Origin of the sequence: Streptomyces sp. NBC_01465, from assembly GCF_036227325.1 — a bacterium.
In the GTDB taxonomy this organism is placed as follows: domain Bacteria; phylum Actinomycetota; class Actinomycetes; order Streptomycetales; family Streptomycetaceae; genus Streptomyces.
The window spans coordinates 1,869,766-1,926,690 of record NZ_CP109467.1 but is presented as its reverse complement, the minus strand read 5'-3'; the positions used below and the strand labels follow the sequence as shown (position 1 = coordinate 1,926,690).

55 protein-coding genes and 1 riboswitch (2 of these 56 cut by a window edge) are annotated in these 56,925 nt (G+C 69.5%); of the genes, 37 read left to right on the top strand and 18 right to left on the bottom strand.

What is annotated here, in order from left to right:
* Together OG707_RS08860 and OG707_RS08855 are read right to left on the bottom strand one after the other, a co-directional pair.
* A protein-coding gene (locus tag OG707_RS08860; RefSeq protein WP_329116176.1) for a methyltransferase domain-containing protein crosses the window boundary here: on the bottom strand, positions 1-259 show its beginning. Its footprint begins 524 nt before the window's first position; 259 of the gene's 783 nt are visible here — the first part of the coding sequence; its start codon is at positions 257-259; the stop codon falls past the left edge of the window.
* A 17-nt stretch (positions 260-276) separates the two neighbouring features.
* Complete coding sequence (locus tag OG707_RS08855; RefSeq protein WP_329116174.1) at positions 277-879, bottom strand: DUF3043 domain-containing protein; 603 nt, start codon at positions 877-879, stop codon at positions 277-279.
* Positions 880-1,134: 255 nt separating this feature from the next.
* Between OG707_RS08855 and OG707_RS08850 the strand changes: the two genes are divergently transcribed.
* The 5 genes from OG707_RS08850 to OG707_RS08830 all read left to right on the top strand — a co-directional run bounded on the left by OG707_RS08850 (position 1,135) and on the right by OG707_RS08830 (position 7,605).
* A complete protein-coding gene (locus tag OG707_RS08850; RefSeq protein ID WP_329116172.1) occupies positions 1,135-1,908 on the top strand; it encodes a PspA/IM30 family protein in 774 nt (257 codons plus the stop codon).
* A gap of 15 nt (positions 1,909-1,923) precedes the next feature.
* On the top strand, positions 1,924-2,202 hold the full coding sequence (gene pspAA / locus OG707_RS08845; protein WP_329116170.1) for a PspA-associated protein PspAA: 279 nt from the start codon (positions 1,924-1,926) through the stop codon (positions 2,200-2,202).
* Between the two features lie 197 nt (positions 2,203-2,399).
* Positions 2,400-3,644: a sensor histidine kinase gene (locus OG707_RS08840; protein ID WP_329116167.1), complete on the top strand. Its 1,245-nt coding sequence runs from the start codon at positions 2,400-2,402 to the stop codon at positions 3,642-3,644.
* Positions 3,641-4,324 carry a response regulator transcription factor gene (locus OG707_RS08835; RefSeq protein ID WP_329116165.1) on the top strand — a complete coding sequence of 228 codons (684 nt, stop codon included), beginning with the start codon at positions 3,641-3,643 and terminating at the stop codon, positions 4,322-4,324. Before OG707_RS08840 ends, OG707_RS08835 begins: the two co-directional genes overlap by 4 nt.
* A 140-nt stretch (positions 4,325-4,464) precedes the next feature.
* On the top strand, positions 4,465-7,605 hold the full coding sequence (locus OG707_RS08830; protein ID WP_329116163.1) for an efflux RND transporter permease subunit: 3,141 nt from the start codon (positions 4,465-4,467) through the stop codon (positions 7,603-7,605).
* A gap of 75 nt (positions 7,606-7,680) precedes the next feature.
* Here OG707_RS08830 and nadA read toward each other — a convergent pair whose 3' ends face one another.
* The gene (nadA, locus tag OG707_RS08825) at positions 7,681-8,862 is read right to left on the bottom strand and encodes a quinolinate synthase NadA (RefSeq protein ID WP_329116161.1); all 1,182 of its coding nucleotides are present in this window, start codon (positions 8,860-8,862) and stop codon (positions 7,681-7,683) included.
* Between the two features lie 252 nt (positions 8,863-9,114).
* Between nadA and OG707_RS08820 the strand changes: the two genes are divergently transcribed.
* Positions 9,115-9,474, top strand: coding sequence for a HesB/IscA family protein (locus OG707_RS08820; protein WP_206963115.1), 360 nt, complete (start codon positions 9,115-9,117; stop codon positions 9,472-9,474).
* A 78-nt stretch (positions 9,475-9,552) separates the two neighbouring features.
* Here the strand turns inward: OG707_RS08820 and OG707_RS08815 are convergent, their stop codons facing one another.
* Positions 9,553-10,980 carry a hypothetical protein gene (locus tag OG707_RS08815; RefSeq protein WP_329116156.1) on the bottom strand — a complete coding sequence of 476 codons (1,428 nt, stop codon included), beginning with the start codon at positions 10,978-10,980 and terminating at the stop codon, positions 9,553-9,555.
* Positions 10,981-11,075: 95 nt separating this feature from the next.
* Complete coding sequence (locus tag OG707_RS08810) at positions 11,076-11,273, bottom strand: hypothetical protein (RefSeq protein ID WP_329116154.1); 198 nt, start codon at positions 11,271-11,273, stop codon at positions 11,076-11,078.
* 131 nt (positions 11,274-11,404) lie between these two features.
* Between OG707_RS08810 and OG707_RS08805 the strand changes: the two genes are divergently transcribed.
* Positions 11,405-12,382, top strand: a complete 978-nt coding sequence (locus OG707_RS08805) for a carbohydrate kinase family protein (protein ID WP_329116153.1) — start codon at positions 11,405-11,407, stop codon at positions 12,380-12,382.
* On the opposite strand, the gene OG707_RS08800 is transcribed toward OG707_RS08805, so the two are convergent.
* The gene (locus OG707_RS08800) at positions 12,379-13,761 is read right to left on the bottom strand and encodes a cysteine desulfurase/sulfurtransferase TusA family protein (RefSeq protein WP_329116152.1); all 1,383 of its coding nucleotides are present in this window, start codon (positions 13,759-13,761) and stop codon (positions 12,379-12,381) included. The two genes, OG707_RS08805 and OG707_RS08800, sit on opposite strands and share 4 nt — an antisense overlap.
* Positions 13,762-14,042: 281 nt before the next feature.
* Between OG707_RS08800 and ctaC the strand changes: the two genes are divergently transcribed.
* From ctaC to OG707_RS08780, 4 genes are all read left to right on the top strand, one after another.
* Positions 14,043-15,011, top strand: a complete 969-nt coding sequence (ctaC, locus tag OG707_RS08795) for an aa3-type cytochrome oxidase subunit II (protein WP_329116150.1) — start codon at positions 14,043-14,045, stop codon at positions 15,009-15,011.
* The gene (ctaD, locus tag OG707_RS08790) at positions 15,008-16,741 is read left to right on the top strand and encodes an aa3-type cytochrome oxidase subunit I (protein WP_329116148.1); all 1,734 of its coding nucleotides are present in this window, start codon (positions 15,008-15,010) and stop codon (positions 16,739-16,741) included. The genes ctaC and ctaD overlap by 4 nt, the downstream gene beginning before the upstream one ends.
* A complete protein-coding gene (locus OG707_RS08785) occupies positions 16,738-17,136 on the top strand; it encodes a cytochrome c oxidase subunit 4 (RefSeq protein WP_329116146.1) in 399 nt (132 codons plus the stop codon). Before ctaD ends, OG707_RS08785 begins: the two co-directional genes overlap by 4 nt.
* Positions 17,137-17,245: 109 nt before the next feature.
* A complete protein-coding gene (locus OG707_RS08780) occupies positions 17,246-18,526 on the top strand; it encodes a L,D-transpeptidase (protein WP_329116144.1) in 1,281 nt (426 codons plus the stop codon).
* 19 nt (positions 18,527-18,545) lie between these two features.
* Here OG707_RS08780 and OG707_RS08775 read toward each other — a convergent pair whose 3' ends face one another.
* Positions 18,546-18,947 (bottom strand): hypothetical protein, encoded by a 402-nt coding sequence (locus OG707_RS08775; RefSeq protein WP_329116142.1) that lies wholly within the window; start codon positions 18,945-18,947, stop codon positions 18,546-18,548.
* Positions 18,948-19,134: 187 nt separating this feature from the next.
* On the opposite strand from OG707_RS08775, the gene ctaE reads away from it, so the two are divergent.
* The 6 genes from ctaE (at position 19,135) to OG707_RS08745 (ending at position 26,182) form a co-directional block, all read left to right on the top strand.
* Positions 19,135-19,755 carry an aa3-type cytochrome oxidase subunit III gene (gene ctaE, locus OG707_RS08770; protein ID WP_329116140.1) on the top strand — a complete coding sequence of 207 codons (621 nt, stop codon included), beginning with the start codon at positions 19,135-19,137 and terminating at the stop codon, positions 19,753-19,755.
* 63 nt (positions 19,756-19,818) lie between these two features.
* The gene (qcrC, locus tag OG707_RS08765) at positions 19,819-20,628 is read left to right on the top strand and encodes a cytochrome bc1 complex diheme cytochrome c subunit (protein WP_329116138.1); all 810 of its coding nucleotides are present in this window, start codon (positions 19,819-19,821) and stop codon (positions 20,626-20,628) included.
* Positions 20,625-21,680, top strand: coding sequence for a cytochrome bc1 complex Rieske iron-sulfur subunit (qcrA, locus tag OG707_RS08760; protein WP_329116136.1), 1,056 nt, complete (start codon positions 20,625-20,627; stop codon positions 21,678-21,680). Before qcrC ends, qcrA begins: the two co-directional genes overlap by 4 nt.
* Positions 21,677-23,302, top strand: coding sequence for a cytochrome bc1 complex cytochrome b subunit (gene qcrB / locus OG707_RS08755; protein WP_329116134.1), 1,626 nt, complete (start codon positions 21,677-21,679; stop codon positions 23,300-23,302). Before qcrA ends, qcrB begins: the two co-directional genes overlap by 4 nt.
* A 124-nt stretch (positions 23,303-23,426) precedes the next feature.
* Positions 23,427-24,491, top strand: coding sequence for an anthranilate phosphoribosyltransferase (gene trpD, locus OG707_RS08750; protein ID WP_329116133.1), 1,065 nt, complete (start codon positions 23,427-23,429; stop codon positions 24,489-24,491).
* 85 nt (positions 24,492-24,576) lie between these two features.
* Positions 24,577-24,694, top strand: a riboswitch (SAM riboswitch).
* 126 nt (positions 24,695-24,820) lie between these two features.
* Positions 24,821-26,182, top strand: coding sequence for an aminotransferase class V-fold PLP-dependent enzyme (locus tag OG707_RS08745; RefSeq protein WP_329116130.1), 1,362 nt, complete (start codon positions 24,821-24,823; stop codon positions 26,180-26,182).
* 58 nt (positions 26,183-26,240) lie between these two features.
* Here OG707_RS08745 and OG707_RS08740 read toward each other — a convergent pair whose 3' ends face one another.
* Positions 26,241-26,522: an Lrp/AsnC family transcriptional regulator gene (locus OG707_RS08740; RefSeq protein WP_329116128.1), complete on the bottom strand. Its 282-nt coding sequence runs from the start codon at positions 26,520-26,522 to the stop codon at positions 26,241-26,243.
* On the bottom strand, positions 26,519-27,271 hold the full coding sequence (locus tag OG707_RS08735) for a rhomboid family intramembrane serine protease (protein WP_329116125.1): 753 nt from the start codon (positions 27,269-27,271) through the stop codon (positions 26,519-26,521). Before OG707_RS08735 ends, OG707_RS08740 begins: the two co-directional genes overlap by 4 nt.
* A 128-nt stretch (positions 27,272-27,399) precedes the next feature.
* Here OG707_RS08735 and OG707_RS08730 point away from each other — a divergent pair, with 128 nt between their 5' ends.
* From OG707_RS08730 to OG707_RS08710, 5 genes are all read left to right on the top strand, one after another.
* Positions 27,400-27,642 (top strand): hypothetical protein, encoded by a 243-nt coding sequence (locus tag OG707_RS08730; protein ID WP_329116124.1) that lies wholly within the window; start codon positions 27,400-27,402, stop codon positions 27,640-27,642.
* A 34-nt stretch (positions 27,643-27,676) separates the two neighbouring features.
* Positions 27,677-29,038, top strand: a complete 1,362-nt coding sequence (locus tag OG707_RS08725; RefSeq protein WP_329116121.1) for an NYN domain-containing protein — start codon at positions 27,677-27,679, stop codon at positions 29,036-29,038.
* Positions 29,039-29,296: 258 nt separating this feature from the next.
* On the top strand, positions 29,297-30,322 hold the full coding sequence (locus tag OG707_RS08720; RefSeq protein WP_329116119.1) for a C40 family peptidase: 1,026 nt from the start codon (positions 29,297-29,299) through the stop codon (positions 30,320-30,322).
* 240 nt (positions 30,323-30,562) lie between these two features.
* The gene (locus OG707_RS08715; RefSeq protein ID WP_329116116.1) at positions 30,563-31,594 is read left to right on the top strand and encodes a C40 family peptidase; all 1,032 of its coding nucleotides are present in this window, start codon (positions 30,563-30,565) and stop codon (positions 31,592-31,594) included.
* Positions 31,595-31,628: 34 nt separating this feature from the next.
* The gene (locus tag OG707_RS08710) at positions 31,629-32,855 is read left to right on the top strand and encodes a hypothetical protein (protein ID WP_329116115.1); all 1,227 of its coding nucleotides are present in this window, start codon (positions 31,629-31,631) and stop codon (positions 32,853-32,855) included.
* Here OG707_RS08710 and OG707_RS08705 read toward each other — a convergent pair.
* Positions 32,836-34,077 (bottom strand): glycosyltransferase family 87 protein, encoded by a 1,242-nt coding sequence (locus OG707_RS08705; protein ID WP_329116113.1) that lies wholly within the window; start codon positions 34,075-34,077, stop codon positions 32,836-32,838. The genes OG707_RS08710 and OG707_RS08705 overlap by 20 nt on opposite strands.
* Before the next feature lie 100 nt (positions 34,078-34,177).
* On the opposite strand from OG707_RS08705, the gene OG707_RS08700 reads away from it, so the two are divergent.
* On the top strand, positions 34,178-35,320 hold the full coding sequence (locus OG707_RS08700; protein ID WP_329116111.1) for a glycosyltransferase family 4 protein: 1,143 nt from the start codon (positions 34,178-34,180) through the stop codon (positions 35,318-35,320).
* 63 nt (positions 35,321-35,383) lie between these two features.
* On the opposite strand, the gene OG707_RS08695 is transcribed toward OG707_RS08700, so the two are convergent.
* Positions 35,384-37,180 (bottom strand): AMP-dependent synthetase/ligase, encoded by a 1,797-nt coding sequence (locus tag OG707_RS08695; protein ID WP_329116109.1) that lies wholly within the window; start codon positions 37,178-37,180, stop codon positions 35,384-35,386.
* Between the two features lie 216 nt (positions 37,181-37,396).
* On the opposite strand from OG707_RS08695, the gene OG707_RS08690 reads away from it, so the two are divergent.
* The 6 genes from OG707_RS08690 (at position 37,397) to OG707_RS08665 (ending at position 42,154) form a co-directional block, all read left to right on the top strand.
* Entirely contained in the window at positions 37,397-38,158 is a 762-nt protein-coding gene (locus tag OG707_RS08690) for a metallophosphoesterase family protein (RefSeq protein WP_329116107.1), read from the top strand.
* A gap of 75 nt (positions 38,159-38,233) precedes the next feature.
* Positions 38,234-38,701 (top strand): SRPBCC family protein, encoded by a 468-nt coding sequence (locus tag OG707_RS08685; protein WP_329116105.1) that lies wholly within the window; start codon positions 38,234-38,236, stop codon positions 38,699-38,701.
* Positions 38,702-38,708: 7 nt separating this feature from the next.
* On the top strand, positions 38,709-39,836 hold the full coding sequence (locus tag OG707_RS08680; RefSeq protein WP_329116104.1) for an ArsA family ATPase: 1,128 nt from the start codon (positions 38,709-38,711) through the stop codon (positions 39,834-39,836).
* Positions 39,837-39,899: 63 nt separating this feature from the next.
* Positions 39,900-40,319 carry a DUF5304 domain-containing protein gene (locus OG707_RS08675; protein ID WP_329116102.1) on the top strand — a complete coding sequence of 140 codons (420 nt, stop codon included), beginning with the start codon at positions 39,900-39,902 and terminating at the stop codon, positions 40,317-40,319.
* Between the two features lie 54 nt (positions 40,320-40,373).
* A complete protein-coding gene (locus tag OG707_RS08670) occupies positions 40,374-41,327 on the top strand; it encodes an ROK family glucokinase (RefSeq protein WP_329116100.1) in 954 nt (317 codons plus the stop codon).
* 83 nt (positions 41,328-41,410) lie between these two features.
* Positions 41,411-42,154: an endonuclease/exonuclease/phosphatase family protein gene (locus tag OG707_RS08665; protein WP_329116098.1), complete on the top strand. Its 744-nt coding sequence runs from the start codon at positions 41,411-41,413 to the stop codon at positions 42,152-42,154.
* Here OG707_RS08665 and OG707_RS08660 read toward each other — a convergent pair.
* Both OG707_RS08660 and OG707_RS08655 read right to left on the bottom strand, forming a co-directional pair.
* Positions 42,151-42,696: a hypothetical protein gene (locus OG707_RS08660; RefSeq protein ID WP_443071292.1), complete on the bottom strand. Its 546-nt coding sequence runs from the start codon at positions 42,694-42,696 to the stop codon at positions 42,151-42,153. The two genes, OG707_RS08665 and OG707_RS08660, sit on opposite strands and share 4 nt — an antisense overlap.
* The gene (locus tag OG707_RS08655; protein WP_329116094.1) at positions 42,689-43,468 is read right to left on the bottom strand and encodes an alpha/beta hydrolase; all 780 of its coding nucleotides are present in this window, start codon (positions 43,466-43,468) and stop codon (positions 42,689-42,691) included. Before OG707_RS08655 ends, OG707_RS08660 begins: the two co-directional genes overlap by 8 nt.
* Before the next feature lie 147 nt (positions 43,469-43,615).
* Here OG707_RS08655 and OG707_RS08650 point away from each other — a divergent pair, with 147 nt between their 5' ends.
* From OG707_RS08650 to OG707_RS08630, 5 genes are all read left to right on the top strand, one after another.
* Complete coding sequence (locus tag OG707_RS08650) at positions 43,616-44,338, top strand: lysophospholipid acyltransferase family protein (protein WP_329116092.1); 723 nt, start codon at positions 43,616-43,618, stop codon at positions 44,336-44,338.
* A gap of 27 nt (positions 44,339-44,365) precedes the next feature.
* A complete protein-coding gene (macS, locus tag OG707_RS08645) occupies positions 44,366-45,580 on the top strand; it encodes a MacS family sensor histidine kinase (protein ID WP_329116090.1) in 1,215 nt (404 codons plus the stop codon).
* On the top strand, positions 45,577-46,248 hold the full coding sequence (locus tag OG707_RS08640) for a response regulator transcription factor (protein WP_329116087.1): 672 nt from the start codon (positions 45,577-45,579) through the stop codon (positions 46,246-46,248). Before macS ends, OG707_RS08640 begins: the two co-directional genes overlap by 4 nt.
* Before the next feature lie 67 nt (positions 46,249-46,315).
* Positions 46,316-47,344 (top strand): 6-phosphofructokinase, encoded by a 1,029-nt coding sequence (locus OG707_RS08635; protein WP_329116085.1) that lies wholly within the window; start codon positions 46,316-46,318, stop codon positions 47,342-47,344.
* 83 nt (positions 47,345-47,427) lie between these two features.
* On the top strand, positions 47,428-48,435 hold the full coding sequence (locus tag OG707_RS08630) for a 2-hydroxyacid dehydrogenase (protein WP_329116083.1): 1,008 nt from the start codon (positions 47,428-47,430) through the stop codon (positions 48,433-48,435).
* On the opposite strand, the gene OG707_RS08625 is transcribed toward OG707_RS08630, so the two are convergent.
* Both OG707_RS08625 and OG707_RS08620 read right to left on the bottom strand, forming a co-directional pair.
* Positions 48,432-50,339, bottom strand: coding sequence for an anthranilate synthase family protein (locus OG707_RS08625; protein ID WP_329116081.1), 1,908 nt, complete (start codon positions 50,337-50,339; stop codon positions 48,432-48,434). The two genes, OG707_RS08630 and OG707_RS08625, sit on opposite strands and share 4 nt — an antisense overlap.
* Positions 50,340-50,508: 169 nt before the next feature.
* Complete coding sequence (locus OG707_RS08620; RefSeq protein WP_443071291.1) at positions 50,509-52,446, bottom strand: N-acetylmuramoyl-L-alanine amidase; 1,938 nt, start codon at positions 52,444-52,446, stop codon at positions 50,509-50,511.
* 164 nt (positions 52,447-52,610) lie between these two features.
* Here OG707_RS08620 and OG707_RS08615 point away from each other — a divergent pair, with 164 nt between their 5' ends.
* Together OG707_RS08615 and OG707_RS08610 are read left to right on the top strand one after the other, a co-directional pair.
* The gene (locus OG707_RS08615) at positions 52,611-53,951 is read left to right on the top strand and encodes a class II 3-deoxy-7-phosphoheptulonate synthase (protein WP_443071290.1); all 1,341 of its coding nucleotides are present in this window, start codon (positions 52,611-52,613) and stop codon (positions 53,949-53,951) included.
* A gap of 151 nt (positions 53,952-54,102) precedes the next feature.
* The gene (locus OG707_RS08610; RefSeq protein ID WP_329116077.1) at positions 54,103-54,363 is read left to right on the top strand and encodes a (2Fe-2S)-binding protein; all 261 of its coding nucleotides are present in this window, start codon (positions 54,103-54,105) and stop codon (positions 54,361-54,363) included.
* A gap of 7 nt (positions 54,364-54,370) precedes the next feature.
* Here the strand turns inward: OG707_RS08610 and bfr are convergent, their stop codons facing one another.
* The gene (bfr, locus tag OG707_RS08605) at positions 54,371-54,853 is read right to left on the bottom strand and encodes a bacterioferritin (RefSeq protein WP_329116075.1); all 483 of its coding nucleotides are present in this window, start codon (positions 54,851-54,853) and stop codon (positions 54,371-54,373) included.
* 155 nt (positions 54,854-55,008) lie between these two features.
* Between bfr and OG707_RS08600 the strand changes: the two genes are divergently transcribed.
* Positions 55,009-55,608 carry a sulfite oxidase-like oxidoreductase gene (locus tag OG707_RS08600; protein WP_329116073.1) on the top strand — a complete coding sequence of 200 codons (600 nt, stop codon included), beginning with the start codon at positions 55,009-55,011 and terminating at the stop codon, positions 55,606-55,608.
* A 13-nt stretch (positions 55,609-55,621) separates the two neighbouring features.
* Here OG707_RS08600 and OG707_RS08595 read toward each other — a convergent pair whose 3' ends face one another.
* Positions 55,622-56,149: a DUF4396 domain-containing protein gene (locus tag OG707_RS08595; RefSeq protein ID WP_329116071.1), complete on the bottom strand. Its 528-nt coding sequence runs from the start codon at positions 56,147-56,149 to the stop codon at positions 55,622-55,624.
* Between the two features lie 71 nt (positions 56,150-56,220).
* Positions 56,221-56,925 carry the 3' portion of a deoxyribonuclease IV gene (locus tag OG707_RS08590; protein ID WP_329116069.1) on the bottom strand. 147 nt of this gene lie beyond the right edge of the window, so 705 of the gene's 852 nt are visible here — the last part of the coding sequence; its start codon lies beyond the right edge, outside the window; it ends in the stop codon at positions 56,221-56,223.

Below are 56,925 nucleotides of genomic sequence, written 5' to 3'. Positions count from 1 at the left end.
CGGTGACCAGTGCGTCACGGGCCGCCTTGAGCATCTCGGCGTCCGACTCCAGGCCGGTGACCGAGTGCCCGGCGCGGGCGAGGCGCAGGGCCTGGGTGCCCTGGCCCATGCCGACGTCGAGGATCCGCAGCCGCTGGCCGACCGGGAAACGTACGGCTATCTGCTCGTCGACCTGACGGGCGACGAGCTCCTGGCGCACGGTGTTGCGCAGCCCGCCCAGGCCCTTCAGCCAGACGGACGACGCACCTTCGAAGCCCATGGGCTCCGTGCTGCTGGTCAGGGTCGCTCTCCGCGCTTGACCTGCGGCTTCGGGAGCCGCATCCGGCGCATCTGGAGGGTGCGCATCAGTCCGTACGCGACGGCGCCGCGCTTGGGCTCGTCCGGGAAGCGCAGGTTGATCTGCTTCTTCAGCCGGAACCAGATGCCGACCGAGTCGACGACGATCAGGACGATCACGAAGAGCCAGAGCAGCAGCGCGATGTTCTGGATGCCCGGAACCTGGACGATCGACAGGACCAGGATGATCACTGCCATCGGGAGGAAGAACTCCGCGATGCAGAAGCGCGAGTCGACGAAGTCGCGGGCGAAGCGCCGGACCTTGCCCTTGTCGCGGGCGGGCAGGTAACGCTCGTCGCCGCTGGCGAGGGCCTCGCGCTGCTTGGCGAGATCCGTCCTGCGGACCTCACGCTGGCGCTTGGCGGCCTCCTTGCGGTCGGTCGTCGGCGTGACGGCACGGCGCCGCTGGGTCTGCGCCTCGCTCCGCTTGGGAGTGGGGCGGCCCTTGGGAGCCTGCGGGTCACGGGTCTGCTGGGAGAGGTCCGACGTCACCTTGCTGGTGGCGGCCTTCTCTTCATTGGCATTGGCGCGGCTTCGGAACACAAAGCCCAAGGGTACGGGGTGGCGTGCATGGACCCCAGCCTCAGGGGGAACGATCCCGCAACGGTGGGTTTGGCGGTGGGTTGCCAGGGGCTTCCCCTACGGTCACCTACTCCCTACGCCGGAGTGCATCGGGGAGCAGTCGTCCTTGGGGAGGAGCGCATCCGCTCCCGAACAGTGCGGTAATAGAGACAGGGCCCGTACTGTGGGTTCAAGTGCTGGAGCTGAAGTCCGTACAGAAGGGGGCGCGCGAAGCCCATGAGCGGTGTCATGAAGCGTATGGGGTTGATCTTCCGCGCGAAGGCCAACAAGGCCCTGGACCGGGCTGAGGACCCGCGCGAAGTCCTCGATTACTCCTACCAGAAGCAGCTTGAACTGCTGCAGAAGGTGCGTCGCGGGGTCGCCGACGTGGCGACGTCCCGCAAGCGCCTGGAACTGCAGCTCAACCAGCTCCAGGGCCAGACCACCAAGCTGGAGGACCAGGGCCGCAAGGCGCTCGCCCTCGGCCGTGAGGACCTGGCGCGCGAGGCGCTGTCCCGCCGTGCGGCGCTGCAGCAGCAGGTCTCCGACCTCGAGGTGCAGCACCAGACGCTGCAGGGCGAGGAGGAGAAGCTCACGCTCGCCGCCCAGCGCCTGCAGGCCAAGGTCGACGCCTTCCGTACGAAGAAGGAGACGCTGAAGGCCACGTACACCGCGGCCCAGGCGCAGACCCGTATCGGCGAGGCCTTCTCGGGCATCTCCGAGGAGATGGGCGACGTCGGCCTCGCGATCCAGCGGGCCGAGGACAAGACCGCGCAGATGCAGGCCCGTGCCGGCGCGATCGACGAGCTCCTGGCCTCGGGTGCGCTGGACGACTCGTCCGGCCTGGCCAAGGACGACCTCACGGCCGAGCTGGACCGGATCTCCGGCGGCAGTGACGTCGAACTGGAACTGCAGCGGATGAAGGCCGAGCTGGCGGGCGGACCGACTTCGCAGCAGGCTATTGAGGGCGGTCCCCAGGACCAGCAGACCCCGAAGTTCGACAAGCAGTAAAGGACGGGCGCCGACATGATCGTACGGATCATGGGGGAAGGCCAGGTGGATCTGGCGGACAGCCACTTCACCGAGCTGAACAAGCTGGACGACGAACTGCTCGCCGAGATGGAGAGCGGTGACGAGACCGGCTTCCGCAGGAAGCTTCTCGCGCTGCTGGGCAAGGTACGGGAACTGGGCGAGGCCCTCCCGGACGACGCCCTGCAGCCGTCGGAGCTGATTCTGCCGTCGGCGGAGGCGAGCCTGGACGAGGTCCGCGAGATGCTGAGCGACGACGGTTTGATCCCGGGCTGAAGCGACCTTCGGCCGCTTGTCCTCAATCGCCGGACGGGCTGGATATATCCAGCCCGTCCGGCGATTGAGGACCGGGGTCTGGGGCGGAGCCCCAGCAGGGGTCTGCGGGGCGGCGCCCCCAGCTTCGGGAAGGGGCGGGATTGGGGAAATCCCCGGCTGGTACGCCCGCCCACCCGCAACCCGTACCGTTGTTTCCCGTGAGTACCCCGTCGAAGGCGCCCCCCAGCTACGCGCGCCTGCGCGCCTGGCTCCGGGTCCACCCCCTGGCCTTCGACGCCGGCCTCGCCCTGGCCGTCCTCGTCTGCATGGTCCTCGGCTCCTTCATCGATCCGCGAGGCCCCGACGGCCACACCTTCGTCACCCGCACCCCCGAGCCCCTCAGCCTCCTCCTGATCGTCATCGGGGCCGGCGCCCTGGTGTTCCGGCGCCGCGCGCCGATGGCCGTGCTCGCGGTGACCTGCAGCGTCACCGCCGTGGAGCTGGTCTTCGCCGTACCGCCCGCGCCCGTCGCGATGAGCGCCGTCATCGCGCTCTACTCCATCGCAGCCCGCACCGACCGCCCCACCACCTGGCGGGTCGGCCTGGTCACCATGGCCGTGCTGACGGGGTTCGCGATGGGCTTCAGCGAGGCGCCCTGGTACTCGCAGGAGAACCTCGGGATCTTCGCCTGGACGGGTATGGCCGCCGCCGCAGGGGACGCCGTACGCAGCCGCCGCGCCTTCGTCGACGCCATCCGCGAGCGCGCCGAGCGCGCGGAGCGCACCCGCGAGGAGGAGGCGGGCCGCCGCGTCGCCGAGGAGCGGCTGCGCATCGCCCGCGATCTGCACGACGTCGTCGCCCACCACATCGCCCTGGTCAACGTCCAGGCGGGGGTCGCGGCCCACGTCATGGACAAGCGCCCCGACCAGGCCAAGGAAGCACTCGCCCATGTACGGGAAGCCAGCCGGTCCGCGCTGAACGAACTCCGCGCCACGGTCGGCCTCCTGCGCCAGTCCGGCGACCCCGAGGCCCCCACCGAACCGGCGCCCGGTCTGGCTGTACTCGACGAACTGGTCGACACCTTCCGCAACGCCGGGCTCCCGGTCGAGGTGGCCCGCACCGACGCACCGGCCGGGCTCCCCGCCGCCGTCGACCTGGCGGCGTACCGGATCATCCAGGAGGCGCTGACCAATGTGCAGAAGCACGCGGGTGAGGGCGCCAAGGCCGAGGTCAGCGTGGTCCGAGTGGGCCGCAGCGTGGAGGTCACGGTCCTCGACGACGGTGCGGGTGCGGGCCGGGAGGACGCACCGGCGCCCGAGGAGGGCGGCGGCCACGGCCTCATCGGCATGCGCGAGCGCGCCACCGCGCTGACGGGGTCCTGCTCGGCGGGCCCCCGCTACGGCGGCGGTTTCCGCGTGCATGCGATCCTTCCGGTCAAGGCCGCGGCAGGGGAGAACGCATGACGATCAGAGTGTTGCTCGCCGACGACCAGGCGCTCCTGCGCAGTGCGTTCCGCGTCCTGGTGGACTCCGAGCCCGACATGGAGGTCGTCGGAGAAGCCGCGGACGGCGCCGAAGCCGTCGCGCTCGCCCGCTCGGCCCGCGCCGACGTCGTCCTCATGGACATCCGGATGCCCGGCACGGACGGTCTCGCCGCCACCCGCCTGATCAGCGCGGACCCCGAACTGGCCGCAGTGCGCGTCGTGATGCTCACGACCTTCGAGGTGGACGAGTACGTCGTCCAGTCGCTCCGCGCCGGCGCCTCCGGCTTCCTCGGAAAAGGGGCGGAGCCGGACGAACTGCTCAACGCGATCCGTATCGCGGCGGCCGGTGAGGCGCTGCTCTCGCCGGTCGCGACCAAGGGCCTGATCGCCAAGTTCCTCGCGCAGGGCGGCAGTTCGGAGGGCGGCCCCGACCCCGAGGCGTACGCCGGACGGCTGGAGGCGCTCACCGTCCGCGAGCGCGAGGTCCTGGTGCAGGTCGCGGGCGGTCACTCCAACGACGAGATCGCGGAGCGCCTCACGGTGAGCCCCCTGACCGTCAAGACCCATGTGAACAGGGCGATGGCGAAGCTGGGGGCCCGCGACCGGGCCCAATTGGTGGTAATCGCCTACGAATCGGGCCTGGTCCACCCAAGGGCGTAGCGGCGGCGTACTGCACCTGCTGTATGCGCCGGATAAGGAAGGGACCTGCGAGGTAGGAACGAGGCCTCTTCCGTGGCTGAAGGTATAGGCGGGCACCTGACCGTGCCCTCCTGCCTCGTACGCCACAGAAGAGAGACCCCATGTCCTGGCTGTCCAGATTCAGCCTCGCGCAACGGGCCCTGATCGGGCTGATCTCGATCGTCGCCGTCGTCTTCGGCGCCATAGCGATCCCGCAGCTCAAGCAGCAGCTGCTGCCCACCATCGAGTTCCCGATGGTCTCGGTCATCGCCCCGTACCAGGGTGCGTCCCCCGATGTGGTCGAGAAGCAGGTCGTCGAACCGCTCGAGAACACCATCAAGGCCGTCGACGGCATCAAGGGCGTGACCTCCACGGCGAGCGAGGGCAACGCCGTGATCATGGCCCAGTTCGACTACGGCAACGGCACCAAGCAGCTCGTCGCCGACGTCCAGCAGGCCGTGAACCGCGCCCGCGCCCAGATCCCGACCGACGTCGACCCCCAGGTCGTGGCCGGCTCCACGGACGACATCCCGACCGTCGTCCTCGCCGTCTCCTCCACCAAGGACCAGCAGGCGCTCGCCGACCAGCTCGACAAGTCGGTCGTCCCCGAGCTCCAGGACATCGACGGCGTCGGCCAGGTCAGCGTCGACGGCGTCCAGGACCTCCAGGTCGCGGTCACCCCCGACGACAAGAAGCTGGCCAGGGCCGGCCTCAACTCCCTCTCCCTCAGCCAGGCGCTGCAGGCGGGCGGGGCGACCCTGCCGGCCGGCAACTTCTCCGAGGACGGCAAGAGCCGTACGGTCCAGGTCGGCGGCGGATACACCTCCGTCGAGCAGATCGCGGACCTGCGCATCGCACCGCAGTCCGCAACGGGCAAGCCCGCCAAGCCCGTTCGCCTCGGCGACGTGGCCACGGTGAAGGAGCAGCCCGCCACCGCGGTCTCCATCACCCGCACCAACGGCAAGCCCAGCCTCTCCATCTCGCTCACGATGGACCAGAACGGCAGCGCCGTCGGCATCTCCGACGCGGTCAACGACAAGCTCTCCGACCTGCGCAAGACCCTGGGCTCCGACACCGACCTCACGGTCATCTTCGACCAGGGCCCGTCCGTCTCGAAGTCCATCTCGGGCCTGACCACCGAGGGCGCCCTCGGCCTGCTCTTCGCCGTGATCGTCATCCTGGTCTTCCTCGCCTCGCTGCGCTCCACGCTCGTGACGGCGATCTCCATCCCCCTCTCGGTCCTCCTCGCGCTGATCGTGCTGTGGACCCGCGACCTCTCCCTCAACGTCCTGACCCTGGGCGCGCTCACCATCGCCATCGGCCGCGTCGTCGACGACTCGATCGTGGTCCTGGAGAACATCAAGCGTCACCTCGGGTACGGCGAGGAGCGCCAGTCCGCGATCATCACCGCGGTCAAGGAGGTGGCCGGAGCGGTCACGTCCTCCACCCTCACCACGGTCGCGGTCTTCCTGCCGATCGGCCTGGTCGGCGGCATGGTGGGCCAGCTCTTCGGCTCGTTCTCCATCACGGTGACGGCCGCCCTGCTCGCCTCCCTGCTCGTCTCGCTCACCGTGGTCCCGGTCTTCTCGTACTGGTTCCTGCGCGCCCCCAAGGGCTCGGAGGGCGTCGATCCGGAGGAGCTGCGCCGCAAGGCGGAGGAGAAGGAGGCCCGCAGCCCGCTGCAGCGCCTCTACGTCCCGGTGCTGCGCTTCGCGACCCGGCGCCGCCTCACCAGCCTGCTGATCGCGGCGGTCGTCCTGATCGGTACCTTCGGCATGGCCCCGCTCCTGAAGACCAACTTCTTCGACCAGGGCGACCAGGAGACCCTCACGCTGAAGCAGGAGCTGACCCCGGGCACCAGCCTGGAGGCGGCCGACGTGGCGGCGAAGAAGGTCGAGAAGGTCCTCGCCGGGATCGACACGATCAAGGACTACCAGGTCACGGTCGGCTCCTCGGGCTTCATGGCGGCCTTCGGCGGCGGTACGGGCGCCAACCAGGCCTCGTACCAGCTCACGCTGAAGAGCGCCGACGACTACTCCGACACCCAGGACCGCCTGGAGAAGGAGCTGGCCGAGGTCGACGGCATCGGTGACACGACCGTCGGCTCGGGCGGCGGCTTCGGCGACCAGGACCTGAGCGTCGTGGTCAAGGCCGGCGACGGCGCGACCCTGCGCAAGGCGTCCGACCAGGTACGGGACGCGGTGGCGAGCCTCAAGGACGTCAAGGACGTCACGAGCGACCTGTCGCAGTCCGTGCCGCGTATCTCCGTGAAGTCCACCTCCAAGGCGGCCGACGCGGGCTTCAACGAGACGACGCTGGGCGCGGCCGTGGCCCAGGCGGTCAGCGGCACCAAGTCCGGCAAGGCGATCCTGGACGACACCGAGCGCGACATCGTGGTGAAGTCCGCGCGCCCGGCCGTCACTCTGGACGAGCTGAAGAACCTCGACCTGGGTGTCGCCAAGCTCGGTGACATCGCCGACGTGAAGCTCGTCCCGGGCCCGGTCTCGATGACCCGGATCGACGGCGCCCGCGCGGCGACGATCACGGCGAAGCCGGAGGGCGACAACACGGGAGCGGTCACCACCGCCCTCCAGTCCAAGATCAACGAGGTCGAGAAGAAGCTCCCGGCGGGCGCGAGCGTCGAGATCGGCGGAGTCTCCTCCGACCAGAGCGACGCCTTCGTCAATCTGGCGCTGGCCATGCTGGCGGCCATCGCGATCGTCTTCATGCTGCTGGTCGCGACGTTCCGCTCGCTGATCCAGCCGCTGATCCTGCTGGTCTCCATCCCGTTCGCGGCCACCGGCGCGATCGGTCTGCTGGTGATCACCGGCACCCCGATGGGTGTCCCGGCGATGATCGGCATGCTGATGCTCATCGGCATCGTGGTCACCAACGCGATCGTGCTGATCGACCTGATCAACCAGTACCGCAGCCAGGGCATGGGCGTCATCGAGGCCGTCGTGGAAGGCGGCCGCCACCGACTGCGCCCGATCCTGATGACGGCCCTGGCGACGATCTTCGCGCTGCTGCCGATGGCGCTGGGCGTCACGGGCGAGGGCGGCTTCATCTCGCAGCCGCTCGCCGTGGTGGTGATCGGCGGTCTGATCACGTCGACGCTGCTCACGCTGCTGCTGGTGCCGACGCTGTACGCGCTGGTGGAGCTCCGCAAGGAGCGCAGGGCCGCCAAGAAGGAGGCCAAGCGGGCCAAGAAGGCCGGGATCCCGGCCCAGTCGGACGCGGAGCAGGAGACCGCGAGCGTCTGAGTCCCGCCGTACGACACAAGAAGGCCCCGGCACCGTCCCTCGGTGCCGGGGCCTTCCCCGTCTTTCCCGTATGCGCTACGGGAGCGCCAGCATCCGCTCCAGCGCCTGCTTGGCGAACTGCTCCGTCTCGCGGTCGACCTCGATCCGGTTGACCAGGTTGCCCTCGGCGAGGGACTCCAGGGTCCACACGAGGTGCGGCAGGTCGATCCGGTTCATGGTCGAGCAGAAGCAGACGGTCTTGTCGAGGAAGACGATCTCCTTGTCCGGGTGGGCGTTGGCCAGCCGGCGCACCAGGTTCAGCTCGGTGCCGATCGCCCACTTCGAGCCGGGCTCGGCCGCGTCGAGGGCCTTGATGATGTACTCCGTCGAGCCGACCTCGTCGGCCGCCGCGACGACCTCGTGCTTGCACTCGGGGTGCACCAGGACCTTTACGCCCGGGATCCGCTCACGGACGTCGTTCACCGAGTCGACCGAGAAGCGCCCGTGCACCGAGCAGTGCCCGCGCCACAGGATCATCCTGGCGTTGCGCAGCTCCTCGGCCGTCAGCCCGCCGTTCGGCTTGTGCGGGTTGTAGAGGACGCAGTCCTCCAGGGACATCCCCATGTCGCGGACGGCGGTGTTGCGGCCCAGGTGCTGGTCGGGCAGGAACAGGACCTTCTCGCCCTGCTCGAAGGCCCACTCCAGCGCGCGCTTGGCGTTGGACGAGGTGCAGATCGTGCCGCCGTGCTTGCCGGTGAAGGCCTTGATGTCGGCGGAGGAGTTCATGTACGAGACGGGGACGACCTGCTCGGCGATGCCGGCCTCGGTCAGTACGTCCCAGCACTCCGCGACCTGCTCGGCCGTCGCCATGTCGGCCATCGAGCAGCCGGCGGCCAGGTCCGGAAGGACCACCTTCTGGTCGTCGGAGGTCAGGATGTCGGCCGACTCGGCCATGAAGTGCACACCGCAGAAGACGATGTACTCGGCCTCGGGCTTCGCGGCCGCGTCCCGGGCGAGCTTGAAGGAGTCGCCGGTGACGTCGGCGAACTGGATGACCTCGTCGCGCTGGTAGTGGTGCCCGAGGACGAAGACCTTGTCCCCGAGCTTCTCCTTGGCCGCGCGGGCGCGCTCCACCAGGTCCGGGTCGGACGGCGACGGCAGGTCGCCGGGGCACTCCACACCGCGCTCGCTCTTCGGGTCGGCCTCGCGGCCGAGGAGCAGGAGCGCAAGCGGGCTGGGCTGTACGTCAAGGGGCTGGGCGGTGGTCACGACACGCACCCTTTCTGTTCTGCAGAACGACTTCTCGTCGAAATGACGTTATCTATCATAACCGCTTTGCGTCACCCTGACGATGGCCATCGCGTCGATGTGACGCATCCCGCTGAGCCCAGGCTGTGCCCCTGGCGAATCGGGTGTGCGAGCATGAAGGGGAAGGAAGCGCAAAGACGCCATGCTCGGCCCGGAATGAATCCGCGGCCCCGCCGGTTGCAACCGTCGGCAAGCAGTCCGTACAACCCGGGAGTGAAGCAGATGTCCGTATCGGACGAGAAGACCACTGTCAGCGACGGCATCCTCCTGTCCGAGGCCGCCGCGGGCAAGGTCAAGGCCCTGCTCGACCAGGAAGGCCGTGACGACCTCGCGCTGCGCGTCGCCGTCCAGCCCGGCGGCTGCTCCGGCCTCCGCTACCAGCTCTTCTTCGACGAGCGTTCGCTCGACGGCGATGTCACCAAGGAGTTCGACGGCGGCGTCAAGGTCGTCACCGACCGTATGAGCGCCCCGTACCTGGGCGGCGCCTCGATCGACTTCGTCGACACCATCGAGAAGCAGGGCTTCACGATCGACAACCCGAACGCCACGGGCTCCTGCGCCTGCGGCGACTCGTTCAGCTAAGCAGTCACGACGAAGGCGGCGGCCCGGTGATCCGGGACCGCCGCCTTCGTCATGTCCGTACCGTCGTACGTACGGGAACTACGACCTCGGCACCGTCTTCCCGTTCGACGCGTCCACGACCTTCCGGTCGCCCAGCTGCTGCTGCAGCGTGACCGTCTGCGCCAGATCCTTGGCGATCATGATGCAGACGCGTTTCTCGTCCGACTTGTGCTCGGTCACCGTCACCCGCACCGACGAGCCGTCCTCGCTCGCCTTCGCCGTGTACGTACTGCACGCGCCGCCCCAGAAGTGCACGGTCACCTTCCGTCCGTCCGCGGAGTACGACTTGAGGCTCTGCGCCCTGTCATGGGTGCCCGTACCCGGATGGTTCTGCTCCTCCGTGGGCGTCGGCTCCGGCGCGATGTACTTCGGGTCCACCGCGGTCCTGGTCAGGGTGTAGTGCTGCGCCCCGCCCGCGGGCTGCACCTCGAAGAGCCACGACGGCACGAGCATCTGCCCGCCCTCCGCGAACTGCACCGCGAGCCCGAGCCGTGCCCCGCTGATCGTCAGCGTCTGCGGAGGAGCGACGGTCCCCGGCTTGCACGGAGTCTGGACCTTCTCCCCGGTCTCCCCGGTCTCACCGGTCGTCCGGTCCAGCGGTGCGACGGTTGCGCATCCGCCGATCCCGACCGAACTGCCTCCGGAACCGGCCGCGTTGAGCTGCTTGACCGCATCGGACGCACTGATCAGCGGATACTCGGCACCCTTGACCGGAGCCTTCAACTGTCCGCTGCCGCCCACCAGTTGACCGGAGACCCCCACCTGGATCCCGGTCATCCAGCCGTACGTCGGCAGCCCGTCGATCACCGGATCGGCATTCACCACCCGTACGGCGCCCATCAGTTGGCTCGCGTCGACCTTCGCGCGGTCCTGCCCCAGCGCCTTCAGCACCGGAGCCGCCGCGGCCTTGGCCGCCTGCTCGCTCACCGCCGCGCCCTCACCGCTCGGCGGGACCTCGCCCCGGCCGGCCCGAGAGAACGTCCACGTGCCGGGCGCAGCCCTGTTGACCTGCAGCGTCGGCCCCGGCGCCGAGGACCCCACCTTCCAGGCCGTCCCCTCGAGACGCGGAGTGCCCGGCACCCCGAGCGCCCCGGCGAGCTTCGCCACCTCGTCCGCGGAGACCGTGCCCTGCGCACGGTAGACCGCCGCCCGCTCCGGCCCCTGTGGCAACTTCCCCTCGGCCCGGTACACGGTCCGGCCGCCGGTCGGGTCGGGCTCACCGGGCGCGATCCCCGGCGCCCCGCTGCCCGAGGAACCGTTGCCCAGCGCCAGCGGGGGAGGGGATCCCGTGCCGCCGGGCGCCGCGCTGCTCTGCGTACCTCCGCCGTCCCCGAAGGTGGTCGACGCCCAGTACGCGCCGCCACCACCGGCCAGCAGCACCGCTGCCGCGACCGAGGTGACGGCGATCGGGGATCGCCGCCGGGGGCTGCTCACCACATCGTTGTCAGGTCGCTCGCTGCTGCTCACTGCACGCTCCTTCGCTCCGTCGTACGTCGTCTCCCCTATACGGGGGACACGGGTGGGACGGAGCGGGGGAGCGCGCGGTTCCCTCTGCGCGCTCCTCAGTCGCCGTACTCCGACATGGAGTCGAGCAGAAGGGCGGAAGCGGGCGGGACGGTGATGCCGTGGATCAGCGACGGATGCACCGGTTCGGGCAGCGGGGCGGCGGGCACGACCCAGTGCGGAGCCATGCGGGCGCAGTCACCGCGGAGTTCGACCAGACCGGGCTCGCCCATGCTCTGTTCAAGAACGTCTTCCATATTCGCACCGTACGCACCTGGGACGCTTCGAAAAAAGCCCTACTATCAGGTAGTTTCCCGGCTTCGGTGCCCAGCGGCCGACCCGGTAGCGTGAAGTGTCAACCTCCCTCCTCCACAGGAGCGTCCTCGCCGTGCGCATTGCAGTCACCGGCTCCATCGCCACCGATCACCTCATGACCTTCCCCGGCCGCTTCGCCGACCAACTGGTCGCGGATCAGCTGCACACGGTCTCCCTCTCCTTCCTCGTCGACAACCTCGACGTACGGCGCGGAGGCGTAGGCGCCAACATCTGCTTCGGCATGGGCCAGCTCGGCACCAAGCCGATCCTGGTCGGTGCGGCCGGCTCCGACTTCGACGAGTACCGCGCCTGGCTCGACCGCCACGGCGTGGACACCGGCTCGGTCCGTATCTCCGAAGTCCTGCACACCGCACGCTTCGTCTGCACCACGGACTCCGACCACAACCAGATCGGCTCCTTCTACACGGGCGCGATGAGCGAGGCCCGCCAGATCGAGCTCCACTCGGTGGCCGAGCGCGTGGGCGGCCTGGACCTGGTCCTGATCGGCGCCGACGACCCCGAGGCGATGCTCCGGCACACCGAGGAGTGCAAGTCCCGCTCGATCCCCTTCGCCGCGGACTTCTCCCAGCAGATCGCGCGCATGTCCGGGGACGACATCCGCACGCTGCTCGAGGGCGCGACGTACCTCTTCTCCAACGAGTACGAGAAGGGCCTCATCGAGTCGAAGACCGGCTGGACCGACGCGGAGATCCTCGGCAAGGTCGGCCACCGCGTCACCACCCTCGGCTCGCGCGGCGTGCGCATCGAGGCCGTCGGCGCCGACCCGATCGAGGTCGGCTGCGCCGAGGAGGAGGCCAAGGTCGACCCGACGGGCGTCGGCGACGCGTTCCGCGCGGGCTTCCTCTCCGGCCTGTCCTGGGGCGTCGGCCTGGAGCGCGCCGCCCAGATCGGCTGCATGCTCGCCACCCTGGTCATCGAGACGCTCGGCACCCAGGAGTACACGCTGCGCCGCGCGAACTTCATGGACCGCTTCACCAAGGCGTACGGCCACGAGGCCGCCGCCGAGGTGGAGACCTTCCTCGCCGCCTAGTTGAGACGCCGCACCCGGTAGGCGGTCCCGCCGCCCACCGGGTGCGCGCCCACGTACTCCTGCGAACGCATGTCGCACCACGCGGGGATGTCGAGCCGCGCGGCCTCGTCGTCGGCCAGCACCGTCACCACCCCGCCCACCGGCACGTCACCGATCACCTTGGCGAGCTCGATCACCGGAATCGGGCACAGCTTCCCGAGCGCGTCCACCACCAGATCCTCGGTGCCGCCGCTCCCGGAAGCCCCGGTGGCCGGAGCCCCCAACTGCTTCCGTACGCCCTCCACGGCGCCCGGCAGCACCTCCAGGAACCGCTCCACGTCCGCTTCCAGGGCCCCCACGGGCAGCGACACCCGCACGTTCCCCTCGGAGAGCACGCCCATCGCCTTCAGTACATGACTGGGCGTCAGGGTCGAGCTGGTGCACGAGGACCCGGACGACACCGAGAACCCGGCCCGGTCGAGCTCGTGCAGCAGCGTCTCCCCATCGACATAGAGACAGGAGAAGGTGACGAGGTGCGGCATCCGGCGCACCGGATCCCCGACGACCTCCACGTCCGGGACGCTCGCGGCCACCCGCTCCCGGATCCGGTCCACAAGCCCCCGCAGCCGCAGTGACTCGGCCGCGGCCTCGGCTCGTACGGCACGCAGCGAGGCCGCCGCCGCCACGATCGCCGGGATGTTCTCGAAGCCGGCCGCCCGCCCCGACTCCCGTTCGTCCGCCGGGCCTTGAGTCGCGAACCTCACACCTTTCCGTACGGCAAGGAGCCCGACCCCCGCCGGTCCGCCCCATTTGTGCGCACTCGCGGCGAGCAGCGACCAGGGCGCGTCGACGGGCCCCCACCCCAGCGACTGCGCGGCGTCCACCAGCAGCGGCACCCCCGCCTCCCGGCAGGCCGCGGCCACTTCGGCGACGGGCTGTTCGGTGCCCACCTCGTGGTTGGCGGACTGCAGACAGGCCAGCGCGGTGTCCGTACGCAGGGCCGCCGCGAACACCGCGGGGTCCACCGCCCCGCTCCGTACGACCTCGGCCTCGGTCACCGAACCGCCGTCCGCCGCATGGGCTGCCGCCGAATGGAGCACCGACGAATGCTCGACCGCCGAGACCACCAGATGACGGCCGACACGCCGACGCCCCGCAAGCGCCCCGGCGATTCCGGAGTGCACGGCACGCGTCCCCGAAGAGGTGAAGACGAGTTCGTCCGGACGGCACCCGACGGCGTCGGCGGCCGCCTCGCGCGCCGCGTCGAGGAGCAGCCTGGCGCGCCGGCCCTCCCGGTAGAGCCGGGCGGGATCGGCCCATCCCTCGTCCAGCGAGGCCTGCAAAGCCTGGCGGGCGACGGGGTGCAGGGGTGCGGAGGACGCGGCATCGAAGTAGGACACGCCGACACGCTAGCCCGCGCCGCGGACCCGCAGCCCCTCCGCCCGGCGCCCACCTTCACCCGCCGTGAGGGGAGGGGCCGTCAGATACCCGTCGGAAGCCGGGATTCCATCCCTTTGGGGAGTCGGACGGCGCGTTGGGCACCCTCCCCGCGCGACCCCAAATGGCCTCCAGTAGGGTTTGGTCCGCATAAACATCCAAACCCCTGCCCGCGCAGGATCCGGCGACCGACCAGAGAGACGGCCGCAGGGCCGCACGGGCGAGACTCTCGGGAAGGCGCTACGTGAGTCCCACCGGCTCCGACCGCTCGTCGCGGCGCCCGATGCGGCGGAAGCTGCTCCAGGTGCTGACCGCGGGCGTGGTCCTGGCGACCGCCTCTGGTTGCACATACAAGGACTTCCCCCGCCTTGGTATGCCCACCCCGGTAACGGAAGAGGCGCCTCGGATCCTCTCCCTCTGGCAGGGCTCGTGGGCGGCAGCGCTCGCCACGGGCGTGCTGGTATGGGGGCTGATCATCTGGAGCGTCATCTTCCACCGGCGCAGCCGCACCAAGGTGGAGGTCCCTCCGCAGACCCGGTACAACATGCCCATCGAGGCGCTGTACACCGTGGTCCCCCTCATCATCGTCTCGGTGCTCTTCTACTTCACCGCGCGTGACGAGACGAAGCTCCTCAAGCTCTCCCCGACCACACCGGCCGTCACGGTCAACGTGGTCGGATTCCAGTGGAGCTGGGGCTTCAACTACATCGAGGACGTGGACGGCAAGGCCGACACCGGCGATGCCGCCAAGTCCAAGGAACTGAAGGACATTCCGGACAGGTTCCTGAAGCAGTTCCCGGCGGGCGCCGAAGGCGTCTACGACGTCGGCACCCCGGGCACTCGTAACCCGCAGAACGGCAATCCGGGTCCGACCCTGTGGCTGCCGAAGGGCGAGAAGGTCCGCTTCGTTCTCACCTCGCGCGACGTCATCCATGACTTCTGGGTGGTGCCGTTCCTGATGAAGATGGACGTCGTCCCGGGCCACACCAACTCCTTCGAGGTGACCCCTTCTCGTGAGGGCACCTTCAAGGGCAAGTGCGCCGAGCTCTGCGGCGTCGACCACTCCCGGATGCTCTTCAATGTGAAGGTCGTCTCCAAGGAGAGGTACGAGCAGCACCTCAAGGACCTGGCGAAGAAGGGCCAGAACGGCTACATCCCCGCCGGGATCGCGCAGACTGGCCACGCCAAGAACGCGGAGACGAACAACCTGTGAGCATCCTCAACGAACCTCAGGGTGCCGCGGCAGCAGACTCCTACGAGAGCGAGCTGCCGGTACGGCGCAAAGAGCCGGGAAACGTCGTCATCAAGTGGCTGACCACCACTGACCACAAGACGATCGGCACGATGTACCTGGTCACGTCGTTCGCGTTCTTCTGCATCGGCGGGATCATGGCGCTCTTCATGCGCGCCGAACTCGCCCGCCCCGGCACGCAGATCATGTCGAACGAGCAGTTCAACCAGGCGTTCACGATGCACGGCACGATCATGCTGCTGATGTTCGCGACGCCGCTGTTCGCCGGATTCGCGAACTGGATCATGCCGCTGCAGATCGGCGCGCCCGACGTGGCGTTCCCGCGGCTGAACATGTTCGCGTACTGGCTGTACCTCTTCGGTTCGCTCATCGCGGTCGGTGGCTTCCTCACCCCGCAGGGCGCGGCCGACTTCGGCTGGTTCGCCTACTCCCCGCTGTCGGACGCGGTCCGCTCGCCGGGCGTCGGCGCCGACATGTGGATCATGGGTCTGGCCTTCTCCGGCTTCGGCACGATCCTCGGCTCGGTCAACTTCATCACCACGATCATCTGCATGCGCGCCCCTGGCATGACGATGTTCCGTATGCCGATCTTCGTGTGGAACGTCCTGCTGACCGGTGTTCTGGTCCTGCTGGCCTTCCCGGTGCTCGCCGCCGCGCTCTTCGCGCTGGAGGCGGACCGCAAGTTCGGTGCGCATGTATTCGACTCCGCCAATGGCGGGGCATTGCTCTGGCAACACCTCTTCTGGTTCTTCGGCCATCCAGAGGTGTACATCATTGCCCTACCATTCTTCGGAATTATTTCCGAAGTGATCCCAGTGTTCTCCAGAAAGCCGATGTTCGGTTACATCGGCCTCATCGGAGCCACCATTGCGATCGCCGGCCTGTCCGTGACCGTGTGGGCGCACCACATGTACGTCACCGGCGGAGTGCTCCTGCCGTTCTTCTCCTTCATGACGTTCCTGATCGCCGTGCCAACAGGCGTGAAGTTCTTCAACTGGATCGGAACGATGTGGAAGGGCTCACTGTCCTTCGAGACACCGATGCTCTGGGCCGTCGGCTTCCTGATCACCTTCACCTTCGGTGGTCTGACCGGCGTCATCCTGGCCTCGCCCCCGATGGACTTCCACGTCTCCGACTCGTACTTCGTGGTCGCGCACTTCCACTACGTCATCTTCGGCACCGTGGTCTTCGCGATGTTCTCCGGATTCCACTTCTGGTGGCCGAAGTTCACGGGCAAGATGCTGGACGAGCGCCTCGGCAAGATCACCTTCTGGACGCTGTTCGTGGGCTTCCACGGCACGTTCCTGGTGCAGCACTGGCTGGGTGTCGAGGGCATGCCGCGTCGTTACGCCGACTACCTGGCGGCCGACGGGTTCACCGCCCTGAACACGATCTCGACGATTTCCTCCTTCCTGCTCGGTCTGTCGATCCTGCCGTTCTTCTACAACGTCTGGAAGACCGCCAAGTACGGCAAGAAGGTCGAGGTCGACGACCCGTGGGGCTACGGCCGTTCGCTCGAGTGGGCGACGTCCTGCCCGCCGCCGCGGCACAACTTCCTCACCCTGCCGCGGATTCGCAGCGAATCCCCGGCGTTCGACCTGCATCACCCGGAGATCGCGGCTCTCGACCAGCTCGAGAACCACGGTCACGCTGACGCAGCCCTCGTCGGCGGCAAGGAGGCAGGCAAGTGAAGGTCCAGGGAAAGATGTTCCTGTGGCTGAGCTTCTTCATCCTCGCCATGGCGATCGTCTACGGCGTGTGGTCGAAGGAGGCCGCGGGCACCACGGCACTCTTCATGGCCTTCGGCCTGAGCGTGATGATCGGCTTCTACCTGGCCTTCACGGCCCGGCGGATGGACGCCATCGCCCAGGACAACAAGGAAGCCGATGTCGCGGACGACGCCGGTGAGCTGGGCTTCTTCGCCCCGCACAGCTGGCAGCCGCTCTCACTGGCCATCGGTGGCGCCCTCGCCTTCCTGGCGATCGCCATGGGCTGGTGGCTGCTGTACTTCTCCGCACCGCTGATCCTGGTCGGCCTCTTCGGCTGGGTCTTCGAGTTCTACCGCGGAGAGAACCAGAACCAGTAGCACCCGTTCCACGCACGACGAGGGGCCCGGCCACCGTTTCAGGTGGCCGGGCCCCTCGTTTGCAGTCACCCAGCGCGCCGGAACTGACGGACCTTCATAACGTGAGTCCATGAGCCACGCACCTCGATTCCGTACGGTCCTGAGCTGCACCTTGCTGGTCGCGTCCCTGGCAGCGTCAGCGACCGCGTGCGCAGGGTCCGCCGCCAACCCGCTCTCCGCCAAGCCGTACGACGCGGCGGACCAGGTCTCCTTCAACGGGCCCTCGGGCACCGGGAAGACAAGCCCCGACAAGCCCCTGGAGATCACCGCCAGGGGCTCGGAGGCCCGCATCACCGATGTGACCGCCACAGACGCCTCAGGACGCTATCTGGCGGGCGAGCTCTCCGCCGACGGCAGCAGATGGCACTCCACCGCTCCGCTGGCCGCGGACGCCCACTACACGGTCAAGGTCGGCACCGAGGACCAGGACGGTTCACCGGGCCTGCGGACCATGACGTTCGACACGGCCACCGCCCCCAACAGGCTGCAGGTCACCTTCGGTCCCGAGGGCGGCAAGTACGGCGTGGGACAGCCCATCACCGCGCAGCTCAGCTCCAAGGTCAAGTCCCCGGCCGCCAGGGCGATCGTGGAGCGCGCCCTGCGGGTCGAGTCCTCGCCGTCGGTCGACGGCGCCTGGTACTGGGTCGACGACAACCTGCTGCACTACCGCCCGAAGTCGTACTGGCCCGCGCACGCCACCATCAACGTGCACAGCAACCTCGACGGCATCAAGGTCGACGGCAAGCTCTACGGCGGGACCGCGAAGCCCCTGAAGATCACCACCGGCGACCGGATGGAGGCCGTCACGGACGCCGGCTCGCACTACATGACGGTGAAGCGGAACGGGAACGTGATCAACACCATTCCGGTCACCACCGGCAAGCCGGGCTTCGACACCCGAAACGGCGTCAAGGTCGTGCTGGGGCAGGAATACTACGTACAGATGCGCGGAACCAGCATCGGCATCGCCGAGGGCAGCTCCGACTCGTACGACCTGCCGGTCTACTACGCGACGCGTGTCACATGGAGCGGCGAGTACGTCCACGCCGCCCCGTGGTCCGTCGGCTCCCAGGGGTACGACAACGTCAGCCACGGCTGCACGGGCATGAGCACCGACAACGCCGCCTGGTTCTTCAACAACTTCCGTCCGGGCGACCTCGTCTCGGTCGTCAACAGCTACGGCGAGACCATGACGCCGTTCGACAACGGCTTCGGCGACTGGAACATGTCCTGGTCCAAGTGGCGTACGGGCAGCGCACTCAACGGCGCCGCGCAGCACACCGACCCCACGGCACCCGAGGAGACCGAGGACTCCGCCGGGTCGGCCCGGCTGCGGCCGACCGCGGCCTGATCCGCAGCCGGTGGAGTGCTCAGACCCGTACGGCGGACCCACTGCGCAGCAGCGCGGCCAGTGTGCCCGCGAACTCCACCGGCTCGACCGGAAGGGTCACCGCCGCCTCCGCGCGGCTCCAGGTGGCCAGCCAGGCGTCCTGCGGGCGGCCCATCAGCAGCAGCACGGGCGGGCAGTTGAAGACCTCGTCCTTGATCTGCCGGCAGACGCCCATGCCGCCCGCGGGAACCGCCTCGCCGTCCAGGACGCACACGTCGATCCCGCCGCGGTCCAGCGCGGTGAGGACGGCGTCGAGGGTGGCGCACTCCAGGAACTCCACGGGGGGAACGTCGGCGGCCGGCCTGCGGCCCGTCGCAAGACGCACCTGTTCGCGGGTGTTGGCGTCGTCGCTGTAGACCAGGACCGTGGCGCTCGGCTGCATTGTTCCTCCGTGACGGCGGTGTCTTCGGTGTATCCGGTGCATGAATCCTGGCGCGGATGCTACTCCGCCCGACACCCCGTCAACACCGGTTCGGACAGCCTTCCGATGGGCCGTTCGGGCAGGACACACGGCCCTGACACACCGAACGGCACCCCCCAGGGTGAGGGCGGGATAAGCGACCGACATAATGTCGGTCGTGGCGACAGCAACGACAGTAGAAACCGGGCACGCGCACCCGTCGGTCAATCGACCGAACCTCACCAGCGTCGGAACCATCATCTGGTTGAGTTCCGAGCTGATGTTCTTCGCGGCCCTCTTCGCGATGTACTTCACCCTGCGATCGGTGACGGGTCCCGAGCACTGGAAGGAAATGGCGTCCTCGCTGAACCTTCCGTTCTCGGCGACGAACACCACGATCCTGGTGCTCTCCTCCCTCACGTGCCAGCTCGGCGTATTTGCCGCGGAGCGGGGCGATGTGAAGAAGCTCCGCACCTGGTTCATGATCACGTTCGTGATGGGTGCGATCTTCATCGGAGGCCAGGTCTTCGAGTACACCGAGCTGGTGAAGAAGGACGGCCTCTCGCTGTCCTCGGATCCGTACGGCTCGGTGTTCTACCTCACGACCGGCTTCCACGGCATGCATGTGACAGGCGGTCTGATCGCCTTCCTGCTGGTACTCGGCAGGACATACGCAGCCAAGAGATTCACTCACGAGCAGGCCACCGCGGCCATCGTCGTGTCCTACTACTGGCACTTCGTCGATGTCGTGTGGATCGGCCTGTTCGCCACGATCTACCTGATCAAGTAATCGGGCCCAAGCCCGAAACACTCCGCAAGACCGACGCAGAAGATCCTGACACCGGGGTAATCCGTGAAAAAGCTCTCCGCACGACGACGCCATCCGCTGGCGGCGGTCGTCGTCCTACTCTTCGCGCTGGCGGCCACCGGGGGGCTGTACGCCGCGTTCGCGCCCGCTGGAAAGGCTCAGGCCGACGAGTCCGCGCAGTCCCTTGCCATCGACGAAGGCAAGAAGCTCTACTCCGTCGGCTGCGCCAGCTGCCACGGAACCGGTGGTCAGGGCACCTCGGACGGTCCCAGCCTGGTGGGCGTCGGCTCTGCAGCCGTCGACTTCCAGGTCGGCACCGGCCGTATGCCTGCCCAGCAGCCCGGCGCGCAGGTGCCGAAGAAGAAGGTCATCTACTCGGAAGCAGAGATCGAACAGCTTTCCGCGTACGTTGCCTCCCTCGGCGCCGGCCCCGTCAAGCCGACGGACAAGCAGTACGACACCTCGGACGCCGACATCGCCAAGGGCGGTGACCTGTTCCGTACGAACTGCGCCCAGTGCCACAACTTCACCGGTGAGGGTGGCGCGCTGACCAACGGCAAGTTCGCTCCGAGCCTCGAAGGCGTGGACGCGAAGCACATCTACGAGGCCATGCAGACCGGCCCGCAGAACATGCCGTCCTTCCCCGACACGACGATGCCGGAGAAGAACAAGCAGGACATCATCGCGTACATCAAGACCGTCAACGGTGACAACTCCGCCAGCCAGGGCGGCCTCAAGCTGGGCGGCCTCGGTCCGGTCAGCGAAGGTCTCTTCGGCTGGATCTTCGGTCTGGGTGCGCTCATCGCAGTAGCCATCTGGGTCGCGGCCCACACCGCTAAGGCCAAGAAGTCATGAGTAGCAACGAGAATTCCGAAGAGAACCTGCCGAGCGCGCAGGGCGAAGGCGAGCACGGCTCGGTGGAGCGTGCGGACAATCCGTTCGCCGACCCGGGTCTGCCGGCCCACCGGCCGCGCGTCCAGGACATCGACGAGCGGGCAGCCAAGCGCTCCGAGCGCGTGGTCGCTTTCCTGTTCGTGTTGTCCATGCTCGCCACGATCGCGTTCATCGCGTCGTACGTGGCCTTCCCGGTCGACAAGATCGTCTACATCTTCCCGTTCGGGCATGTGAGCGCGCTCAACTTCTCCCTGGGTCTGACCCTGGGCGTGGCGCTCTTCTGCATCGGCGCGGGCGCGGTCCACTGGGCCCGCACCCTGATGTCGGACGTCGAGACGCCGGCCGATCGTCACCCGATCGAGGCCGACGCCGAGACCAAGGCGCAGGTCCTCGCGGACTTCCGCCAGGGCGCCGAGGAGTCCGGCTTCGGCCGGCGCAAGCTCATCCGCAACACGATGTTCGGTGCGATGGCCATGGTGCCGCTCGCCGGTGTGATGCTGCTGCGCGACCTCGGTCCGCTGCCGGAGAAGAAGCTCCGTACGACCCTGTGGGCCAAGGGCAAGGTCCTCATCAACATGAACACCAACGAGCCGCTGCGTCCTGAGGACGTCGCCGTCGGTTCGCTGACGTTCGCCATGCCCGAGGGCCTGGAAGAGAGCGACGAGGACTTCCAGACGCAGATCGCCAAGGCTGCCCTGATGATCGTCCGCATCCAGCCGGACAACATCAAGGACAAGCAGGAACGCGAGTGGGCCCACGAGGGCATCGTCGCGTTCTCCAAGATCTGCACCCACGTCGGCTGCCCGATCAGCCTGTACGAGCAGCAGACGCACCACGTGCTCTGCCCGTGCCACCAGTCCACCTTCGACCTGTCCGACGGCGCACGCGTCATCTTCGGCCCGGCCGGTCACGCCCTTCCGCAGCTGCGGATCGGCGTCAACGGCGAGGGGAACCTCGAAGCGCTCGGCGACTTCGCAGAGCCCGTCGGTCCTGCCTTCTGGGAGCGCGGATGAGCACCGTGACGGATACACAGCGCAAAGCGCCCGCCGGTGAGCGGGTCGCAGACTGGGCTGACGGACGCCTCGGCATCTACGGCCTGGCCAAGTCCAACATGCGCAAGATCTTCCCGGACCACTGGTCCTTCATGCTCGGTGAGATCTGCCTCTACAGCTTCATCATCATCATCCTCACGGGTGTGTACCTGACGCTGTTCTTCCACCCGAGCATGAACGAGGTCGTGTACCACGGCCCGTACCAGCCGCTCCAGGGTGTGCGCATGTCCGAGGCCTTCGCCTCGACCATGAACATCAGCTTCGAGGTCCGCGGCGGTCTGCTCATCCGGCAGATCCACCACTGGGCCGCGCTGATCTTCCTGGCCGGCATGCTCGTGCACATGATGCGCGTCTTCTTCACGGGCGCCTTCCGCAAGCCGCGCGAGGTCAACTGGCTGTTCGGCTTCCTGCTGTTCATGCTCGGCATGTTCACCGGGTTCACCGGCTACTCCCTCCCGGACGACCTGCTGTCCGGTACGGGTGTCCGGTTCATGGAGGGCGTGCTGCTCTCGATCCCGGTGGTCGGTTCGTACCTGGCGATGTTCCTGTACGGCGGGGAGTTCCCCGGCGGTGACTTCGTCGCCCGGTTCTACTCGGTCCACGTACTGCTGCTGCCGGGCATCATGCTCGGCCTGCTGGTGGCGCACCTGATCCTGGTCTTCTACCACAAGCACACGCAGTTCGCGGGCCCCGGCCGTACGAACAAGAACGTCGTCGGCATGCCGCTGCTGCCGGTCTACATGGCCAAGGCCGGAGGCTTCTTCTTCCTGGTCTTCGGTGTCATCGCGGTCATCGCGGCGGTCGCCTCGATCAACCCGATCTGGGCGATGGGCCCCTACCGACCCGACCAGGTGTCCACGGGCGCCCAGCCGGACTGGTACATGGGCTTCTCCGAAGGACTGGTCCGCATCATGCCGGGCTGGGAGATCAACGCCTGGGGCCACACCCTCGTGCTGGGTGTGTTCATCCCGATCGTGATCTTCCCGCTGGTCCTGGTCGCGATCGCGGTCTACCCGTTCCTCGAGTCCTGGGTCACCGGCGACAAGCGCGAGCACCACATCCTGGACCGCCCGCGCAACGTTCCTACGCGTACCGCCTTCGGTGTCGCCTGGATCACGCTCTATCTGATCCTGCTCGTCGGTGGCGGCAACGACCTCTGGGCGACGCACTTCCACCTGTCGATCAACTCGATCACCTGGTTCGTCCGGATCTTCATGTTCGTCGGACCGGTCCTCGCGTTCATCTTCACCAAGCGCTGGTGCCTCGGTCTCCAGCGCCGTGACCGCGAGAAGGTGCTGCACGGACGCGAGTCCGGTGTCATCAAGCGCCTGCCGCACGGTGAGTTCGTGGAGATCCACGAGCCGCTCAAGCCGGCGCAGCTGCACACGCTCACCGCGCACGAGCAGTACAAGCCGCTCGAGATCGGCCCTGCGGTCGACGAGAACGGTGTCGCGCGCAAGGTGTCGCGTCTGCAGAAGCTCAAGGCCAAGCTGAGCAAGGGCTACTACGGCGGCGAGAGCCAGATCGAGAAGCCCACCGTGCAGGAGTACGAGGAGATCACCAGCGGCCACGGCCACCACTGATCCCCTGACCTGAAGGTCGCCACAGCAGGAGCCCCGTCCATCCGATGGACGGGGCTCTTCGCTGTCCCCGGGGGCTGGATAAGGTAGTCGTATCCCTATTCGGCTGTGGACCCAGGAGCGGACCATGAACGTCTGGACACCGGTTGGCGGCGACAGCGTGGCGGCCTACTCCTGGCCGGGCGTACTCGACGCACTGCTGAACGGCACCGACCAGAGTGCGGACGCGACGGCCTGGGCCATGGACCGCATCATGAGCGGCGAGGCGACGGACGCCCAGATCGCCGGATTCGCGGTGGCGCTGCGGGCCAAGGGCGAGACCGTGGAGGAGATCACCGGTCTCGTACGGACCATGTACGCGCACGCCAACCTCATCGAGGTCTCCGGGCCCAGCGTGGACATCGTGGGGACCGGCGGCGACGGCTTCAAGACCGTCAACATCTCCACCATGTCGGCGGTCGTGGTGGCCGGGACCGGGGCGAAGGTCGTCAAGCACGGCAACCGGGCGGCATCGAGCGCCTCGGGCGCCTCGGACGTACTGGAGAAGCTCGGCGTCAATCTGCAGCTGACGCCCAAGCGGGTCGTCGAGGTCGCGGAGGAGGCGGGGATCACCTTCTGCTTCGCCGTGAAGTTCCACCCGGCGCTGCGCCATGTGGCCAGCGCCCGGCGGGAGTTGGGGATCCGCACCACCTTCAATCTGCTGGGGCCGCTGACCAACCCGGCCCAGGTGCGCTCCCAGGCCGTGGGGGTCGCCGATGCCCGTATGGCGCCCATCGTGGCCGGGGTGCTGGCCGAGCGGGGCAACTCCTCGCTGGTCTTCCGCGGGGACGACGGCATGGACGAGCTGACGACGACCGCGACGTCCACGGTATGGGTCGTACGGGACGGATCGGTCCGTGAGGAGTCCTTCGACCCGCGCGACGTGGGCATCGAGCTGGTGCCCGTGGAGGCGCTGCGGGGCGCGGACGCCTCGTACAACGCGGAGGTCGCCCGGCGGCTCTTCGACGGCGAAACGGGTCCCGTACGGGATGCGGTGCTGCTCAACTCGGCGGCGGCGCTGGTCGCACTGGAGCCCGGGGGCGGGACGCTGAACGAGCAGATCGCGGCGGGGATCGCCAAGGCCGCGGAGTCCATCGACTCGGGGTCGGCGCGCAAGGCGCTGGAGCGGTGGATCGCCGCCAGCAACGCCTAAACACGCGGGTGATGTGACGTAGGGCGCAGTCCAGATGACGGACTGCGCCTTGCGTGCATCCCGGCTTGTGGCAAGATTCTCGGCAGGTCATGAGTGACAGCGATTTCGGCCTCAGCCCGCTGTCCGGCAACCCTCCTTCCGTGGCGGGGTGCCCTGAGTGAAGACCGGGCCGCAGACAACAACGTCTGCGGCAAGCGCGGATCCCTCACCAGGGGTCCTGGTTTTCGAGGGAGTTTCTTCCGTGGTTCAGCGAATGCGATAGGGCAGTAGCCCCTCTTCCCGCACACCCTTTTTCGCTCGGTTTCGCCTGCCTTTCCCGGGAGTTCGTCATGTCTGTCTCCAGTGCTGTCGTCGATTCTTCGGTTTGTACCCCTCTGCCCGTACTTGGGCGGGATGTTCTGGTGCCGCTCGTCACCGGCGGAGAAGTCACCTACGCGGCTCTCGACTACGCGGCGAGCGCCCCGGCGCTGCAGCGGGTCTGGGACGACGTGGCGGCGTACGCCCCGTACTACGGCAGCGTGCACCGCGGCGCCGGGTACCTCTCGCAGCTCTCCACCGACCTCTTCGAGAACAGCCGCGCCACCGTCGCGGAGTTCCTCGGCTGCCGCGAGGGCGACCAGGTCGTCTTCACCCGCTCCACCACCGACTCGCTGAACCTCCTCGCAGCGGTCCTCCCCGCCGACTGCCAGGTCTTCGTCTTCGAGACCGAGCACCACGCTTCGCTGCTGCCCTGGCGCGACGCCAAGGTGACCTACCTCAACGCGCCCCGCACCCCGCAGCAGGCCGTCGAGACGCTGGAGCGCGCGCTGGCCGACCGCGACCCGTACGGGCCTGCGCTGGTCTGCGTCACGGGCGCTTCGAACGTCACCGGTGAGCTGTGGCCCGTCAAGGAGCTGGCGGCCGCCGCCCACGCCCACGGTGCGCGGATCGTGCTCGACGCGGCGCAGCTCGCGCCCCATCACCCCGTGGACATCGCGGAGTTGGACGTCGACTGGGTCGCCTTCTCCGGTCACAAGCTGTACGCGCCCTTCGGCTCGGGTGTGCTCGCGGGACGCTCCGACTGGCTGACCGAGGCCGAGCCGTACCTCGCCGGCGGTGGCGCATCCCGCAAGGTCGCCCGGCGCACCGACGGCGGTGTGGACGTCGAGTGGCACACCACGGCCGCCCGCCACGAGGCCGGTTCGCCGAACGTCATCGGGGTGTACTCGATCGCCTCCGCCTGCAAGGCGCTCACCGAGGCCGGCTTCGACTCGCTCGTCGAGCACGAGCAGTCGCTGGTCGCGCAGGTCCGCGCGGGCCTGGCCGAGGTCGACGAGGTCAAGGTGCTCTCGCTCTTCGGCGACGACGCCCCGCGGGTCGGCGTCATCTCCTTCGTGGTCGAGGGCTGGAACAGCTCGCACTTCGCCGCGGCCCTCTCCGCCGAGTACGGCATCGGGGTGCGCGACGGTCTCTTCTGCGCCCACCCGCTGGTCCGCACCCTCCTCGGCAGCGACCCGCAGGACCCGGGCGAGTGCGGAGCCCCCGAGGCCGAGCCGGGCGAGCGCTCGCTCAACGCGATCCGGGTGAGCTTCGGCGCGGGCACCCCCGACGAGCACGTGGAGCGCTTCGTGCGCGCGGTCAAGGAGCTGGTGCGCGACGGCGCGCGCTGGAACTACCGTACCGAGGACGGGCGTTGTGTCCCCGCGGTGTGATCCGACATGACGAGGGCCCCGGCAGCAGCGCTGCCGGGGCCCTCGTGCGCAAGACGGGTTACGCGTCCAGGCCGATCGCGAAGGCCGCTTCCAGGTCGTGCTGGGAGTACGTACGGAACGCGACGTGCGTGTCCGTCGCCTCGACGCCGGGGATCTTGCTGATGGAGCCCGGGATGATGTCGGCCAGGTCGTCGTGGCGGGCGACCCGCACCAGGGCGATCAGGTCGTACGTACCGGTGACGGAGTAGACCTCACTGACGCTGTCCAGCGCGGCGATCGATTCCGCGATCTCGGGGATCCGGTCCACGCTGGTCTTGATGAGCACGATCGCGGTGATCACGGCTTGCTTTCTCCCTCGGTGGCCGTCGCTGGGACCTTCACTCTAGTCGTACGGCGATAGCACGCCGCCGCGTAGACGAAGCCCGTCGCGAAGCCCACCAGGTGCGCCAGATAGGCCACGCCGGGGCCGGTGCCCGCGCCCCTGGCCGCCAGCCACTGCAGGACGAACCAGAAGATCAGCACGATCCAGGCGGGGAAGCGCAGCGGCAGGAAGAGAAGGAACGGGAAGATGCTGGTGACCCGGGCCTTGGGGAAGAGATAGAGGAAGGCGCCGAGCACTCCGGAGATGGCACCCGAGGCGCCCACCAGGGGCTGGTCCGACGTGGGGTGCGCGAGTGCGTACGCGAGCAGGGCGAGATACCCGACGACGAGATAGAAGACGGCGAAGTGGACCCGGCCCATCCGCTCCTCGGTCATCGCGCCGAAGACGTACAGGAAGAGCATGTTGCCGAGCAGGTGCAGCCAGTTGGCATGGACGAAGAGCGCGGTGAGCGGGGTGATCAGCGCGTGCCCCGTCGCGGTGGTCAGCTCGTCGGGAACCACGCCCCAGCGGGCGAAGTAGGCGCTCTGGGCGGCGAGGAGGGTGTCGCCGGTGCCGTAGACGGGATTGAAGCCCGAGACGGGGCTGAGGAGGAAGACCAGGCAGCAGAGGCCGATCACGGCGTAGGTGACCACGGGTCCCCGGACCGTGCTGCGCCATCCGGCCGTGCGCTTCTTGACCGCATCCCTCTTGATCACAAGCGCGAGCATGACGTAATTGGACCAAACGGTACAGACCGCCTCGCCGGATCTCACATGGTCGACTGGCTCCGCAAGGGGTATGCGAGAGGCCGTAGGGTTACGGGCAGTACACGGCGATGGACAAGAGGACGGCACGCATGACGACGGTTCCCCAGCCGACTGACACGACCCGCTGGCGCTGCACGCTGTGCGGCAACCTGACCCGGTTCGACGTGACCCGCTCGTCCAAGGTCGTCGAGTATCTCCATCTCGACCTGGCCGGAGAGGCGAAGGTCGAGGAACGCGAGGTGGTCAGTGAGACCATCGAGTCGGTGCGCTGCCGCTGGTGCAACGCGGTGGATCAGATCGAACTCGTGGACAGGCCGGACGCCGCCTCCTGAGGGAGTGCGGGGCAGAGAACAGTTGGGGTGACGGATGGTGGAGCCAGCAAGCGGCGCTGATCCGGCCGGAGCGGCCGACGGCGTTGCCGAGGCGCTCGACCGCCCGCTGCCCGAAGGAGTACGGCGGCGGGTCGTCGCCCTGGTGTCCGACGCGTTCGGCGGCCTGACCGTCGCCGAACTCCCGTCGCAGCTGCGCCAGTACGCCCGCTTCACCCCCACCAGACGCGCCAAGTTCGCGGGCAACGCGATGGCGGCCGCCCTGGAGAGCGACCCGCTGTTCCGTCAGCGCATCGGCGAGCGGCTCAAGGAGTCCCAGCCCGAGCTGGCCGGGGCCCTGGAGGCCGGCTCGCCGCCCGCTGCCGCCGATCCCGTCGACGTCGCCGCGGCCGCCTATGTCCTGCGCCCCGTCGGCTGGGTGAAGCTCGTCGCCGCCGCCGGCGAGGAGGCCCAGCGCGCGGACGCCGAGCGCGCCGACGAGGAGGCCAGGCGCGAGCTGGAGCGGCTGCGCGAGGAGCTCGCCGGGGCCCGGGCGGAGACCAGGGCCGAGAACGAGCGGCTCCGCGGCGAGCTGGACGCGGCCCGTAAGGAAGCCGAATCGCTTCAGCGCAAACTGCGCAGCGCGCAGAGCGACATCAAGCGGGGCGAGGCGGCCCTGCGGCGTACACACGGTGACATCGACGCCATCAAGGCCGAGGCGGCCGCTCACGTGGCCTCCGCGGAGGCCGAGTCGCGGCGGCTGAAGGCGCGCCTCGGCGAGGCGGAGGCGGCGGCGGAGGCCGGCCGTCGTGCCGTACGGGAAGGCCGGTCGGTCGAGGACATGCGGCTGCGGCTGCTGCTCGACACGGTCCTGGACGCGGCCCAGGGGCTGCGCCGCGAGCTGGCGCTGCCGCCCGCGGCCCAGCGGCCCGCCGACCTCGTGGACGCGGTGGAGCCGGGGCGCATGTCACCCAAGGACATCGCGGCCAGGGCGCTCTCGGACATGGACCCGGCCCTGCTCGACCAGCTGCTCGCGCTTCCGCAGGCGCATCTGGTGGTGGACGGCTACAACGTCACCAAGACCGGCTATCCGCAACTGCCGCTGGAGAAGCAGCGGCTGCGGCTCCTCGGCGGTCTCTCGATGCTCGCGGCACAGACCGGCGCGGAGATGACGTGTGTCTTCGACGGGGCCGAGCTGGCGGCGCCGGTGCTGCTCGCGCCGCCGAGGGGCGTGCGGGTGCTGTTCTCCAAGCCGGGTGTGACGGCGGACGAGTTGATCCGCCAGCTGGTGCGTGCGGAGCCCTCGGGGCGGCCCGTGGTGGTCGTCTCCACCGACCGCGAGGTCGCGGACGGAGTGGCGAAGTCCGGTGCCAGGCCCGTCGCGTCCGCCTTGCTGCTGAAGCGGCTTTCGCGCGTCTAGTAACTCCTGTGCCTATTGCCCGGATTCGATCCATGGCGACTGAAGCACAGGGTCAAGTGCTCATTACTGCGCGTGTGATGTCGGTAAAGAATGCGCTCGGTGACCGAGATTTTTCTGATCGGGATTTGAACTGATCACAGGAAGGTCACTAGTGTCGGGCCTCGTACCTTTGCGCGGTTGATCACTCATCCCGAGTGGCGGCGAAGGTCCCGCCGAGTCAGAGCTGTTCGGCGGCTGAGGAAGAAGGAGCTCGCCTTCGTGGCGTCCCACCGTCGACCCAAGCCTGCGAGCCGCACCCGCGTGACCGTGCTCACCGCGACTGCCGCCGCTGCCGTGGCCCTGACCTCCCAGGCGGCTCACGCCGACCCGAAGCCGACCAAGAGCGAGGTCAAGGCGAAGGTCGACAAGCTCTACGAAGAGGCGGAGCAGGCCACCGAGAAGTACGACGGGGCCAAGGAGCAGCAGAACAAGCTCAAGAAGCAGGTCGACGACCTCCAGGACAACGTCGCGCGTGGCCAGGCGGCGCTCAACAAGCAGCGCGACCAGCTCGGTGCGCTCGCCAGCGCCCAGTACCGCTCCGGCGGCATCGACGAGTCCGTGCAGCTGTTCCTCTCCTCGGACCCGACGAACTTCCTGGACAAGGCGTCCTCGATGGATCAGCTGAGCACTCAGCAGACCGAGGCGCTCAAGACGTTCCAGTCCCAGCAGCGTTCGCTGGCGCAGCAGCGCCAGGAGGCGCAGGACAAGCTGGGGGACCTCGCCGACACGCGCAAGCAGCTCGGTGAGAAGAAGAAAGAAGTCCAGAGCAAGCTCGCCGACGCGCAGAAGCTGCTCAACTCCCTGACGGCAGCCGAGCGTCAGTCGCTCGCCGCCGCGGACGCCCGCGCCAGCCGCGCCAGCTCCCGTGCCGACCTCGGCAACGAGGTCCCGGCCTCCCAGCTCGGCGGCGCCGCCCTCTCCGCGGCCCAGACGAAGATAGGCAAGCCGTACGTCTACGGCGCGACCGGCCCCAGCTCCTTCGACTGCTCCGGGCTGACCTCCTGGGCGTACGCGCAGGCCGGCGCGACGATACCGCGCACCTCGCAGTCGCAGGCCAACGCCGGCACCCGCATCTACTCGCAGAGCGCACTGAAGCCGGGCGACCTGGTCATCTTCTACGGCGACTTCCACCACGTGGGCCTCTACGCCGGCAACGGCCAGGTGCTGCACGCTCCGAAGCCCGGTGCGTACGTGCGCTACGAGTCGATCGGCAACATGACCTTCGAGTTCGGCGTCCGGATCTGATCAGGCTCCCCTGAAAGGCGCTGCCGACACCGCCCAAACGGGCGAATTACGGTAACTCAAGCTGACACCCCGCCCCGTCGGTGACCTGTGGTCTCCGGCGGGGCGTCACTTTGCGTACTCAACGGGGTCTTTGGCCGCAGTGTGGTCGCCCGGCTACTGTCTGGCGTCGCAGCTCCCGGCAAACAGACCGCCCACCAGGGCGGCAGGGGGCCGCACACAGCGGAAGGGAGTGCGACTCCTGTGGCGTCCCATCGCCGAACCGGTCAGTCGGGCCTCACCCAGAGCGCCCGTGTCACCGTGCTGTCCGCCGCCGCGGCCACCGCCGCGGCAGCCCTCGGAGCCGCCCCGGCGGAAGCCGACCCGCAGGACACGGCCACCTCCGCGCAGGCCAGGGTCGACGGGCTCTACGCGCAGGCCGAGAAGGCCACCGAGGCGTACAACAAGGCGGACGAGCGTGCCGACCGGCTGCGCAAGGAGGTCGCCGCCACCCGCGACAGCGTCTCGCGCGGCCAGGAGCGGCTGAACCGGATGCGGGGCAGGCTCGGGGCGTTCGCGGGCGCCCAGTACCGGTCGGGCGGGATGGACCCCTCGCTGGCGCTGCTGCTCTCCGAGAACCCGGACACCTACCTCGACAAGGCCTCCGCCGTCGAACGGATCGGCGACCTGCAGTCGGGCGAGATCCGCGAGGTCCAGGCCGAGCAGCGCAGGCTGGGCCAGCAGCGGGCGGAGGCGGTGCGCCAGCTCGCCGAGCTGGAGGCGTCCAGGACCGCCGTCGCCCGCCACAAGCGCGCGATCGAGAGCAAGCTGGCGCAGGCGAGGCGGCTGGTCAACGCGATGCCCTCACAGGAGCGGGCGGCGTACGACCACGCCTCGCGCTCCTCGGTCCGCGAGGAGATGCCCGCGCTCTCCGGCGCCGCCCCTTCCTCCGCCCGGGCGGCGGCAGCGGTGATGGCGGCCCGGCAGGCCGTCGGGCGGCCCTACATCTGGGGGGCCAACGGGCCCTCCGGCTTCGACTGCTCCGGGCTGACCCAGTGGTCGTACGCCCAGGCCGGCGTCGGACTGCCGCGCACCTCGCAGGAGCAGCGGTACGCCGGGCAGCAGGTGCCTCTCTCCGAGGCCAAGCCCGGTGACCTGGTGGTCTACCGCGACGACGCCAGCCATGTGGCGATGTACATGGGCAACGGTCAGGTGGTGCACGCGCCGTACCCGGGCGCGCCGGTGCGCTACGACCCGGTCGGCATGATGCCGATTTCCTCGGTGACGCGGGTCTGAACCCGACCGGGCCCGGCGACGTACGATCGGCAGCGTGGCAGGTCAGGGGCGGAGCAGACGACAGAGACGGAGGGCGGTGGCGCTGGGCGCCGCCGCTCTCGTCCTCGCGTCGGGGTGCGCGGCGCCCGCACCGCCCGACAGCACGGGACGGGACATCCAGGCGGTGCTCGACCGGCGGGCCGCCGCGGTCGTGGGCCGGGACGAGAGCGCCTATCTGAGAGTGCTCGACCCGCAGGCGAAGGCCGAACGGACCGCGGAGCAGCGGGAGTTCAGGAATCTCGCCGAGGTTCCGCTCGGTTCGTGGGGCTACCGGCTCAAGAGTGTGCGGCGTACCGGCACCCGGGCCACCGCCGAGGCCGACCTGGAGTACCGGATCAAGGGGTACGACAAGGCGCCGGCCGTCTCCGCTCGCACCCTCGACCTGGTCGAGCGGAGCGGCACGTGGTTCATCGCCGCCGACCGGGCTGACAAGGGCGCGGGACGCCTGCTCTGGCAGCAGGGCAAGGTCACGGCCGTCGCGGGCGGCCACAGCCTGGTGCTCGGGGTCGGCCAGCGCGAGAGCCTGCTGCGCGAGGTGGCCGCGGTCGAGGACCGGGCGGTCCCCGCGGTGGACTCCGCGTGGAAGGAGAAGTGGGCGGGCCGGGTGGTCGTGCTGATGCCGTCCTCGCTGGAGGCGATGGCCTCGCTCCTGGGCGCACCGGCCGCTTCGTACCGGGGGATCGCCGCGGTGACGACGGGGGAGGCCGGCGGGTCCGGTTCGGCGCCCGCGGACCGGGTGATCGTCAATCCGCAGGCGTACGCGATCCTCGGCGAGTTCGGGCAGCGGGTGGTGGTGACGCACGAGACCACGCATGTGGCGACGCGCGAGCACACCAGCGCCGCCACCCCGCTCTGGCTCTCCGAGGGCTTCGCCGACTGGGTCGCGTACCGGGGGAGCGGGCGCACCGCCCCGCAGGCCGCCCCCGAACTGCAGACCGCGGTCCGCGCCGGGTCCCTGCCGGCCACGCTGCCCACCGACGAGGACTTCGGCTTCGGGGGCGACGCGGACAGGCTGGCGCGGGCGTACGAGGGCGGCTGGCTGGCCTGCAAGCTCATCGCCGAGGAGTGGGGCGAGGCGAAACTGACCGCCTTCTACCGGGCCGTCGGCGCGCACAAGACGCGCGACGGGTCCGTCGAGAACGCCATGAACGAGGTGCTGGGGACGACGCCGGAGGACTTCGCGGCCCGCTGGCGCGAGTACCTCAGAGGCCAACTGGGCTGAGTTCCCCGGCAGTTGAGGCGGAGATGCGGGCCGCACGGCGGCGCGGCTCGGCGACCGTGTGGATCCAGAGGGTGCGGCAGGCGATCAGCGAGGCGGCGACCAGCAGTCCGTTGCGTACGAGAAGAACCGTGATCCCCAGCGCGTCACTGGCCACCACGTGCGAGAACCAGACGGGGAAGTCCAGGAAGCTGAAGAAGGTGGCGAGCAGCACCAGACGGGCCGGGAGCGCCATGCGGCTGGTGCGGTGGACCAGGCATGCGGCGGCGAGGCCGACCAGCCAGAGCATGTACTGGGGGCTGATGACGCGGCTGGTGGTGGTGAAGAGCAGCACCGCGGTGAGGGCCGTGTCGCAGACCGTGCTCGCGGTGAACCTCCTGGCGACGATGCGCCAGTACAGCAGCCAGCCGAAGGCGGTGACGGTGAGGCCCATCGCGAGGGTGGAGACGGTGGAGACGTACGGGCCGAGGAACTCCACCGAGCCGTAGTTGAGCAGCACCTGCCCGTGCCAGCCGAAGTGCCGGGCCACGTGGAAGACCATGGCGCCGAGCGACTCGACCTCCGTGCCGCGGTCGCGCTGGAAGGTGAGGAAGGCGAGCGAGCCCGGCATCGCGGCGGCGAAGAGCAGCAGCAGTGCGATGGCGGTGACCGCGGCGGCCGTCCAGGAGGTACGGGTCGCGCGGCCGCGCGGGGTGCCGGCGAGCAGCAGCACCGGCCAGACCTTCAGCAGCGTGCCGAAGGCGGCCAGGGCGCCCATGGTGCGCGGGTGGCGGGCGCCGGCGAGCAGGGCGGCCACGGCGACGGCGGTGACCATCAGGTCGTAGCGGGCGTACGCGGTCGGTCCGAGCAGCGCCACACCGGCGACCCACACCCAGGCGCCCGCGAGCCGCCTGCCGGGGCGGCGGGCCGCGAGCAGGAGGAGCGTGAGGACCGCCGCGTCGCACAGGAAGGCCAGGACGAAGAAGGCGGAGGCGTAGGAGAGGAAGGGCAGCAGGGCGGGGGAGAGGATGACGAGGGCCGCGGCCGGCGGGTACTGCCAGGTGACGTCGTCGAGGGGGTAGGTGCCGGTCTTGAGGATCTCGTACCAGCCCTGGTAGATCACCGAGACGTCGCCCGTGACGTCGACGCCGGGGGCGGTCAGGACGTGGAAGACGCAGAGCAGCAGCACGGTTCTGGTGAGGAGCCAGACCGCGACGATGGATTTTGTGCTGTTTGCGCCCGGCATGGCCCGCCTCATCCGTATTAGTGGGGTGTTGGGGTGTCATCATGCCGGGCCGCGCTGTGCGCGAGCCATCAAGCAGGGCCGCCCGGTACTGTCGGCGGCGATGCACAAGACCTTGATCGTGACCAATGACTTCCCGCCGCGCCCGGGCGGGATCCAGGCGTTCCTGCACAACATGGCGCTGCGGCTGGATCCCGAGCAGATCGTCGTCTACGCCTCCACCTGGAAGCGCGGCCACGAAGGCGCCGAGGCGACCGCGGCCTTCGACGCCGAGCAGCCGTATCCGGTCGTACGCGACCGCACCACGATGCTGCTGCCGACCCCGCGCGTCACCCGAAGGGCGACAGAGCTCCTGCGTGAACACGGCTGCAGGTCCGTGTGGTTCGGGGCGGCCGCACCGCTCGGGCTGATGACCCCGGCCCTGCGCAAGGCGGGCGCCGAGCGGATCGTCGCCACCACGCACGGGCACGAGGCGGGGTGGGCGCAGTTGCCCGCATCGCGCCAACTGCTGCGCAGGATCGGCGAAGGCACGGACACGATCACCTATCTGGGTGAGTACACGCGCTCCCGGATCGCCGCCGCGCTCACCCCCGACGCTGCGGGCCGCATGGCCCAACTGCCGCCCGGCGTCGACGAGAAGACCTTCCACCCCGGCTCGGGCGGCGCAGAGGTGCGGGCCCGGCTCGGGCTGAGCGACCGCCCGGTGGTCGTCTGCGTCTCGCGCCTCGTGCCGCGCAAGGGCCAGGACACCCTGATCCTGGCGATGCCCGCGATCCTGGCGAAGGAGCCGGACGCGGTGCTGCTGATCGTGGGCGGCGGTCCGTACGAGAAGGAACTGCGCAAGCTCGCCGCCGAGACGCGCGTCGCGGACTCCGTGCGCTTCACCGGGTCCGTCCCCTGGGCGGAGCTGCCCGCGCATTACGGCGCCGGTGACGTCTTCGCGATGCCGTGCCGTACGCGCAGGGGCGGACTGGACGTCGAGGGGCTCGGCATCGTCTACCTGGAGGCGTCCGCGACCGGGATCCCGGTGGTCGGCGGCGATTCGGGCGGTGCGCCGGACGCCGTACTCGACGGGGAGACCGGCTGGGTGGTCCGCGGCGGCTCGCCCGAGGACGCGGCCGACCGGATCACCGCGCTCCTCCAGGACCCTGAGCTGCGGCGGCGGATGGGCGAGCGCGGGCGTGCCTGGGTCGAGGAGAAGTGGCGCTGGGACCTGCTCGCCGAGAAGCTCAAAGCCCTGCTGTGACGCTGACGAGCGAGGGGCGCCGTCCCTGACCGGACCGGCGCCCCTCGCTCGCGTACGGCGGCCTCAGCCGCGGTAGATCGCCTCGATCTCGTCCGCGAAGTCCTTCGCCACCACGTTCCGCTTGAGCTTCAGGGACGGGGTGATGTGACCCGCCTCCTCGGTGAACTGGGCAGGCAGGATACGGAACTTGCGCACCGACTCCGCCTTGGAGACCGCCGCGTTGCCGTCGTCCACCGCCCGCTGCACCTCGGCGAGGAGGTCCGCGTCGTCGCGCAGCGAAGCCGCCGTGGAGGACGCCGGCTTGCCGTGCTCCTCGGCCCAGCGGCCCAGGAACTCGTCGTCCAGCGTGACCAGCGCGCCCACGAAGGGCCGCCCGTCGCCGACGACCATGCACTCCGCGACCAGGGCGTGCGCCCGGATACGGTCCTCGATCACCGCGGGGGCGACGTTCTTGCCGCCCGCCGTCACGATGATCTCCTTCTTGCGGCCGGTGATCGCGAGGTAGCCGTCCTCGTCGAGGGTGCCGATGTCACCGGTGTGGAACCAGCCGTCGGCCAGGGCCTCGGCGGTCGCCGCCTCGTTGTTCCAGTAACCGCTGAACAAGTGCTCGCCGTGGAGCAGCACTTCACCGTCGTCGGCGATGCGGACGACCGAACCCGGCAGCGGCTGGCCGACCGTGCCGATCTTCTGGCGGTCCCACGGGTTGAACGCGGTGGCGGCACAGGACTCGGTCAGTCCGTACCCCTCCAGGACCGTGAAGCCGATGCCCCGGTAGAAGTGGCCGAGACGCTCGCCGAGCGGGGCGCCGCCCGAGATCGCGTACTCGCCGCGGCCGCCGAGCACCGCGCGCAGCTTGGAGAAGACCAGCCGGTCGAAGACCTTGTGCTTGAACTTCAGGCCGACGGACGGACCCTGGGGGGTGCCGAGCGCGCGGCTGTAGGCGATCGCGGTGTGCGCGGCCTTGTCGAAGATCTTGCCCTTGCCGTCGGCCTGGGCCTTGGCGCGCGCCGAGTTGTAGACCTTCTCGAAGACGCGCGGGACGCCGAGGATCAACGTCGGGCGGAAGGACGCCAGTTCGTCGGTGAGGTTCTTGATGTCGGGGACGCAGCCGATCTTGATCGGCGCCATCACCGAGGCCACCTCGACCAGCCGGCCGAAGACATGGGCCGCGGGCAGGAAGAGCAGGACCGAGCACTCGCCCGTACGGAAGAGGGGCTTGAGCCGCTCGACGATGTTGCCGCACTCCGCGAAGAAGCTGCGGTGCGTCAGCACACAGCCCTTGGGACGTCCCGTGGTGCCCGAGGTGTAGACGATCGTGGCCGGGTCGTCGGCCTTCGCGCTGGAGCTGCGCTCCTCGACGACGGCGTCCGGGACCTCCGCGCCGGCGGTGCGCAACTGGTCGACGGCACCCTTGTCGATCTGCCAGAGGTGCTGCAGGCCGGGCAGGGAGTGCCGTACGGACTCCACCGCGGCCGCGTGCGCGTCCGACTCCACGATCACCGCGACCGAGCCGGAGTCGCCGAGGATCCACTGCACCTGCTCGGGCGAGCTGGTCTCGTACACCGGCACCGTGATCGCGCCCGCGCTCCAGATCGCGAAGTCCAGCTGGACCCACTCGTAGCGGGTACGGGACATGAGGGCGACGCGGTCGCCGGGCTGGATCCCCGCCGCGATGAGGCCCTTCGCCGCCGATCTGACCTCGGCCAGGAACTGGGTGGCTGTGACATCCGTCCACGCACCCGCCACCTTGCGGCCCATCACCGCCACATCGGGATGCTGAGCGGCATTGCGGCGGATGAGATCCGTCAGGTTGCCGTCCGAGGGGACCTCGTACAGGGCCGGAAGGCTGAACTCGCGCAAGACTGCTGCTCCTCTGGGCGCCATCGCCGCTAATGGACTGCCCGGACGTTACCCGCGGGTAAAGCGTTCCGGATAGGGGGTCCTGGCCAGATGTTCCATGCGTCACACGGATCGGAGGTTCTTCGCGAACAGTAGTCCACCCATATCGGGACTCGGAAGTAACCGCAGGTCCGACCCCCTCTATCCAGTCAGTGGGCGGAGTCCTAGGGTGATCGCATGCGCGTGCATGTGGTCAGTGACGTCCATGGCAACACCGAGGGCCTGGCGAGGGCGGGGGACGGTGCCGACGCCCTGATCTGCCTCGGTGACCTGGTTCTCTTCCTCGACTACGCGGATCACTCGCGAGGCATCTTCCCCGAGCTCTTCGGCGTCGAGAACGCCGACCGCATCGTGGAGCTGCGCACGGCCAGGCGGTTCGACGAGGCCCGTGACCTGGGGCGGGAGCTCTGGGCCGGAATAGACCGGGACGCCGCGATCGAGGGCGCCGTACGCAAGCAGTACGCCGAAATGTTCGCGGCCCTCCCCACTCCGACGTACGCCACCTACGGCAACGTCGACATCCCGTCCCTCTGGCCCCAGTACGCGGGCCCGGGCACCACCGTCCTCGACGGCGAGCGCGTGGAGATCGGCGGCCGGGTCTTCGGCTTCGTCGGCGGCGGCCTGCGGACGCCGATGCGCACCCCGTTCGAGATCGGCGACGAGGAGTACGCGGCCAAGATCGAAGCCCTCGGCGAGGTCGACGTCCTCTGCACGCACATCCCGCCCGAGGTTCCCGAGCTGGTGTACGACACCGTGGCGCGCCGCTTCGAGCGCGGCAGCCGGGCCCTGCTCGAGGCGATCCGGCGCACCAAGCCGCGGTACGCGCTCTTCGGCCACGTCCACCAGCCGCTCGCCCAGCGGGTCCGCATCGGCCGCACGGAATGCGTGAACGTCGGCCACTTCGCCTCGTCCGGCCGCCCGTGGGCACTGGAGTGGTGAGCTGTGCATACGCGATAGCCTGCACAGCACATACGTCACCCCCCTGCCGGACCCCGTACTGGAGGCGCCACCGCGATGGCTGAACACACCAGCTCGAGCATCACGATCGAGGCTGCACCGGCCGACGTCATGGGAGTGATCGCCGACTTCGCCCGCTACCCGGAGTGGACCGGCGAGGTGAAGGAGGCCGAGGTCCTTTCCAGCGACGACAAGGGCCGCGCCGAGAAGGTGCGCCTGGTGCTCGACGCCGGGGCGATCAAGGACGACCACACCCTCGCGTACACCTGGACCGGCGAGAACGAGGTCGGCTGGACGCTGGTCAAGTCGCAGATGCTCCGCTCGCTGGACGGTTCGTACCGGCTGGCGGCCAAGGGCGACGCCACGGAGGTCACGTACCAGCTGACGGTCGACGTCAAGATCCCGATGCTCGGCATGATCAAGCGCAAGGCGGAGAAGGTCATCATCGACCGCGCCCTGGCGGGTCTGAAGAAGCGCGTGGAAAGCGGCTCGGCGGCCGAGACCGGCTCCGAGCCCAAGGCCTGATGTCCTGATGCGTACGGTTCTCGTCACCGGGTCCGGCGGCGCGGGCCGTACGACGGTCGCCGCGGCCACCGCGCTCGCGGCAGCCCGCAGCGGCCTGCGCGTGCTGCTGCTCACCGACGGCGCGCCGCCCGTCTTCGGGGAGCCGGGGCTCACCGTCTCGCGGATCGACTCCGGCGCCCACTTCCGCAGCGAACTCATGTCCCTGCAGGAGCGGTCCGCCGTCGCCCTCGATCTCCTCGGCGCGGACCGGCTCGACGAGGGCGAGCTCACCGAACTGCCGGGCGCCGAGCAGTTCGCCCTGCTCAGCGCCCTCCTCGAGGCGTCCGGCGGCGACGGCGACCTGGTGGTCGTCGACATGCCGCCGACCCCGCAGGCCCTCGCCGTACTCGCCCTTCCCGAGCAGCTCCGCCGCTATCTGCGACGCCTCGTCCCGCCGGAGCGCCAGGCCGCCCGGGCGCTGCGGCCGATGCTGGCGCAGCTCGCCGGCGTACCGATGCCGGCCCAGTGGCTGTACGAGACCGCCGCGCGCTGGCAGCTCCAACTGGCCGCCGTCCAGGCCGTCATAGAGGCCCCCGGCACCGTCGTACGGATCGTCGCGGAGCCCGGACCCACCGCGGGCGAGGCCCTGCGCAGCGCCCGCCTCGGGCTCGCGCTGCACGGCCACACCCTCGACATGGTCACCGCCAACCGGCTGCTGCCCACCGAGTCGGCCGACCCCTGGCTGGCCGCGCTCGCCGCCCAGCAGCAGGAGCATCTGAAGGCGATGCACGCCGACTTCGGCGACGTACAGGAGCTTCCGCACCTCGGCCGCGACCCGCGCTCCGCCGACGACCTGCACCTGCTCGGCCGCCCGGAAGCACCGCTCGCGGCGGGCCCCGGCTGGTCGGTCGAGGACCGGCGCGCCGAGGACGACGGCGTCCTCGTCTGGCGGCTGCCGCTGCCGGGCGCCGCCAAGGACGAACTCGGCCTGGTCCGGCGCGGGGACGAACTCCTGCTCACCGTCGGCCCGTTCCGCCGTATCGTCCCGCTGCCCTCCGCGCTGCGCCGCTGCACGGTGTCGGGTGCGGGGCTCGACGACGGCGTGCTGGGCATCCGGTTCACGCCGGATCCCGCTCTGTGGCCGCAGACACGGTGAACGCCGTACGCCCATTCGGGTAACGTCGTACGTACGAACCGCACACCTCCGCAGGAGTCCGTCATGAGCGAAGACACCGAGCGTCCCGCCACCGACTCGGACGCCTGGGAGAAGGCGTGCGCGGAAGACCTCGCCGCCGAGAAGGCCCGGCGTCGTACGCAGTACGGGACGCCGCCCGGATCGGCCGCCGAAGAACTGCGCAAACTGCTCGACGCCGTCGCCGACAAGGTGACTTCCTTCCAGTCCTCGCTGCCCGGAATGGCCGCGCAGGGCGCCGTTCAGCAGGTGCTCAATCAGGCCAAGGCCGCGGTCGAGCCCGTCATCGAGCGCAACCCCGACGTCTTCGACCACCTCGCCGCGGCCGGCAGTGAACTCCTCGCCGCCTACCGCTCGGCGGTCGAGAACCACGAGAAGCGCTGGACGAACGAGCCCAAGAAGGACGAAGGGGACGGCGGCGCAGCCGAGCACATCGACCTCGACTGACAGCCCTCGGGTACGGTTGGCCGTAGCGGGGCTCGACCGAAAACTGAGGGACTAATGGGACTCACCATCGGCGTCGATATCGGCGGCACGAAGATCGCGGCCGGAGTGGTCGATGAGGAAGGCAACATCCTCTCGACATTCAAGGTGCCGACTCCCAGCACGGCGCCGTCCATCGTGGACGCGATCGCATCGGCCGTGGAAGGCGCGCGGGCCGGCCACGACATCGTCGGCGTGGGCATCGGAGCCGCGGGTTACGTCAACCGGCAGCGCTCCACGGTCTACTTCGCGCCCAACATCGACTGGCGGCAGGAGCCGCTGAAGGCCAAGGTCGAGGAGCGCGTCGGCCTGCCGGTCGTCGTCGAGAACGACGCGAACGCGGCCGCCTGGGGCGAGTACAAGTTCGGCGCGGGCAAGGGCCACCGCAACGTCATCTGCATCACGCTCGGCACGGGTCTGGGCGGCGGCATCATCATCGGCAACAAGCTGCGCCGGGGGCACTTCGGCGTCGCCGCCGAGTTCGGCCACATCCGGATGGTCCCGGACGGTCTGCTGTGCGGCTGCGGCTCGCAGGGCTGCTGGGAGCAGTACGCCTCGGGCCGGGCGCTCGTCCGGTACGCGATGCAGCGCGCCAACGCCACCCCGGAGCACGCCGAGTACCTGCTGTCGCTGGGCGACGGCACGCCCGACGGCATCGAGGGCAAGCACATCTCGATGGCCGCCCGGCAGGGTGACGCCGTGGCCGTCGACTCGTACCGCGAGCTGGCGCGCTGGGCCGGTGCCGGTCTTGCCGACCTGGCCTCGCTGTTCGACCCGTCGGCGTTCATCGTCGGCGGCGGGCTCTCGGACGAGGGCGAGCTCGTCCTCGACCCGATCCGCAAGTCGTACAAGCGCTGGCTGGTGGGCGGCAACTGGCGCCCGGTGGCCGACGTGATCGCCGCCCAGCTCGGCAACAAGGCCGGACTGGTCGGAGCGGCCGACCTGGCGCGGGAGCCCGACCCCGTCATGTGAGCCCTGCCCGTTCACCGGTGCATTCGACGCTGCCCGCCGTGCCCCCTGGGGAACCCGGCGGGCAGCGTCGTATCGTGGCGCCCATGTCGATCACCGCGCTGCCCAACTCCCGTACCGAACCGGACGGTTCGGCCGTGATCCGGGTGCTCAGCTACAACATCCGCTCGATGCGCGACGACCGCGAGGCGCTGGTGCGGGTGATCCGGGCCTGCGAGCCCGATCTGGTCCTGATCCAGGAGGCGCCGCGCTTCTTCCGCTGGCGGAAACGGGCGGCCTGGCTCGCGTCGCAGACCGACCTGGTGGTGCTCGGCGGCGGGGCGACCGCCTCCGGGCCGCTGCTGCTGTGCTCGCTGCGGGCCACGGTGGAGCGCACGGAGGACGTACTCCTGCCGCGTACGCCCGGACTGCACCAGCGGGGTTTCGCGACCGCTGTCGTACGCATCGGGGGCGTCCGGATCGGGGTGCTCAGCTGCCACCTGAGCCTGCAGAGTGAGGAGCGGTACACCCAGGCCGGGCTGCTGCTCGACCGCCTCGACGCGCTGGACGTCCCGTACGCGATCGCGGGCGGCGACCTCAACGAGGGTCCTGGCGGGCGCAGCTTCCGTCGGCTGGCGGAGCGCCTGCAGGACTGCTGGGCGGCGAAGCCGTGGGGCGGCGAACAGACGTCTCCGGCGGCGGGCGCGCGGCAGCGGATCGACGCGGTGTTCACGACACCGGGCGTCGAAGTCCTGGGCTGCGGCGTCCCGTTGGGAATCGAGGAGTCGGACCTGCGCGCAGCGACGGACCACCTTCCGGTGCTCGCCGCGTTGCGCGTACCCGCGTCCTAGACCACCGCTCCGCGGCCCGGGTCGTCGCCGTCCTCGTCGTCGTGCTTCATACGGGCCACCAGCGTCGCGAAGCCTCCGAGGAAGCCGCCGACGCCCAGGACCGTCAGCCACCACGTCATCTCCCAGCCGAGCAGCACCGCCAGGAGCAGCAGCACCGGGCCGCCGACCACGGCCAGCCAGGCGAACTTGGCGGTGACGTCGGCCTCGGGGAGCTCCGGGTCCGGCGGGACGAAGTGGCCCTCGTCGCTGTCGTCGAGGTCGTCGTCCTTGGGCTCGGCCACGCTGAAGTCGCGCGGGCCGCCGACCCCGGGGGCGAAGACCACCGAGCTGCCGAGCGCCGGCTTCTCGGGCTTGTCCGGCTTCGGCGCGGCCTCGGGCGTCTCGTTGACGTCGTCCTCCAGGAGGGCGAGGTCCTCCACCGATTTGAACGGCTTGGTGCCCGCGGGGTCCGTCGGCTCCTCGCCGTACCCCGCGACAATCGCCGCCCACGCCGCTTCCTCGTCGATCGGCTGCGGCTCGCGCTCCGCGTCGTTCTCAGCCACCTGTGGTGCTCCCCTTCTTCCCGACACTCGGAGCGAGGCGGCCGATGAACGCGTAACTCTTCTCGAAAATCCGCTCCGCATCGTGGTCCAACGTCGCGACGTGGTAGCTCTGTTCCAGCAGGACCTCCTCGACGTCGGTCGAGGAGATACGGCCCAGGATGCGCGCCGTGTCGGCAGGCGGCACCACATGGTCCTGCGGGCTGTGCAGGATCACCACAGGCTGCGTGACCTGCGGAAGGTCACGGTCGACCAGCTTGCAGAAGTTGCGGAACGAGTGGGCCGCGTGCAGCGGCACCTTGTCGTACCCGACCTCCTCCGAGCCCTCGAGGGCGATGTCGCTGGCGATGCCCGGCGTCGCGCGGATCAGGTGCCGGGCCACCGGCAGGGCGTAGGCCGCCAGACCGTGCACTTTGTTCGCCGGGTTGACCAGGACCAGGCCGGCGACCGCGTCCCCGTGCTTGGCGGCGAGCCGCAGCGTCAGCGTGCCGCCCATGGAGAGACCGAAGACGAAGACCGTGGTGCACCGCTCCAGCAGGGCGCGCAGCTCGCGGTCCACCTCCGCGTACCAGTCCTGCCAGCCCGTGAGCTGCATGTCCTGCCAGCGCGTGCCGTGCCCGGGGAGCAGCGGCAGCGAGACGGTCAGGCCGCGCTCCGCCAGATACTCCGCCCAGGGGCGCAGCGACTGCGGGGAACCGGTGAAACCGTGACAGAGGAGGACGCCGACCTCGCCGCCCTCGTGGCGGTACGGCTCGGCTCCAGGAAGGACCGGCACCAGGGCCTCCTGCATGTGGGATCGACAAGGTCTACTCACCGTACGCGACCGGACTGACACCGACCAGAGCCGTCGCGAGCTTCAGAAAGAGAGCGCAGGCGGCGCACGGGATAGGGTCGGCACGGGCGTATACAGGAGGAACCCGAGTTGATCTACGGCGCGATGAAGTTCTCCATCGGGGGATCCCTCAAGCTTGCCTTCAGGCCATGGGTGGAGGGGATCGAGAACATCCCCGCCGAGGGGCCGGCGATCCTGGCGAGCAACCACCTGTCGTTCTCGGACTCCTTCTTCCTGCCCGCGGTCCTGGACCGCAAGGTGACGTTCATCGCCAAGGCGGAGTACTTCACCTCGCCCGGTGTGAAGGGCAAGCTCACCGCGGCTTTCTTCAAGGGTGTCGGACAGCTGCCGGTGGACCGCTCGGGCGCCCGCGGCGCGGGCGAGGCGGCGATCAAGGCCGGTATCGACGTCATCGAGGGCGGCGGGCTCTTCGGCATCTACCCGGAGGGCACGCGTTCGCCGGACGGACGCCTCTACCGCGGCAAGCCCGGCGGCCTGGCGCGCGTGGCACTGGCCACGGGCGCGCCCGTCATCCCGGTCGCGATGATCGACACGGAGAAGATCCAGCCGCCCGGCCAGGTGATGCCGAAGCTGATGAGGCCGGGCATCAGGATCGGCAAGCCGCTCGACTTCAGCCGGTACCACGGCATGGAGGGCGACCGCTTCATCCTGCGTTCGGTGACCGACGAGGTCATGTACGAAATCATGAAGCTCTCGGGCCAGGAGTACGTCGACATCTACGCGACCGCGGCCAAGCGCCAGATCGCGGACGCGGCGAAGGCGGAGAAGGCCGAGAAGGCCGAGAAGAGTTAAGGGCAACAGCCCATGGGGGTGGGGGAGATGGCCAAGCGAAAGAAGCCCGACAAGCCCGGCCGCGTCATACGGATGTCGGTCGAGCAGCCGCTGTGGCGTGCCCTGACGGGCTACCGCGTCCTGACCATGGTCTACGCGATCCTGCTGTTCGGCTCGGCCTGGGAGAAGTTCGTACGCCCCTGGGTCGCCGTCGGCTATCTCGCCGTGCTCGCCGTCTGGACCCTGGCCACGCTCCCCAGGGTCGCCAACGCCGCCAGCTGCACCAAGCGCTTCCTCACCGCGGACCTGACCATCGCCCTCGTCGGCATCCTGCTGACCCCGGTCGCCGACGCCCACTCCCGGATCGTGGCGGGCGGCCCGACCATCCCGTCGATATGGACCGCCGGCTCCGTCATCGCCTTCGCCATCAAGGGCGGCTGGCGGTGGGCGGGATTCGCCTCCTCGCTGGTCGCCGTCGCCAATATCGTCGAGCGCGGCCGGCCCACCCAGGACACCCTGCACAACATCCTGCTGGTGTGGATCGCCTCCATCGCCATCGGCTACATCGTCGAGGTCGCCCGCGCCTCCGAGCGCACCCTCGCCCGCGCCCTGGAGATCGAGGCGGCGACGCGTGAGCGCGAGCGCCTCGCCCGGGGCATCCACGACAGCGTCCTGCAGGTGCTCGCCATGGTGCAGCGCCGCGGGAACGCGCTGGGCGGCGAGGCGGCGGAGCTGGGCCGGATGGCGGGGGAGCAGGAGGTCGCCCTGCGGACCCTGGTCTCCAGCGGGCTCCTGCCCGTGCAGGGCGGGCCCCCGCGCGAGGAGTACGGCGGAGGTGAGCCGGCCGGCGCGGGCGGCCCCTGCGACGTCCGTACGCTGCTCGCCCCGCACGCCGGATCGCGCATCACGCTCTCCGATCCGGGCGCCCCGGTGATGCTCCCCGCGGCCGCCGCGACGGAGCTGGCGTCCGCTGTCAGTGCCGCCCTGGACAATGTCCGCAGGCACGCAGGAGACGACGCCCAGGCCTGGATCCTGGTCGAGGACGAACCGGACGAGGTGATCGTGACCGTACGGGACGACGGCCCGGGCATCCCGGAGGGGCGGCTCGCGGTGGCCGAGGGCGAGGGGCGGCTCGGCGTGGCCCAGTCGATCCGCGGGAGGCTGCGGGATCTGGGCGGCAGCGCCGAACTGATCTCGATCCCGGGGCAGGGCACGGAAGTAGAACTGAAGGTTCCACGGGGGAAGGCAGGACGAGGGAAATGACCGAGCAGCAGACGATCAAGGTGATGGTCGTCGACGACCACCCGATGTGGCGGGACGCGGTCGCCCGCGACCTGGCCGCCGAGGGCTTCGAGGTGGTCGCGACGGCGGGCGACGGACCGCAGGCGGTGCGCAGAGCCCGGGCCGTCGCGCCCGACGTCCTGGTCCTCGACCTCAATCTGCCCGGGATGCCGGGCGTACAGGTCTGCAAGGAGCTCGTGGGCGCGGACCCGTCCCTGCGGGTGCTGGTGCTCTCGGCGAGCGGTGAGCACGCCGACGTACTGGAAGCGGTGAAGTCCGGGGCCACGGGCTATCTGCTGAAGTCGGCCAGCACGGCGGAGCTGACGGACGCGGTGCGCAGGACCGCCGTCGGCGACCCGGTGTTCACGCCCGGCCTCGCGGGTCTGGTGCTCGGCGAGTACCGCCGCCTCGCGTCCGACCCGGCGCCCGTGACCGCCGACGAACCCAAGGCTCCGCAGCTCACCGACCGCGAGACCGAGGTGCTGCGCCTCGTCGCGAAGGGGCTGAGCTACAAGCAGATCGCCGAGCGCCTCGTCATCTCCCACCGCACCGTCCAGAACCATGTGCAGAACACCCTCGGAAAGCTCCAACTGCACAACAGAGTGGAGCTTGTTCGGTATGCGATAGAGCGAGGCCTGGACGACGCCTAGTGACGTGGGTCACCTCACCCGTAGCTTGGGAAGCACGACATCTTCCACTGTGAAGGGACGTGGTTCCATGCGGGTCGGAGTCCTGACCGGAGGCGGCGACTGCCCCGGTCTCAACGCGGTCATCCGAGGCATCGTCCGCAAGGGCGTGCAGGAGTACGGCTACGACTTCACCGGGTTCAAGGACGGCTGGCGAGGCCCCCTGGAAGGCGCCACCGTCCGGCTCGACATCCCGGCGGTGCGCGGCATCCTGCCGCGCGGCGGCACCATCCTCGGATCCTCGCGCACCAACCCCCTCAAGGCGGAGAACGGCATCCGCCGGGTCAAGGAGAACCTCAGCAAGTACGAGGTCGACGCGCTCATCGTGATCGGCGGCGAGGACACCCTGGGGGTCGCCGCCCGGCTGAACGACGAGTACGGCATCCCCTGCGTCGGCGTCCCCAAGACCATCGACAACGACCTCTCCGGCACCGACTACACCTTCGGCTTCGACACCGCCGTCGGCATCGCCACCGAGGCGATAGACCGCCTCCACACCACCGCCGAGTCCCATATGCGCGTCCTGGTCGTCGAGGTCATGGGCCGGCACGCCGGCTGGATCGCCCTCCACTCCGGCCTCGCGGGCGGCGCCAACGTCATCCTCATCCCCGAGCAGCGCTTCGACCTCGACCAGGTCTGCGCCTGGGTCACCAGCCGCTTCAAGGCCTCGTACGCACCGATCGTCGTGGTCGCCGAGGGCGCCATGCCCAAGGACGGCGACGCGGTCCTCAAGGACGGCACGCTCGACTCCTTCGGGCACGTCCGTCTCTCCGGCGTCGGTGAATGGCTGGCGAAGGAGATCGAGAAGCGCACCGGCAAGGAGGCCCGCACCACCGTCCTCGGCCATGTCCAGCGCGGCGGCACCCCCAGCGCCTTCGACCGCTGGCTGGCGACCCGCTTCGGGCTCCACGCCATCGATGCGGTGCGCGACGGGGACTTCGGACGCATGGTCGCCCTGCGCGGTACGGACATCGTGCGCGTCCCCATCGCGGAGGCGACGGCGCGTCTCAAGACCGTCGACCCCGCCCTGTACAGCGAGGTGAGCGTCTTCTTCGGGTAGGGGTTCTCCGGCTGAGCGGGCCCGGGCTGTGGGCCGTATATTCGCGATATCCGGCCCATAGTCGTACGTTCCGGGAGTCAGCTGTGGAAATCATTGCATTCGGTGTGCAGGCCGATGAGAAGCCGCTGATCGAAGCGGCCTTCGAAGGCCGCTTCCCGATCCACTGCCTGGACACCTTCCTCACCGAGGACACCGCACCGCTCGCCGCCGGACACCAGGTCGTCAGCTCCAGCGTCAACGGCGTCCTGGACGCCCGGGTGCTGCGCATCCTGGCGTCCGGCGGCACCAAGCTGATCGCCCAGCGCTCCACGGGCTTCAACAACATCGACCTCGACGTCGCGAAGGAGCTCGGCCTCACCGTCGCCCGGGTCTCGTACTACTCGCCGTACTCGGTCGCCGAATTCGCCTGGACCCTCGCCATGGCGGTCAACCGCCGTATCGTCCGCGCCTCGGCCCGCACCCGTGACTTCGACTTCCGGCTCGACGGGCTGATGGGCCGCGACATGCGCGGCCGCACGGTCGGCGTGCTCGGCACCGGCAAGATCGGCGAGGCGTTCACCCGAATCGCCCACGGCTTCGGCATGAACCTGCTCGGCTGGGACGTCGCCGAGAACCCGGCCTGTGTGGAGCTGGGCATGCGGTACGTCGAGAAGGACCAGCTCTTCGTCGAGTCCGACGTGATCAGCCTGCACGTCCCGCTGCTCCCCTCGACCCACCACATCATCGACTCCGCCGCCCTGCGGTCGATGAAGGACGACGTGATCCTGGTCAACTCCAGCCGCGGCGGACTCGTCGACACCGAGGCGCTGGTCCACGAGCTGCGCCAGGGCCGCTTCGCCGGGGTGGGGCTCGACGTGTACGAGGCCGAGGCCGGGCTCTTCTTCCTCGACAAGTCCCTGGAGGTCGTCGAGGACGACACCCTCGCCCGCCTCGTCACCTTCCCGAACGTCCTGGTCACCTCGCACCAGGCCTACTACACGGTGGACGCGGTGGGCCAGATCATCGACGCGACCGTCCAGAACGTCGAGGACTTCGCGGCCGGCCGGCGCAGCGAGAACGTCCTCGTCCCCGCCGCGCCCGAGGCCTCCTAGACCAGCACCCCGGCCAGCAGCGTCGCCGTGATCGCCGCCCCGTCGAGCGTCAGCACCGACTCCGGGTGGAACTGCACCCCCGCGAAGCCGGGGCCGCGCAGTGCGTGGATGTCGCCGCTCGACGGGTATCGGCTCAACTCCACGCGGTGCAGGGCGAGTTCGGCCTCGGTCTGCTCGTCGCAGCGCGCCGTGAAGGAGTTGTAGAAGCCGACCGTCTCCGGCCGCCCGAAGAAGTCGATCAGCTCCTGCGCACCCTGCTGCGGCGCGTCCTTCCGTACGATCTCCAGACCCAGCTCCGCAGCGATCAGCTCATGGCCGAGGCAGACCCCGAGCAGCCCGCCCCGGTGCTCCCGGAGCAGATCGGCCGCCAGCTCCCGCAGGTAACGCATCTTGGGGTCGGCCGCGTCCGCCGGGTCGCCCGGTCCCGGACCGAGCACCACGGGTCCCTCGTGGGCGAGCACGGCATCCCGCAGCCCGGGCTCGTCGTAGCGCCGTACGGTCACCTCCAGGCCCGAGCCGCGCAGCAGATGCGCCAGCATCGAGGTGAAGGTGTCCTCCGCGTCCACCACCAGCGCATGCCCGGTCAGCTCGGCCGCCGCCTCCTGCATCCGCAGCCAGAACGGGGCCAGGTCCGCCCGCCGGGCGTCCAGCGCCGCCCGCACCCGGGGGTCGTCGGCCAGCCGCGGCCGCTCCGCCTCCCCGGCGGGGCGCCCGGGCCGTACCCCCAGCGCGGCCAGCACACCGGCCGCCTTCGCGTGCGTCTCGGCGACCTCGCCCGCCGGGTCCGAGTGCCGTACGAGCGTCGCCCCGACCGGGACGCGCAGCCGGCCCTCGGCGGAGATGTCGGCGGTACGGATGAGGATCGGCGAATCCAGGGTCTGCGCGCCGCCCGCGTCCCGCCCGATCAGCGCCAGCGCGCCCGCGTAGTAGCCGCGCCCGCCCACTTCATGGCGCTCGATGACCCGGCAGGCGTTCTGCACCGGCGACCCCGTGACGGTCGCCGCGAACATCGTCTCCTTCAGCACCTCGCGCACATCGAGCGAGCTGCGCCCCCTCAACTCGTACTCGGTGTGCGCGAGATGGGACATCTCCTTGAGCCGCGGCCCGATCACCACCCCGCCCATGTCGCCCACCGTGCACATCATCTTGAGCTCCTCGTCGACCACCATGGAGAGCTCCTCGGTCTCCTTGCGGTCGCCCAGGAAGTCCAGCAGCGCCTCGGCGGTCGGCCCCTCGGGCGGGTAGCGGAAGGTGCCGCTGATGGGGTTCATGACGACCGTCCCGCCGGACATCCGCACATGCACCTCGGGGCTGGCGCCGACCAGCGTCCGCCCTCCCGTCTCCCGCCGCCGCCCTTCCAAGGAAGTCCCTTCGGTCCCTTTCTGATTGCCGGTGTGCACGACGAAGGTCCAGTACGCGCCCTGCTCGCCGGTCAGCAGTCGCCGGAAGAGCGCGAGCGCATCGGCTCTGCCGAAGCCGGGGATCTCCCCGGTGTACGTACGCCTGATGACGAAGTTGGCGCCCTCGCCCCGGCCGATCTCGTCCTCGACGACCCGGCGGACGATCCCCTCGTACTCCTCGTCGTCGACGTCGAAGGCGCCGCCCTCGACCCGCACGTCGTGCGCGGGCAGCTCGGCGAGCACCTCGTCGAGGGGCAGTTCGTACGTCTCCCGCGGGACCAGCACGGACAGCGGCGTCCCGTCGTCGCGCACGTCAAAACCGCGCTCGCGGATCTGGCGGAACGGTACGAGGGCGAGCGCGCGGTCCGGGATCTCCGCGAGGTGCTCGACCTCGTGGACATCGCCGATCAGCAGCTCCACGGTGTCGTGGTCGCGGCCCGGGGTGCGGCGGCGCAGCAGGGCGAAGGGCGGGCAATCGGCGCCGAGGAGCTTCTGGACGATCATGGGGGCGGTTCCTTCCGGGTGACGGAGTGGAGAGGAACGGCCCGCGGGAATGCGAAAAGGCCGCCCTCGTCGGGCGGCCTTCGCGAAGTTGAGTACGCGCAGTCAGTGGGCCGCCGGATGAGCGGGCCACCACCAGTTCTGGTTCGTCTGCGTGAACATGGGCCCGACCCTAGCGCACCGGCCGGACGTCGGACACCCGGACCCACGCGATCCGGTGGTTGTAACGGATGGGGTAGAACGTGGTCTTTCCCTTGACGAGGGTGCGGGAGCCGGGGCCCTTTCCGTCGACCGTGCCGCCGTAGTAGTAGTCGCCGGTCACGGCCGCACCGGCGAGGGCGTACCGCTGGCCGGCCGGGACCGCGTACTTCGTCAGCGAGGCGTCGTTGCTGTCCTGGACCTTGACCTTCGTGCCGGCGTACGCGGCCTTCTCCGGGTAGGCGCGTCCGTAGACCGGGACCGACTTCGCGCCCGCTTTCGCGGTGACGGACCTCGTGCTCACGGGGACGGTGAACCGGCCGCCGGGGTTGGCGAACCAGGCCTTGTGGCCGCCGTACCAGACGGCGGTCCAGCCGGGCCGCGACTCGGCCACGACGTAGGCGCCACCGGCGACGATCTTGTCGGCCCAGTTCGCGCCGTCGCTCCAGAGCGGCGAGCCGAGGTACGGGTCCGTGACGACGGGCGCGCCGGTCGAGGGCGCGGTGTAGAGGTAGCCGAAGTTGGCGGGCTGGGCGGCGACCGGCGCGCCGTCGTTGGTCAGCTTCGGGCGGTTGGCGCGGGTGAACGGCGGTGCGTAGCGGACCAGTTGGCCCGCCTTCGGCGGTCCGCCCTTGGACGTGGCCCGGACGGGGGCGCCGAGCAGGGACATGTAGTGGTTCCAGTCCCAGAAGGGGCCCGGGTCCCAGTGCTGGGAGGCGACGCTGCCGTCCAGGACGCCGGGCACCTCGTCGTGGCCGATGATGTGCTCGCGGTCCAGGGGGACGGAGAAGCGGGCGGCCAGGTACTTCACCAGGGCGGCCGAGGACTCGTACTGCGGCTCGGTGTACCAGCTGCCCGCCTTGATGGCGTAGCCCTCGTGCTCGATGCCGATGGAGTGCATGTTCACGGTCTTGTTGGCCGCGTGCCAGGCCTCGTCCTTCGTCCGCACCATCTGGGTGACCAGGCCGTCGGAGGCGCGGATCAGATAGTGGGTGGACGCGTAGACGGCCGGGTTCTTGAAGTGTTCGAGGGAGCCCTCGTAGCCGCCCTCGGTGTCGTGGATGACGATCTGGCGGATGTCCTCGCCGCCCGCCGGGCGGTTGGCGACGTTGTAGTCCCCGTAGTCGTCGGGGGCCGAGTTGGCGGCGTAACCGGCCGGGACGAAGGTGCAGCGCAGGGCGGCCGGGCACTCGGGCTTCGGGGTCGCCGTGGTGCGCGCGTACGAGGTGGCGGCCACGACCGGGGTCACCGAGGGGTCGGCGGGGAGGACCACGCGCTCGCCGTCCGCGGTGGTCCGGCTCTCGCCGGACCGGATCGAGTCGAAGACGCGCGACGCGAAGAGCTGGGAGCCGGCGCCGTCGGACGACTGGCTGTAGCGGGCGACGGCGGGGTACCAGCCGCCCGGGTCCTTCGGCAGCGCGCCGCCGGCCTCCCGCTGGTACGCGGCGAGCAGGGCGGCCCCCGCCCGGATGCTCGTGGCGGAGTCCCTCTGCAGCGAGTCCGCCGGAGCGCCGATCAGCCGGGCGGCCCGCTCCAGCGTGTGCAGCCGCGGATCGTCCGTGTCGACGTCCGCCCGGCCGCTCCCGGGCGCGTGCCCGGCGCCGGACCTCTTCACGACGGCCGGATCGCCGCTCCGGTCGAAGCCCGCGAGCCGCTCCACGGCGCTCGGTTGTTCCATGTCCTGCGGCCGTACCCGGGTCAGGCCCATGACGTTGTACGCACCGGTGGTGCTCGGCTGTCCGCCGTGGGTCTCCCAGAGCGTCTGCCGGTACGAGACCGCCATGAGCACGCTCTGCGGTACGCGGTACTTCCGGGCGGCCTCCGCGAACTGCGACTGCAGGGACGCGTCGGGCGTGGCGAACGCTGTCGTACCGGTGGAACCGGCCACGAGGGCGGCGGCGATGGCGGACAACAGCAGCTTGTTCGTGCGGTTATGGCGGTGCCTACGGTTCAACTTCCACCCCAACGATCGCTCGGATCACTTCAGAAACTGCGCGAATATAGCAGTTTCGGGATGAAGTGGACGCCGTCTCAGTCATTGAGCGGTGCAAAAAGGAGTGGACGCGACCCCGTAATGTGGAGCGCGTGACCGTGAACGTAAACACCTGGCGAGACCTTCCCGCGGCGCAGCAGCCCGAGTACCCCGATGCCGAGGCTCTGCGCGATGTGATCGCGGACCTCGAGTCGTATCCGCCGCTCGTCTTCGCAGGCGAGTGCGACCAGCTGCGTGCCCGACTGGGAGCCGTCGCCAAGGGCGAGGCGTTCCTGCTGCAGGGCGGCGACTGTGCCGAGGCCTTCGACGCCGTATCCGCAGATCACATCCGTGCCAAGCTCAAGACCCTGCTCCAGATGAGCGCCGTCCTCACCTACGCGGCCTCCGTGCCGGTGGTCAAGGTCGGCCGCATCGCCGGGCAGTACTCCAAGCCGCGCTCCAAGGGCACCGAGACCCGCGACGGCGTCACCCTGCCCACGTACCGCGGTGACTCCGTCAACGGCTTCGCCTTCGACGAGAAGTCCCGTATCCCGGACCCCGAGCGCCTCAAGCGGATGTACAACGCGTCCGCCTCGACGCTCAACCTGGTCCGCGCCTTCACCACCGGCGGCTACGCCGACCTGCGCCAGGTGCACGCCTGGAACCAGGACTTCGTGAAGTCGTCGCCCTCCGGCCAGCGCTACGAGCAGCTCGCCCGCGAGATCGACAACGCGCTGAACTTCATGAAGGCGTGCGGCACCGACCCGGCCGAGTTCAAGGCGGTCGAGTTCTACGCGTCGCACGAGGCGCTGCTCCTCGACTACGAGTCGGCGCTGACCCGCATCGATTCCCGTACGGGCAAGCTGTACGACACCTCGGGCCACATGGTCTGGGTCGGCGAGCGCACCCGGCAGCTGGACCACGCGCACATCGAGTTCGCGTCGCGGATCAGCAACCCGATCGGTGTGAAGCTCGGCCCGACGACCACCCCGGAGGACGCGCTCACGTACATCGAGCGCCTCGACCCCGACCGCGAGCCCGGCCGGCTGACCTTCATCGTCCGCATGGGCGCCGACAAGGTTCGCGACAAGCTGCCGAACCTGGTCGAGAAGGTCACCGCCTCCGGCGCCCAGGTCGTCTGGGTGACCGACCCGATGCACGGCAACACCTTCGAGGCGGCTTCGGGCCACAAGACCCGCCGCTTCGACGACGTGCTCGACGAGGTCAAGGGCTTCTTCGAGGTCCACAAGGGCCTGGGCACGCACCCCGGCGGCATCCACGTCGAGCTCACCGGTGACGACGTCACCGAGTGCGTGGGCGGCGGCGACGAGATCTTCGTCGACGACCTGCACCAGCGCTACGAGACGGCCTGCGACCCGCGCCTGAACCGCAGCCAGTCCCTGGACCTGGCGTTCCTGGTCGCCGAGATGTACCGCGACCAGTAGAGACAGCTGGGACACACGCAGAAGGGCCGTGGGGCACGGATCACATCGATCCGTGCCCCACGGCCCTTTTACGACCCTCGAGCGGCGGGTAAGGTTAGGTTAGCCTCACCGATCAATCGGGACGGGCGTTACTTATCGATCCCGTCGGGAGGTGAACCGCGTGTACGTCTGCTCGTGCTTCGGCGTCACCGAGAAGCAGGTCAAGGCCCACGCGGACGCCGGTGCCTGCACTCCGCGCCAGATAGCCTCCGCCTGCAAGGCCGGCACCGACTGCGGCGGCTGCGTACGACGGATCCAGGCCCTGCTCGGCCGCGGTGCCTGTCCGCAGCGCGAGCTCATCGACCAGGGCGTACCGGCGCTGGTTGCCGAACAGGACCCTGTCGGGCTCTCCGCGCTTCCCGAAGCCGCCTAGCCTCTTCTCAGGCCCCGCTCGGCTGCTCGATCAGCTGCGCGATGTAGAGCGGCTCACCGAGCTTCTCCACCAGCTCCAGCTGGGTGTCGAGATAGTCGATGTGGTGCTCCTCGTCCGCGAGGATCGACTCGAAGATGTTGGCCGACGTGATGTCACCCTTGCCGCGCATGACCTCGATGCCGCGCTTCAGGCGGTCGATGGCCTCGACCTCGACCTGGCGGTCCGCCTGGAACATCTCGGTGACCGTCTGGCCGACGCGCACGTGGAAGAGCCGCTGGTAGTTCGGCAGACCGTCCAGGAAGAGGATCCGGTCGGTCAGGATCTCCGCGTGCTTCATCTCGTCGATCGACTCGGAACGGGTGTACGCCGCGAGCTTCGTCCAGCCGAAGTTCTCCTGCATCTTCGCGTGCAGGAAGTACTGGTTGATGGCGGTGAGTTCGGCGGTCAGCTGCTCGTTGAGGAACTCGATGACCTCGGTGTCGCCCTGCATCGCAGAGGCTCCTTCCAAACGGTGAACCGGGCAGGTTTCGCGCATCCTCGCATCGCGCTCCAGGGGCGTCCAGTAAGTACACGCTTAGTCGGAGTTGCCCTGATCCCCGCGGTGGCTGGTCATGACCACCCCGTGCTGTCTGTCACCATGGAGGCATGGATCAGTCCGAGCTTCCGCCGGGACAACGGCTGCAGCGTGGCTGGCCGGTGACGCACTACGGGCCCGTCCCGAAATTCAAGCCCGAGCGCTGGGAGTTCCGGGTCTTCGGGGCCACCGCCGACGGCGACAAGCACTGCTGGAACCACGAGGAGTTCTCGGCCCTGCCGTTCTCCACGGTGGTTGCCGATCTGCACTGCGTCACGAAATTCTCCATGCTGGGAGCCGAATGGGGCGGCGTGCTCGCCCGTACGCTCATCGAGCTGGCACCACCGGCGCCCGATGTCACCCACGTCATGGTCTGGGCCGAGTACGGCTACAGCGCCAACCTGCGGCTCGAGGACTTCACCTCCGAGCGCACGGTCTTCGCCACCCACAAGGCCGGTGACCTGCTCACCGCCGAACACGGCTTCCCGCTTCGCCTGGTGATTCCGCATCTGTACGCGTGGAAGGGGCCCAAGTGGGTCCGCGGCGTCGAGTACATGACGGCGGACCGCCGGGGCTTCTGGGAGGAGCGGGGCTACCACAACCTCGGCGACCCCTGGCGCGAGCAGCGCTACTCGTACCAGGAGGAGCCGGGCGAAGGCCCCGAGCTGTAGGACCGCCGTGTGATCAGTGGTGGTACTGGTGGACCACCGCGTGGCCCTTGCCGCGGCCGATCATCCACTTGTTGACGGGTGTGGTGACGAGGAACGCGAGGACCAGCGACGCCGCGAGCGCGCCCCAGAAGAGGGCGTCCGCGAGCGTGGCGTCCATGGCGTCGGGCCACAGCGCGATCACTCCGTTGTCGATCAGCTCCATCACAGCGATCGAGAGGGTGTCGGCGGCGAGGGCGACCCGGAAGGCGGTCCTGAAGTCGACGCCGGCCTTGGTGACCGAGCGCAGGGTCAGGGCGTAACCGAAGAAGAACGCCAGGACGATCGCGGTGATCATCGTCGGCATGTTGCCCCAGCCGAGCGCGGTGCCGATGACCATGCCGAGGATCTCGCCGATGGCGCAGCCCGTGAGGCAGTGGAGGGTGGCCTGGGCGGCCGTCGACCAGGTGACCTTGCCGGTGCTCGCGCCGTGGTGCTCGTGGGCTGCGTGGTCGTGCGCCTCGTGGTCGTGGTGCGCGTGCTCGGCGTGCGTGTCGTGCTGCATGGCTTGGCCCCCATCGCCGGATAGCGGTTCCTGTCGATGACAAAAACCGTATACCCCCTGGGGGTATTCCATCAAGGGCGCAGAGACTTCAGCAGCTCCACGTCCGCCTTGTGTCCTTCCGTGCCGCCGGGGGTCTCGATGATCAGCGGAACGCCCTCGGTCGCCGGATGCGCGAGCAGCTCGCGGAACGGCTCCTCGCCGATGTGACCTGCGCCGATGTTCTCGTGACGGTCCTTGTGCGCGCCGGTCACGTCCTTGGAGTCGTTGGCGTGGATCAGCTTGAGGCGGCCCTCGCCGACCGTGTCCACCAGCAGGTCGAGGGTCTGCTTCATACCGCCGGGGCCCGCCAGATCGTGGCCCGCGGCGAAGATGTGGCAGGTGTCCAGGCAGACGCCCAGCTTCGGGTGGGAGTCCAGCGCCTCGAAGTACGGGCCGAAGTCCCAGGTGCGCGAGCAGAGCGAGGAGCCCTGGCCGGCGGTCGACTCGAGGAGCAGGAACGGGTCGTCGTCGTGGGTCAGCTCGTCGAGCAGGGGCAGCAGATGGGTGCGTACCTGCGCGAGCGCCTCCGCGCGCGGGCGGCCGCCGGTCGCCGAACCGGTGTGCACCACCACGCCCAGCGCGCCGATCTCGCGGCCACGGCGCAGCGAGTGGCGCAGCGACTCCACCGACTTCTCCACCGTCGCCTCGGTGTGCGAGCCGAAGTTGATCAGATACGGGGCGTGGACGTACGCCGGGATCGACTCGGCCGCGCATTCGGCCCTGAACTGCTCGTCCTG

Coding starts and splice junctions, on each gene's coding strand:
- OG707_RS08850 (WP_329116172.1), top strand. CDS start 1,135: ATGAGCGGTGTCATGAAGCGTATGGGGTTGATCTTCCGCGCGAAGGCC.
- pspAA (WP_329116170.1), top strand. CDS start 1,924: ATGATCGTACGGATCATGGGGGAAGGCCAGGTGGATCTGGCGGACAGC.
- OG707_RS08835 (WP_329116165.1), top strand. CDS start 3,641: ATGACGATCAGAGTGTTGCTCGCCGACGACCAGGCGCTCCTGCGCAGT.
- OG707_RS08830 (WP_329116163.1), top strand. CDS start 4,465: ATGTCCTGGCTGTCCAGATTCAGCCTCGCGCAACGGGCCCTGATCGGG.
- OG707_RS08820 (WP_206963115.1), top strand. CDS start 9,115: ATGTCCGTATCGGACGAGAAGACCACTGTCAGCGACGGCATCCTCCTG.
- OG707_RS08810 (WP_329116154.1), bottom strand. CDS start 11,273: ATGGAAGACGTTCTTGAACAGAGCATGGGCGAGCCCGGTCTGGTCGAA.
- OG707_RS08780 (WP_329116144.1), top strand. CDS start 17,246: ATGAGCCACGCACCTCGATTCCGTACGGTCCTGAGCTGCACCTTGCTG.
- OG707_RS08775 (WP_329116142.1), bottom strand. CDS start 18,947: ATGCAGCCGAGCGCCACGGTCCTGGTCTACAGCGACGACGCCAACACC.
- ctaE (WP_329116140.1), top strand. CDS start 19,135: ATGTCGGTCGTGGCGACAGCAACGACAGTAGAAACCGGGCACGCGCAC.
- qcrA (WP_329116136.1), top strand. CDS start 20,625: ATGAGTAGCAACGAGAATTCCGAAGAGAACCTGCCGAGCGCGCAGGGC.
- qcrB (WP_329116134.1), top strand. CDS start 21,677: ATGAGCACCGTGACGGATACACAGCGCAAAGCGCCCGCCGGTGAGCGG.
- trpD (WP_329116133.1), top strand. CDS start 23,427: ATGAACGTCTGGACACCGGTTGGCGGCGACAGCGTGGCGGCCTACTCC.
- OG707_RS08745 (WP_329116130.1), top strand. CDS start 24,821: ATGTCTGTCTCCAGTGCTGTCGTCGATTCTTCGGTTTGTACCCCTCTG.
- OG707_RS08735 (WP_329116125.1), bottom strand. CDS start 27,271: ATGCTCGCGCTTGTGATCAAGAGGGATGCGGTCAAGAAGCGCACGGCC.
- OG707_RS08730 (WP_329116124.1), top strand. CDS start 27,400: ATGACGACGGTTCCCCAGCCGACTGACACGACCCGCTGGCGCTGCACG.
- OG707_RS08725 (WP_329116121.1), top strand. CDS start 27,677: ATGGTGGAGCCAGCAAGCGGCGCTGATCCGGCCGGAGCGGCCGACGGC.
- OG707_RS08705 (WP_329116113.1), bottom strand. CDS start 34,077: ATGCCGGGCGCAAACAGCACAAAATCCATCGTCGCGGTCTGGCTCCTC.
- OG707_RS08700 (WP_329116111.1), top strand. CDS start 34,178: ATGCACAAGACCTTGATCGTGACCAATGACTTCCCGCCGCGCCCGGGC.
- OG707_RS08690 (WP_329116107.1), top strand. CDS start 37,397: ATGCGCGTGCATGTGGTCAGTGACGTCCATGGCAACACCGAGGGCCTG.
- OG707_RS08685 (WP_329116105.1), top strand. CDS start 38,234: ATGGCTGAACACACCAGCTCGAGCATCACGATCGAGGCTGCACCGGCC.
- OG707_RS08680 (WP_329116104.1), top strand. CDS start 38,709: ATGCGTACGGTTCTCGTCACCGGGTCCGGCGGCGCGGGCCGTACGACG.
- OG707_RS08675 (WP_329116102.1), top strand. CDS start 39,900: ATGAGCGAAGACACCGAGCGTCCCGCCACCGACTCGGACGCCTGGGAG.
- OG707_RS08670 (WP_329116100.1), top strand. CDS start 40,374: ATGGGACTCACCATCGGCGTCGATATCGGCGGCACGAAGATCGCGGCC.
- OG707_RS08665 (WP_329116098.1), top strand. CDS start 41,411: ATGTCGATCACCGCGCTGCCCAACTCCCGTACCGAACCGGACGGTTCG.
- macS (WP_329116090.1), top strand. CDS start 44,366: ATGGCCAAGCGAAAGAAGCCCGACAAGCCCGGCCGCGTCATACGGATG.
- OG707_RS08640 (WP_329116087.1), top strand. CDS start 45,577: ATGACCGAGCAGCAGACGATCAAGGTGATGGTCGTCGACGACCACCCG.
- OG707_RS08635 (WP_329116085.1), top strand. CDS start 46,316: ATGCGGGTCGGAGTCCTGACCGGAGGCGGCGACTGCCCCGGTCTCAAC.
- OG707_RS08625 (WP_329116081.1), bottom strand. CDS start 50,339: ATGATCGTCCAGAAGCTCCTCGGCGCCGATTGCCCGCCCTTCGCCCTG.
- bfr (WP_329116075.1), bottom strand. CDS start 54,853: ATGCAGGGCGACACCGAGGTCATCGAGTTCCTCAACGAGCAGCTGACC.
- OG707_RS08600 (WP_329116073.1), top strand. CDS start 55,009: ATGGATCAGTCCGAGCTTCCGCCGGGACAACGGCTGCAGCGTGGCTGG.
- OG707_RS08595 (WP_329116071.1), bottom strand. CDS start 56,149: ATGCAGCACGACACGCACGCCGAGCACGCGCACCACGACCACGAGGCG.